Source organism: Adlercreutzia agrestimuris, assembly GCF_943193125.1.
GTDB lineage: Bacteria > Actinomycetota > Coriobacteriia > Coriobacteriales > Eggerthellaceae > Xiamenia > Xiamenia agrestimuris.
This window is the reverse complement of the sequence record NZ_CALPCX010000001.1, coordinates 115,343-173,013: the sequence shown is the minus strand read 5'-3', so window position 1 is coordinate 173,013 and position 57,671 is coordinate 115,343. Positions and strand designations below refer to the sequence as shown.

Genomic DNA, 57,671 nt, shown 5'->3' with positions numbered 1-57,671 from the left:
CAATCAAAAACAATTGACGAACGAACCGTGGCGAAAGGACAACGGCATGCTCACCATACGTCAGGGCACCTTGGAGGATTTCGAGGCTGTTTTGGAATTCTATACCAAGATGATTGACGAAATGAAAGACACCGAATTCGATGTCTATTGGGAGCACGATAAACACCCCTCTAAAGCATTTATACGTACGTCTCTTGAGCAAGATCGCGTATACCTTGGGTGGGTGACGCGTGATGATGGCGAAGAAGAACTAGCATGCGGCATGATTGTTAACGCCGATGGCGCATTGGGTTACGAGCAAGTTGAATGGGGTTGCAATGTAGCGCCTGATGATCTTGGTGTTTTGCATGTAGTGGCAACACTTCCTTGCTATCACGGGCAAGGGTTTGCAAAGCAGTTGCTGGCTTGGGTGATTGAGCAAGAGAGAGCGCGAGGTACACGTGTTTTGCGCCTGGATACATTCCCTTTTAATGTGCGCGGACGTGGGTTGTATGAGGCATTAGGTTTTAAGCATAGAGGAGATACCACACTAACTTATCCAGCTCTTGGTGAGGTAGTCTTGTCTATGTATGAGCTCATCTTGTAGAGAGCGCCAAGACAAATACCACAAACGGCAAAGAGTTAATACGCCGAAAAACATGAGAAACAATTCCGTTTTAAACTGTGAACAGCGGGTAGGGTGGCTAGTCGTGGTATCGTATGCGGATGATGTAGACTGCCACACGTAAAAGGAGAACACTTCATGGCGAACGTCTCAGAAATCTATGGTTCAGAGGTCTTTAATGAGCATACTATGCAGGAGCACCTGCCTTCTGCAACGTACAAAAGCTTGCTTAAAACCATTAAAGAGGGGCAACCACTTGATCCTGAGGTGGCAAATGTCGTAGCGCACGCCATGAAAGAATGGGCAATCGAAAAAGGTGCCACGCACTACACTCACTGGTTCCAGCCTCTTTCGGGCATTACGTCAGAAAAGCATGATGGTTTTCTGGATCCAAAGAGTGATGGCCGTGCCATTATGAGTTTCTCGGGCAAGGAGCTCATTCAAGGTGAGCCCGATGCTTCAAGCTTCCCATCAGGCGGCTTGCGCGCCACGTTTGAAGCACGTGGCTATACGGCATGGGATCCTACAAGCTATGCCTTCATCAAAGATGAGGTTTTGTGCATTCCTACAGCATTTTGCAGCTATACCGGTGAAGCGTTGGATAAAAAGACGCCGCTTTTGCGCTCTATGAAAGTCATCGAAGAGCAGGCTAATCGCGTGCTGGCTCTTTTTGGCGAACCAAAGCAACGCATTGTAACAACCGTTGGCGCTGAGCAGGAGTACTTTTTGGTGTCTGAGGCGGACTATGCCAAGCGCCAAGACTTGATGATGTGCAATCGAACCTTGTTTGGTTATGCGCCCTGCAAAGGTCAGGAATTAGAAGAGCACTATTTTGGCTCAATTCGTCCTACGGTAAATGAGTTTATGAAGGAGCTGGATACCGAGCTTTGGAAACTTGGCGTACCTGCTCGCACCAAACACAATGAGGTTGCGCCTGCTCAACATGAGTTGGCGCCCATTTTCTCTAACACTAACCGAGCCATTGATGAAAACTTACTGACCATGGAAAAAATGCGCCTGCTGGCAAGCCACCATGGTTTGGTATGCCTGTTGCACGAAAAGCCCTTTGAGGGTATTAACGGCTCAGGCAAACATAACAACTGGTCAATTGCTACTGATAAAACTAACTTGCTTGATCCGGGCGAAAGCCCCATTGATAACTTGCGCTTCTTAGTCTTTTTGACCGGCGTTATCCAGGCGGTAGATGATTATCAAGAGCTTTTGCGCATGTCGGTGGCGTCGGCGGGAAATGATCATCGCTTGGGTGCTCATGAGGCGCCTCCGGCTATCATCTCAATGTTTTTGGGTGATGAATTGAGCGAAGTGGTAGACGCACTCATTGATGAGCATGATTACACCTCTGCCGAGCGCGTTTCGGTTGACTTAGGTGTTGATGTGTTGCCGAATTTCCTTAAAGACAATACGGACCGGAATCGCACGAGTCCTTTTGCCTTTACGGGTAACAAGTTTGAATTCCGCATGCCTGGTTCTGCGGTAAATCTCTCTGATTGCAACATGATTCTCAATACCGCTATGGCTAAAAGCTTGAGTGACTTTGCCGATGCCATGGAAAGCGTTCCAACAGAGGAGTTTGAAGAGCGCGCCATTGAGTACATCAAGGCAATGCTGACGAAGCATCAGCGCATCATCTTTAATGGTGACGGTTATGGCGAAGAATGGGTAGAAGAGGCAAAACGCAGAGGTCTTGCCAACCATCTTACGACCGCTGAGGCGCTTCCTTGTTTCGTAGATCCAAAAAGCATTGAGCTTTTTGAGCGTTTTGGTGTGTTGTCAGAAACCGAGGTACGCAGCCGCTATGAAGTGAAGCTTGAGAAATATACCAAGTTGCTCAATATTGAAGTGCGCACGATGAAGCGCATGGTGCTTCGCCAGTTCATTCCTGCTATTACTGCTTATGCAACCGATGTTGCGCAAAACATTAATGCTGTTTTGCAGGTGAGTGCCGATGCTCCCGTGGCTCAGCAAAAAGGCTTGCTTAATCAGTTGTTAGAGGGTTTGCAGACAATTAACGAATGCCTGGAAGATCTTCGCGCGGAACATAAGCGTGCCCAGACGATTGAGGACGGCCAAGAGCGCGCAAATGTATATGCAGCTGAAATTGTACCGCGTATGGATGCGCTGCGTCGCTCGGTTGATGCTATGGAAGTTTTGGTTGATCGCAAGTATTGGCCAATGCCAACCTATAACGAGATGCTCTTTTACGTATAGGTTTGTATGTGTCTGTCGCATTGAACGCAGCATCTCTTTGTTAAGTGCGACAGTTACGTAACCTAAAGCGGAGCATTATTGCAAATCAAGTGGCAAGGTGAGTGTGAAGGTGGTACCTTCGCGCTCATTGCTTTTCACGCCAATAGTTCCCTTGTGCTCTTGGGCAATAGACTGAGCGATAGCTAGTCCGAGTCCATGTCCGCCTGCGTCGCGTGTGCGTGCTTTGTCGGCGCGATAAAAGCGGTCAAAGATGTGGGGTAAATCCTGAGCAGGTATAACAGTGCCGGTGTTGTTTACGCTCAATTTAGCGAAACGTCCCGATTTGACAAGTGACACTGTAACGCTTTGTTTGGCATGGGTATATTTGCATGCGTTGTCAATGAGTGTGGAAACAACGCGACGTAGTCGAACAAGGTTGCCGGTAACCTCAAGGTTAGGTTCCACTTTGCTTGTCATGGCAATGTCTTTTTCAAATGCAATTGACTCAAATTGCAGCAGTTCGCCTTCAACAAGATCAGAAAAATCAACTTTTTCCGAGGCTTGCTCCTGCAAAAGAGGGGTGTTGCCAATGCTTTGCTCTTCGTCAAGTTTTGCAAGAAGAAGCAGGTCATTTACGAGTGCTTGAATATGTTGTGCTTCGTGCTGCGTGCTATCAACCCACTGAACTTGCTCAGCGATGCTTCTTTCAGGGTGTTCAAGCAAGATAGAGGTGTTCGCCAAGATAACGGTTAAGGGTGTTTTGAGGTCATGTGAGACGTCGGCAACAAACTGACGTTGCTGTTGCCAAGCGCTTGCAACAGGTCTGAGTGCCCATCGCGCAAAGAAAATATTGATTACCAGCAAAACCGCCAACGCTAAGAGTGAAGCACCACCTAAATAGAGTGCTAAAGAATGCCAGGAGTTAACATAGGCAAGATCGGCAAATGCTAAGTATGTGGTGTCCCCAGTAACACGCTTTTCGTAGACAAGAGATAAATCGGGCAGCTCCCCGTATCCAGGCGCAGCATTCACGATCTCCTTAGTAGCATCATCGAGTACATCCGTTGCAATAGTTGCAGTGGTTTTAGAAGGTATTTCTTCTAAAGTGCCATCCGGTTGCAAGATGAAAGCTGCAACTGGAATGGACATGTCGGATTCCTTGCCACCAATTTCTGGCGGCAAAGGAGCATTTTGTTCGTCAAAATCTTTAGGACCGTGCAGCTTGGAGCGAGGTTCTTCGGCATGATCAAGAGCAATATCGAGAGAACGATTAACATGCTCAAAAGCTGATTGGTAGTTAAGGGTGCAAATTACAACGCACAGCAGCACGAGTATTATTGCAACACAGCTCATATTAAGAGCAATAAATTTGACGCGAAGACGCTTGAGCATACGGCGAATACTTTCTCGTTAGTTAAGCGATGAAGCTTGCGAATCAACGCTCTCACCAGCGCTGAGCCGATATCCTGTTTTGCGTAATGTCTCAATGGTACTCGTTGATCCGAGGAAGCGAATTTTTTTGCGCAAGAATGACACGTAAGCTTCGACATTGTTGTCTTCTGCGCTTGAGTCAAGCCCCCAAACCTTTTCAATTAATGTCTCTTTAGAAACCACCATTCCTGCGTTGGTGATCAGCACTTTTGCCAGCTCGAATTCTTTATGAGAGAGGTGGATAGTCTTGTTGGTTGTGGTGCATGAGAGGTCATGACTGGCAAGTGTCAGCGTTAAATCTCCTGCATCAAGCTTTTCAAAGATGACTTCGCCCATGCGTCGCGTCAGTGCGCGCAGATGGGCCAGAAGTTCGGCGGGAGCAAAGGGTTTGGTCATATAATCATCGGCGCCGCTATCAAGTCCTGTTATTTTGTCGGGTACAGTATCTCGTGCTGTTAGGAGCAAAATAGGGGTATTGATAGCACTTCTGCGCAGCTCAGAGGCAACCGAAAAACCGTCACGCTTGGGAAGCATGACGTCTAAGATGATCACGTCGTATGTGTCGTATTTGGCGAAAGTAAGTCCTTCTTCGCCATCGTGAACCATATCAACAAGATAGTGGTTCTCTTCCAAAATATGTTTGAGCGCAGATGCCAATCGTATGTCATCTTCAACAATCAAAATGCGCATAAAAAGCCTTTCATCGGGAATGACCTGATCTCAACGGGGACAGGTTTGCCATTCTCATCCTCATTGTACGCGCGAAGTTGAAAAGAACCTGAAAGACGGGGGTGTCTTTCAGTGAAATTTCAGGCTTGGTTTTTAGTATATCGTCGCACGGTTCACATCTGCAATATTTCAGCGGGACGGGTGCCGTGTGTAAGCTGGTGCGCTCCATATCTGCAGTGGAAATACAGCACGTTGGTAGCGCACCTACCTTTAAGAGATTGGCACATTATGGGTGAATACATCGGAGTGTTTGAGCGAAAAGAAGTGAAGTATGTGCTGAGTGAAGCTCAGTATCAGCAGTTTCGTGCGCTCATTGATCCGTATATGGCGCTTGATGAATATGGCGAAACGCGTGTGAACAGTGTGTATTTTGATACGCCGCAACGCGAACTTATTGAGCGCTCGCTTGATAAGCCGCTTTATAAAGAGAAGCTTCGTATGCGTTGGTATGAACGGAATGAAGAAGGTAGTGACGCTGAAGTGCCGGAGGGTGCCAACCAAACCGAGCAGGATGTGCAGGTCGCGCAGGCTGGACCGCGCGTTGCCGCCGATGTCGTATTCGTTGAGTTGAAAAAGAAGTTTAAAGGCATCGTCTATAAGAGGCGCGTGTCATGTACGCGTGATGCAGCTCAGCGCTACTTGTCGGGTGTTTATGCCTACGAGCAAGCTGTGAGTGCATTTCCGCTTGATGTAAACGCGGTGGCTGAAGCCGAGTTGTCCCCGCGATCCGTTCAAATTGCACGCGAGATTGATGCTTTCTGTGGTCGATGGGGCACTTTGCGACCCTCCATGTTGATATCGTGCGTGCGCAGCGCGCTTGCGCTTCGTGAAGCATTTGCCGCCCAAGAGAATGTGCGCATTACGTTTGATGCGCACCTAACCTATCGGGATCTGGCGCTTGCAGGCGAAAGCGATGCGTTCGCATGTACTGATTCGCCCGGTGCAGATTGTGCCATTTTGGATCCCACGCGCGTGGTGATGGAAATTAAAGTGGCAGGCCCTTATCCGCTTTGGTTGGTTGATGCACTGGATGTATGCGACATTCGCCCACAGTCCTTTTCAAAATATGGCGAAGCATACAAAAAGAGTAGCAAGGCGCGCGTGATGAGAAAAAACGCGCAGGTAAGAAAGGAGGAGCGCTGTGCTTGATGCAGCTCTCACATCAATTTATGGTGCAAGTGAATCTATGGTGGCAAGCGTTACTACTGAGTCGTTTTTGCTCTGCTGCTTGACCTCAATTGTGCTTGGCGCGGCGGTTGCGGGCATCTATATGTTTCGCCATGCGCACTCCAAGAACTTCGTTATCACGCTGGCGCTTTTGCCGCTCATTGTGCAGATGGTCATCATGTTGGTCAATGGGAACTTGGGCGCGGGTATTGCGGTAATGGGCGTGTTTAATCTTGTGAGGTTCCGCTCAATTCCGGGAAGCGCCAAAGACATTGGAAGCGTGTTTTTTGCAATGGCAATTGGCCTTGCAACTGGTATGGGCTTTTTGGTTTTGGCCTGCCTCTTTACGCTTATTGTGGGTGCGGTGAACGTGGCTTATGTGCTTTCGCCGTTTGGTAAACCAAAGGAACCTGAAAAGGCACTCAAGATTACGATTCCTGAAGATCTTGAATATGACGGTGTTTTTGATGAGGTGTTAGCTCGCTACGCTGCCGAGAGCGAACTCGTTGAAGTTCGCACAACCAACATGGGCAGTTTATTCCAGCTTGAATATGCAATTCGCCTGAAAGAGCCTGGTCGCGAAAAGCAGATGATTGATGAACTGCGCTGCTTGAATGGCAATCTTAAGATTTCGTGCGGCAGACCAGTTGTTGGACGCGAAACACTGTAATGCGAAATGCCCTGAACCTCTCAACGCCGATGTGTACGTGTGCACAGATTGCGGGAGTGGGGCTTATGGTAGGGAGGATACATGAAACACAATGATGGACAAAAGGGATACAAGTTTGTCCCAAGTTTGAAAAAAACGATGGTAGCGTCACTTTTGACGGGTGCCTTGATGAGCGGATATGTGCTTACGGGGTGCTCTTCGGCTCAGGTTGAAGATGCTGGCGAATCTGTTGCAGATGCGCCAGTTGATCAGCAAGACGAAAGCGCTTCAACCCAGAATGACCAAACGTATGACAGCTTTGAGCAGGTGGCAGCTGCTTTTGATGCGCAAGCGCTTGACCTTGACTATTCCAAGCGCGATACGGACTCTTCGTATGACGATGCAACCTCAACACACATAGCGCTTGCTGGTAGCTCGGCAACTGTTGAGGGCGAAGGTGCTCAAGCAGATGCCAACGCTATTACGATCAATGCTGAGGGCACCTATGTGGTGAGCGGTGAGCTTACTAACGGCCAGCTTTTAGTGGAAGCTCCTGAAGATGCAAAAGTGCAGATTGTGCTTGATGGGGCAACGCTTCATAACGACAGTGGTCCGGCGCTCTATGTAAAGCAAGCTGACAAGTGCTTCATTACGCTGGCGGATGGGTCGGTTAATGAATTGTCTGACGGCACTGAGTATGTGCTTGAGGAGGATTCCGATGAGCCGTCTGCAGCACTTTTCGCGCGCGCAGATTTAACACTTAATGGAAGCGGCACGCTTACCGTTGATGGCACTTACGACAACGGCATCTATACCAAAGATGATCTGGTTATTACCGGTGGCACTTACCGTGTAGAAGCAGTTGGGGATGCACTGCGTGGTCGTGATTGCGTCAAGATTGCCGATGGTACTTTTGATCTTGTTGCAGGTGGCGACGGCATTAAGTCCAACAAGGATACAAAGCCCACGCAAGGATTTGTGTGAATTGACGGCGGAGATTTAACGATTGAAGCAGAAGATGATGGCATTCAAGGTAAAACGTATGTGCGTATAGCAGGAGGATCTGTTGATATTATCTCTGCTGATGATGCAATTCACAGTGACCTGGAAGGTGTTATTACAGGCGGCGAACTGAGTATTGATGCTGGTGATGATGCGTTTCATGCGGAGACTAAGCTCGTTATTGACGAGGGTAATGTTGAGATTATTTCGTGCGTAGAAGGCTATGAAGCACAAGAGGTAATTGTCAATGGTGGTACGTCGAATATCACCGCAAGCGATGATGCTCTTAACGCCGCTGTTGCAGACCTCAGCGATGACGAGGGGACCAACGAAGCGGCAGGCGCACAAGATTCCGGGGCAGCTGCAGCGAGCGAAGGCGCCCCTGAACCTCCGAGCGGTGATATGCCAAACGGAGCCGATATGCCAGGAGGTGCTGAAGGCGCCCCTGAACCTCCGAGCGGTGATATGCCAAGCAGCGCACCGGACGCAGCAGCAGAGAGCGGCGAGTTTGCTGGTCGTGGTGGCATGCGAGGCGACATGGGTGGCGGCCCGGGCGGCATGTCTGAGGTAAGTGAGGCATGTTTGCTGCAAATCAATGGCGGTACGCTAATTATTAATGCCGGCGGTGACGGTGTTGACAGTAATGGCAGCTTGGAAATCAACGGCGGCATCGTCTTGGTTAACGGACCAGATTCGGGAGCAGATAGTGCGCTTGATTATGAGTTGTCAGCTACGGTTTCAGGAGGCAGCGTTTTGATGCTTGGCTCAGCGGGCATGGCTGAAACCTTCACAGGTGGCGAACAGCCCTTTGCAACCGTTATGGCTTCCGGACAAGCAGGTCAAAACGTTGCGGTTGTTGATGGGCAAGGAAATGTGCTGGTGTCCCTGAATGCAGAAAAGGCATTTGATCAAGTTATAGCCTCGTCTCCTCAGATGAGCGAAGGTGGCACCTATTCGGTTGTTATCGGCGGCACGCCACAAAGCGCTGACGTGTATGGGTTTGCTGAAAGTGGGAGTATCTCAGGCGGTAGTGCAACTGAGGTAACCGCTTCAACAACACCCACCCAAGTAGGCGGCATGGGCGGCATGCGCGGAGGTGGCCTCGGTGGATTTGAAAGGGGCGCTGGTCCAGGTGGTATGCAAGCCTAACAGTTTACGCTCTTCATTTATCCTTAAAGCGCTATAATTGTCCGCGCGAGAATAATGAATCGCGCACGCATGCGCACTCATTGTACCTACGCAGCCGTCTTCGTCTTGAAGACGGCTGTTCGTTGTTATATACCAGCTGAGAGGGTTGGCGAAAGGGGTCATCGTGCCAGAAATGTTAGCGTTGGAAGAAGCGCGTGATTTGGTCTTATCAAAGGTGCACACACTTGATGCTGAGACGGTTTGTGTGCTTGATGCTGCTGGACGCGTTGCGGCAGCAGATTTGAAGAGCGATATAGATATTGCCCCTTTTGCTCATTCTGCTATGGATGGTTTTGCGGTTCGCGCAGATCAACTTGCAGATGCAACGCCTGAGACGCCGGTATGCAAACGCGTTATTGCTGAAGTTGCCGCCGGAGATGTGTTTGAGGGCTGCATTGCTGATGATGAGTGTGTTCGCATTATGACCGGCGCTGCGTTACCCACTGATGCAGACTCAGTTGTTAAATATGAAATTGTTGGCGTGGTAGAAGGCGATGGGCTGCCTGGTAGTGTTGTCTCGTTTACTGCGCCCACAGCGCTTAATTCAAATGTGCGCGCCGCGGGAGAAGAGACAAAAGCTGGCGAAGTTGTTGTTCGTCAAGGTGAGGTTATCAACTGTGCTGGTGTAGGTTTTCTGGCAAGCTGCGGCATTGTTGAAGTGCCCGTGTATCGTCGTCCGCGCGTAGCGGTCATTGCTATTGGCTCTGAGTTGGTTGACCCGACCGAGGTTCCTTGTCCTGGCAAAATTCGCAATTCCAACAGCTATGCGCTGGCGGCTTCAGCGCGTGCGGCGGGTGCAGAGGTTTCCATTCTGCCTATCGTGAAAGATGATCTTGAGACATTAAAAGCAGAAGTTTTGAACGCCACTCATACGTATGATTTTATCGTTACAAGCGGTGGTGCTTCAGATGGTGACTTTGATTTCATTAAGCCAACTGTCGAGCAGCTCGGTGAACTCTTTATGACCTTAGTGAACATACGACCGGGTAAAGCTCAAACGTTTGGCCTGGTAAATGGCGTGCCAGTTTTCGGGTTGCCTGGTAACCCCGCTGCTGCTTATGTCGGCTTTGAGATGTTGGTTCGCCCGGCACTTCGCAAAATGCAAGGGTTTAGCATCTATGAACGCCCTTCGGTGCGTGCTCGTTTGGCCACTGACGCAAAGAAAAAAGATCCGCGTCGTATCTTTTTGCGCTCCACGTTGTCACGAGACGAGGAAGGCTATGTTGTGACACCAGCAAAAAATCAAAGTTCGGGCTTGTTTGGCGTTTTGCAACGCAGTAACTGCTTGGCAGTGCTTCCCGAAGGGGGCGAAGGCCGTAGTGCGGGATCTGTTGTCGAGTGCATTTTGCTTGATGTGACCGAGGAGGTTTGTTTGTAATGGGAACTATCACCTTTGCTATTGTCACGTGCTCAGATACCCGTGATATCTCACAAGACACTGCCGGTAGTGCACTTGAAGAGCTTATTGCGCACGAAGGGTGGACGTGTGTAGATCGTTCGGTTGTGAAAGATGAGCGAACTGAGATTTCGCAGGCCATTGTGTATGCGTGTGACCAATTGGATGTTGATGTGGTTTTGACGTGCGGAGGAAGCGGTCTTTCTCTTCGCGATGTAACACCTGAAGCCACTATGGATGTGTGCGATCGGATGGTGCCTGGTATTGCTGAGGGGATGCGCGCGCATTCGCTCACTATCACGCCTTATGCCATGCTTTCTCGTGCGGTATGTATGCAGCGCGGTCGGCATTTGGTGATTAACTTACCCGGATCTGAAAAAGCCGCGCGCGAAAACTGGGAAGGTGTTGTTGGCGTATTACCGCATGCCATCAAGATGACGGGTGGCGCTGGCCACTAGTATGACCCTATAAGTCTTGTACAATAATGTGCTGAGTATAAGGCGAAAGGCAATAGTCATGGCAATGAATGATCTTCCAAACGGATTTACGGGTTTTTCAAAAAACCGACCAAACGATTTTGAGTCGGCCAAGAGTGCCATGGATTTTCATGCCGCTTCGCGTTCGGTTGCATCGGATGTTTCGCGCCAATCGCGCAGGGCGGTGTCTGATAAGCCTGCGGGTTGGGTTGCGGATGATCGGCCTGATACTCGTGCTGTTTTGCAGTTTGCTGCAAACGGGGGTAAGCCTGACGAGCGCGGCGTGATACCGTTTGATCCTGAGAAGCTTGCCGCTATTCCCGAGATTGAGCGACGCTGGTCATGGGTAGAAATTGACCTTAATGCCATTCGCCATAACACTAAAACAGTGCGCCGCAATGTGGCGCCGGGGACGCACCTTATGGCGGTCGTAAAATCTGATGCGTATGGACATGGCGCAGTGCGTTGCGCGAAGACGGCGCTCAACTCGGGTGCCGATTACCTTGCGGTTGCAACCATTGATGAAGCCATTGAGCTTCGCGAGAATTATATTAATGCTCCTATACTGATTTTGTCGCAACCGCCGATGACAGCAATCCCGCTGTTGTTGGCATATAAGGTTATGCCGAGTGTGTATGATCCGCAGTTCGCTATTGCGTACGCTGAGGCAGCCGATGCGTTTCATCTGCGCGCGCCATACCATTTGGCGGTAAACACAGGCATGAATCGTATAGGTGTGCGTTTTGATGATGTTGTTGAGTTCATGAGTCAGGTGAGCTTTCATCGGGCGCTTGATCTTGTGGGAACGTTTACTCATTTCGCCACAGCAGACGAGGTTGAGACCTTGGATTTTGGTATTCAGGTGAAGCGTTTTGTGGAGGCAATTAACGCGCTTCGCCTTGCAGGATTTGATCCAGGTATTATCCATGCCGCTAACTCTGCTGCCACTATGCGTTTCTCTGACGTTCATTTTGACATGGTTCGTTTAGGCATAGGTATGTATGGCTTGCATCCTTCCGGGGTCACGCGTCCGCTCATTGAGCTGAAACCAGCTATGAGCGTGCATGCGCGCATTACCGATATGCGCGCGGTTCCTATGAGCGAAGGCGTGAGCTATGGTCTGCACTATCGCAGCCCCGGTTCGGTCATGATTTGCACCATTCCGGTAGGGTATGCGGATGGATTTTGCAGGGGGCTATCAGGGCGCACTGATATCATTTTGCAAGGGGAGCGTTGTGCGCAAGTAGGCAATATCTGCATGGATCAGTGTATGTTTGAGGTTGATATGCGCTCGTATGGCTCACGTCGCCGTTTGAACCCTCAGGTGGGGGATGAGGTGTTGCTTGTTGGGCGGCAGGGGATGTCAATTATTACGCTTGATGATTTGGCGAATACCCTTGATACGATCAACTATGAAATGGCTATTTCGTTTGGCAATTCTCGCTTGCCACGCGTGTATGTTTAAAAACCATTCACTCTTTGAGTGATCGCAAGAAACGCGATGGTTAAGAAAGGCGAAGACGCTGTGCAACATGAACCAATAAGCTTAACCGAGCTGGAGAAGCAGGTTTGCGCCTGCCATGCTTGTTCGCTTGCAGATGCACGAACGCAAACGGTATTTGGGGACGGAGACCCTCATGCGCGCGTGATGATCATTGGCGAGGCGCCTGGCAAAAACGAAGACTTGCAAGGAAAGCCTTTCGTGGGGGCTGCGGGGAAGTACTTACAAGAGCTGTTGGCGTTGGCGCATCTTGAGCGCGAGCAGGTTTTTATTGCGAATGTTTTAAAGTGCAGGCCACCGTCAAACAGAGATCCCAAGCCTGAAGAAATTCAGTTGTGTGCTCCGTTTTTGCGCATGCAAACTCGGGCTATTGACCCAGAGTTCATTGTGACGCTTGGCAACTTTGCTACAAAATTCATTTTGAAAACCGATGTAGGCATCACGCATTTGCATGGGCAGCTTCATCAGACGGGCAAGTTTAAGGTTTTGCCGGTATACCATCCTGCAGCAGCGCTCTATGATCCTAAGAAGCGTTCTGCTCTTGAACAGGACTTTACGCTTCTTGGTCAACTTCTGGCAGCAGAGTAGTTTGCGAATATAACCGCTAAAGCCAGCCTTTGTGTTTGAATACAATGAGTTCTACGATCACAATAAGAAGCACGACACAGCACATAAGCGGATAGCCCCAGGCACTACTGAGCCCTGGCATATCTGCAAAGTTCATGCCAAACCAACCAGTAACCAGGGTAAGCGGGGCAAAGAGTGTGGTGATGACTGTGAAGAATTTCATGGTGTCATTTTGTTGGGTGTCAATCTCTGTTTGATAGAGTTCGCGCAGTTGAAGCGAGTATTCCTTAAGTGTCACCGCACGTTGTAGAAGCCTGTCAAAGTTGCGTTCAAGTTGCACAAACGTAATTGTTTCTTGGTGGGTGAGCAGTTTGTTTTCGTTTTCGGCAAGCTCTCCGGCCATGTCCATAAGCTGCTGATAATAGGTATCAAGACGGAGGAGCTTTCGGCGGAAATTAAGCATCACTTCGTTTGCATTTTTGAATCCGCGTTTAATAATGGATTCTTCAACATCTTCCATCTTGTCTTCAAGGTCGGATAGATATTGCAGATCGCCTTTGGTGAGCAACTTCATGAATTCAAACAGACACCAAGGCGTGGTCGGTTCTTTGAGCAACCCTTGTTTGCTAATGGTGTCAAGAATGGGCTTGCAGAAATTGCTCTCGTCCAAAAAGATGAGATGAGTCTTGTCGAAGTAAAATGCAAAACACTCTTCCTCGGCAAGGGGGTGTACTTTGCTTGGCACAGCAAACGAACCCACAAAGCAGGTGGGAAATGAGTCCAAGTAGGTGGTTTTTGCCGATACGAGCGTTTCGAGTGCTGATTTCATTTCCTTGCTAATCAAACCAAGGTCAACAAACTCTTGAGCGGTGAGAACATAGACCGATGAGGTGTTGGCTGGCGTTGGTTGGTCAAAAGGCACTGACTCCAAACGTTTCGTAAGTAAAAACTTGCTTGCCATAATAGACACTTCCTTAATGGCTCTTCCTTTAAGGTGACTGCCGTTCTGTTTGCGCCTGATGATGCGCTTATGTGAGGCTCTACGAAAAGGCTAGCACTCCTTCATAAACGATGAGGAGAAGGCTAACGGTTCGTAGATGAGATGTTGTCATTTCGTCTTTCTGGAAAATGACAAAACGGTAACGCGTCTGACGTCTATCTAAAGAGAATATGTGTTATAGCTGCTTGTCAGGGGAGTATTTAGTGCGATACTTAACGAGAAGGTAACAAATACACCTTATAAATGCGCACAGTCGCGACTCTGCGAGCGCTTTATTTCAAAACGGTTAAACCTTCGTTTCTCATCTTTGACGACCGCGCTGAGCTTATTGCGAATTGTTGAGTGCTTTCGTATGGTTAATGCAGCGAAAAAGAATGGGACCTTACCTGGTATTATTGAGCTGAATTGCAGAAAAACTACCGCTGACTGTACAAAACATACCGTTTAAGGTAGTATTTGCTACTCTTTAGAATTCAATTTCCTTTGCGTCACCACGAAATATTTATTTGCTGTAATGAGCAACCATTTTCAGGGAGGGTACCATTTTCGTCCCAGCTGTTACAGGGCAGTTTTGGGGAAAATGGTTGAAAAGGATGATGAGCAATGTTTGAGATTCTCGAAGCGGAGCAACTAAACAAAGACGTCACACGAATGGTTATTGATGCGCCTGATATTGCAAGGCGTATCAAGCCGGGTCAATTCATTATGTTGCGTATTGATGAGCAAGGAGAGCGCATCCCGCTGACCATGAATGACTGTGACCCTGATAAAGGTACAGTCACTATTGTGTTTCAAGCGGTTGGCGCAACAACTATGAAGCTTTCCACTATGCACGCAGGGGAGTATCTGCTTGACTTCGTCGGACCACTTGGTAATCCCACCGAGCTTGATGGGGTTAAGCGCGCATGCATAATTGGGGGCGGCTTAGGTACAGCTATCGCATATCCTCAGGCTAAGTGGTTGCATGATCATGGTGCTCAAGTGGACGTTATTACTGGTTTTCGTTCGGCTGATCTCATTATGCTTGAAGAGGAAATTGAGAAGGTTTCTGAGCATCAGTTTATTGTTACCGATGATGGCTCTAACGGACATCGCGGTTTAGTGACGCATGTTTTAGCAAAACAAATTGAAGCAGGAGTCAACTATGACCTGGTTGTAGCCATTGGACCGGTCATTATGATGCAGAAAGTTTCCGAGCTTACAAAGCCACACGCTATTAAAACGTGGGTGTCCATGAATCCGCTTATGATTGATGGAACGGGTATGTGTGGCGTGTGCCGAGTAAAAGTGGGCGATCAGTATTTGCATGCTTGTGTTGATGGTCCTGACTTCGATGGTCATCTGGTAGATTTCGCTGACGCACTTCGCCGTGGTGTTCAATATCGCGAGCCTGAACAGTATGCGCGCGAGGTGGCCGCACATAAGCTGACAAGTGAAGGTCGCTCATGTGGTGGTGGCGTGCAGCTGCATGAAGAGCAACAGCTTCGACGGAAGGCGGGGTAAGTTATGCCTTGCGTATATGACGTCAATAAAGACAATGAGAAAGTGGCCATGCCAGAACTTGATCTGGTCACGCGTTCTCAGAATTTTTGCGAAGTAGCTCTGGGTTACACAGAAGAGCAAGCGCAAGAGGAAGCGCGCAGATGCATTCAGTGTCCAAAGAAGCCCTGCATGAGTGGTTGTCCAGTAGGCGTTCCCATTCCGCAGTTTATTGAGCAAGTTGCTTTGGGTAATTTTGCGCATGCGTATCAACTCGTACACCAGGCGAACACGTTGCCTGCAGTGTGCGGGCGTGCGTGTCCACAGGAGACTCAATGTGAAGGCAAGTGCACACGCGGTCGCAAGGGTGAGCCTGTTGGTATTGGCAGGCTCGAGCGCTTCGTAGCTGACTGGGCAATGGCTCATCCTGATGAAGTTGCAGCATTTGAGGCCTCGGCAACAAAATCAACCAGCCATACGACTGCTCCTTGTACAGCTGATCTTGCAGATGCGCAAGAGGCATCGCTTGAATCAGCATTCGCCGCAGAGTCCGATGATTTGGATGGCTATCGCGTTGCGGTGGTAGGTTCAGGTCCTGCGTCCTTGACGTGTGCTGGCGAGTTGGCGCAACGCGGCTGCGACGTGAGTGTGTTTGAGGCCCTTCATGAAACAGGTGGCGTTTTAACATACGGCATTCCTGAGTTTCGTTTGCCAAAGAAGCTCGTAGCAGAAGAAATTCACAAACTTGAAGATGTGGGAGTTGATTTCAAGACTGATGTTGTGGTGGGTAAACTCTACGACATTGATGAGCTTATGGACGAGCGCGGTTTCGATGCGGTCTTTGTGGGTACAGGCGCGGGCCTTCCAAGCTATTTAGGTATTGAAGGTGAGGGCGCCAACGGCGTCATGGTAGCAAATGAGCTGCTCACGCGCGTAAACCTCATGAAGGCATATCAGTTTCCCAGCTTCGATACACCAGTTTATGCAGGTAAGCATTGTGTAGTAGTTGGCGGCGGAAATGTTGCCATGGATGCGGCTCGTACAGCGCGACGTTTGGGTGCCGAAGTGACGCTTGTGTATCGTCGCGGTCGCGAACAGATGCCTGCGCGCGCTGAAGAGATTCACCATGCGGTACAAGAGGGCATTAAGCTGCAGCTTTTGACAAATCCCGTGCGTGTTTTGGTAGATGATGAAGGTTGGATTGAGGGCGTTGAGTGCGTGTCAATGGAGCTCTCTGAGCCAGACGAAAGCGGCCGTCAGAGCGTGGTTGCGGTTCCGGATTCCAATTTCGCGATTGACGCTGATATGATGGTTGTCGCTGTTGGCTCCAAAACAAACCCTCTCATTGCAAAAACAACGCCTGGTCTTGAGGTTACTTCTCGCAACCTTATGGTGGTTGACGAGCAGACGTGTGCTACGTCTAAACCTGGTGTATATGCAGGTGGCGATGCGGTAAGTGGTGCAGCAACAGTCATTTTAGCTATGGGTGCAGGCAAGCGTGCAGCGGCAGGAATTGCCGACTATCTTAAAGTGAAGCAAGCCAGCTAAGCGGGGCTTATTCCTAAGGTAGACTAACTCGCGTAACTATTTTACTCGTGTTAGGTGAGCGCATGACAGCTGAATTTGATCCTGTGGCATATATCAATGAACCACGTTGGCAGGCTTCTCGGCTTGGCTTAGAGCGTATTAGTGCGGCACTTGATGCGCTTGGCCGACCTCAAGATGCGCTTTCGTTTGTTCATGTTGCAGGCACAAACGGCAAGGGGTCTACGTGCGCTTATATCTCTTTTATCTGTCGGGCAGCTGGATTGAAGACGGGTCTTTTCACTTCGCCTTATATAGAGCGTTTTGAGGAGAGAATTCAGGTCAACGGCCAAGCGATATCTTATGAGGAACTAAGTAGGGTAACGCGTAGCGTTCAAGTCGTTGCAGAAGAGCTTGCGCATAAAACAGGAGATCATCTTACAGAATTCGAGCTTATGTGTGCGGTAGCTTTAGTCTATTTTGCACAACAAGCATGCGATATTGTGGTGCTTGAAGTAGGATTAGGTGGTCGTCTTGATTCTACCAATGTGATTGATCGGGCTGAAGTTGATGTAATTACGCGTATTGACCTTGATCATACCGCATTGCTCGGCGACACGCTTGAGGCTATTGCCGGCGAAAAAGCTGCCATCATTAAGCCCGGCGCTGCTGTGGTTAGTGCACCGCAGACTGATGGTGTTCGCGCGGTTATTGAGACTGCCGCACACTGTGCTGATACACTCTGTTTTGTCTCGGATCAAAATATCGTAAACCTTGGGGTTTGTGCCAATAATGGCTCGTTGATCAGGGAGTTTTCCTACAAAACGTTCGACAAATTGCAAACGTCACTTCTGGCTGGCTATCAGATTGAGAATGCAGCTCTTGCCCTTGAGGCTGCCTTGGCGCTTCGTTGTCGTGGATTTAAGATTTCGGATGAAGCGCTTCGAGCAGGGATAGCGCAAGCAACGTGGCCCGGACGATTCGAGATTGTCCAGTTCGCCTCTGATGAGATGGTGCCTGAGCAGCCTGTCCGGCACCCAGCAATTGTTGTGGATGGCGGTCATAATCCTCAGGGCGCACGTGCATTGGCCCAATCGATTCGTGAAGTATTTGCGGGGCGACGTGTGATTTTCGTTATGGGCGTGCTGGCCGATAAAGCATATGGTGAAATGATTGAGGCGGTAGCTGATCTTGCGAAGCTGTTCATTGCGGTTACGCCCGATAATCCGCGAGCGCTTGCAGCACACGAGCTTGAGCAAGAGATACGCCTACGAACAACTGCTCCAAGCATAATGGCGGCTAGCTATGATGATGCGCTTGAGCTTGCGATGTCAAATGCTGAAAACGCCGATGTTGTTTGCTTTTTTGGAAGCTTGTACGCAATTGCTGATGTCAAAAACGCTTTGCGACACAGGGAGGTTTGCGATGATTGACTTAACAAAAGAAAACTTCGACGACGAAGTGACAAACGCTCAAAACCTTGTCTTGGTAGATTTTTGGAGCCCAGGATGCGGTCCGTGCAAAATGATGCATGTGGTGCTCGGTGAGCTTGAGCCTTTGTATCCAGAGGTGACATTCGCTCAGATGGACGCAAGCAAATATCCTGATGTTGCATTTGCCTTTGATGTGGTGAGCGTCCCAACGCTGGTTCTTTTCAAGGAAGGGCGCATGGTTGATAGTATTGTTGGTGCTGTGCCGAAAGCACGCGTTGAAGAAATGCTTGCGAATCACTCATAGATTGCAGCACTTACAGGTGTGAGGTTGAGTGCTTTTTCGTTATAACCTCAAGCTTGTTATCTCGCAAAAAAGGCTACTCAAATGAGTAGCCTTTTAAAATGCTCAGTGGGGTTGAGTACCACTGCTGCGACGTGCGCTGTGAGCGATTAGAGTGATTCGATGTAGTTCACCAGATCGCCAACGGTAGCTAAGCCTTCAGGCTCACCAAAATCAACGTCGCACTTTTCTTCCAGATCGCAAATGAGCTCAACCATATCCAGTGAGTCAATGCCCAAAGAATCAAAGGTAGACTCAATTGTTACGGTCTCCGGCTCAATGTCCAGATTGTCTGAAAGCACTTCTTTAATGATATCGATGGTTGCCATGAGGCTATCCTTTCTTCGAAAACAACGTCGCTTATAGTAGCACAAGTGTGCTTGGGTAAAACTTACTCGTCGTCTTTTTGCTTAAGCAAGCCGTAGCCGCCATCATCACGACGATATAGCACGTTAACCAAATTGGTGTCGCGATCGGTGTATGCAAAGAAGTCGTGTCCTAAAAGATCAATCTTGACGAGCGCTTCTTCTTCAGTAAGCGGTTCAAAAGTGATTTCCTTTACACGCACAACCTCGTCATCTTCGGCAAGTTCGTTCATGAGGCCTTCCACATCAAGCTCCTGATTGACAGGAGCGGCAACGGGGACTTCGCCGGTGCCGCGCAGCTTGCGATCAAGCACTTTGGTCTTGAATTTACGCAATTGACGAAGCACTTTTGCTGCAGCAACATCAATTGCTGCGTACATATCCTCTTCGCTTTCTTCTACGCGAATGATGTGTCCTTTAGTGCGCAGCGTAACTTCACAAACTGCAGGACGCGGATTGGCGGGGTTCTTCTCTACAAACAATACAACTTCCGCTTCAAGCGGAGAAATATCCATAACTTTCATGGAGCTGCCGATTTTTTCCTCGGCGTACTCACGCAATGCGTCCGTTACGGGCATGCGGCGCCCAGCGACAGTAATGCTCATTGCGACCACCTCTTACTACGTTTCGAATACTACTTTGTCTGTTCAAACACCAAAGAAAGCAAGCTTCTCAATGATTGAACTGACGTAAAACAAGCATATCGCAATTTAGAAAGTCTGTCTTTTGAACTTGTAAGGTTAAAGAAAACGATTGAAAAACAACCCAAAAAACCAAAGGACTCTCAGGGGAATTGCTCTGTTTTGCGCGATAATAGAAAGGCTAATGCTTTGAAGTTGTTGTACGAAACGAACGATTTTGGTGAAGAACCATGGAGATAAGAAAAAAGGACGGCCATTCAAAATATCTCTTTATTAGTGAGGTACAAGGTCATCAAGAGCGCTATAAGAAACTCATTCAGTTTACCCACTCATCCACAAAAGCAGCTGCCGTTATGTTGCTGGCAGCAGTGGCGGCGCTTATTGTTGCAAACAGTTCTGCCTACGAAGGCTTTTCGCATTTTTGGCACACAGATGTCGGTTTCATATTTGGCGATACGACGGCAACTATGTCGCTTGCGCACATCATCAATGATGTGTTTATGGCCGTATTCTTTTTGCTGGTAGGCTTGGAAGTCAAGTACGAATTAACCGTTGGCGAACTTACGAACATTCGTCAGGCACTTTTGCCCATTATGGGAGCAGTTGGCGGCGTAGCTATGCCGATTGTGATCTATCTCTTGTTCAATATGAACAATCCTTCGGCGTCTCATGGATGGGGAGTCCCTACTGCAACCGACATCGCATTTGCTTTGGGTATATTGGCACTTTTGGGTAACCGAGTTCCTGGTGGTGTGCGCGTATTTTTAAGCACTCTTGCGGTTGCTGACGACATCATCGCAATTCTTATTATTGCAATCTTTTACGGCCAAAGCCCTTCGGTCATGTGGCTGATGCTTGCGCTTGCCGTAATGATTTCGCTCATTGTTATGAATCGCATGCATGTATATGCTCTTGCGCCTTATATTTTATTGGGTGGCGTGTTGTGGTATTGCGTGTTCATGTCGGGTATTCATTCAACTATTGCAGGCGTTTTGCTGGCCTTCGCTATTCCGTCAGGCTCTCGTGTAAACCTGCGCATTTTTACCGCCTGGTCAACCGATAAGCTTCGCCAGGCGAAAGAAAACTATCAACCCGAAGTGCCCGTTATTGCTCAGGATGAATATATCAAGACAGTCAATTCGCTGTCGCAAGTGGCTCGTCAGGTTGTACCTCCTGCAACGCGCTTGGAGCAAAAACTCTACCCGTGGGTGTACTTCGGCATCCTGCCGCTTTTTGCGCTTACGAACGCCGATGTAAGCTTTATGGGTATTGATATGGGTTCGGTATTTACTGATCCTGTTTTGTATGGCGTGCTATTCGGTCTGTTATTGGGCAAACCCATTGGCATTATGCTCATGAGTTTTATTGTCGTTAAAACTAAGTTGGCAAGTCTACCCGAGAACGTGAACTGGATGCATATGCTGGGTGCGGCCATTTTGGGTGGCGTTGGTTTTACCATGGCAATCTTTGTGGCAAATTTGGCCTTTGTTGATGAAACACATATCGCTATCGCCAAGCTTGGCATTCTTTCTGCATCCTTATTAGCAGGCGTTTTGGGATTCTTGTTCCTGATGCTGCAGGCGCGTCGTGCGCACAAGCAGGGAGTTGCTTACTTGTCGCTGATGGATACTGATAATCTCCAAACAGCTGATCGTAATTTTGTACGCGAAAGCGAAAAGCTGCTTGAGACGGTTGAGCGTCCGAGTGTACAAGAGCGTATTGAAGAGGCTAAGTCTCGTCGCAATACCTTCGAGATCGTTGTTGATCTGGGCGCAACAGGACTTCTGGGCGGAGGCTCGTTTGGTGATATTCGCGATGCTGTCTACGATGAGCTGATGCGCGTGTTGCGTGAAGAAGGCCGCGATGATTTGCGCGAGGCTCTTCGCGAAGAGCTCTATCACAACGTGGATGAAGGTCCGCTTATTGGCATGCGTGACGTGCTTTTGCGTGAAGGCGGTCAGGAGGCATTGCGTCGCGCGATGGTTCGCACTGCTGAAGATGACGCGTTTGAGCAGCTCTTTGAACGTACACTTGAAGAGCAACAGCGCGATGAGGAGCTTGACATGCTTGGCATGTCCCCGGCTGACGCCAACCCAGACACCGACGAGGTGGCTGGGAATGACCAAGCTTAGCGTTATACTGAGATCCAGATAAAAATCAATGTCGAAGAGGCAACCTGTATTGATGTTTGAAACACCAATACAGGTTGTGCAGGATCGAACACAAGGAGCGCGCATGGAAGCTGCTGCCATTATTCTTGCCGCCGGTGCGGGTACTCGTATGAAGTCAAAAAAGCCCAAAGTTGCTCATGAAATTCTTGGACGTCCTTTGGTGCAATGGGTCACCCATGCCGCTCATGATGCGGGCATTAACCGGCAGGTTGCAGTCGTGGGGCATATGCGTGAACAGGTGATTCCGCTGGTAGAAGATGTAGCTGACGTTGTGGTGCAAGAAGAACAAAATGGCACAGCGGGAGCCGTTTTGGTATGCGCCGATGAGTTGGCAGATTTTAACGGTTCGCTTGTAGTGCTTTCAGGAGATTGTCCCCTGATTACGTCACAAACTATTTCTGAGCTTATCTCGTTACGCGAGCAACAAGATGCTGCTTGCGTGGTGTTGACGATGGTTCTTGATGATCCGTTCGGATACGGTCGCATTGTTCGCGACATGCAAGGCCAGGTAGAGCGCATTGTAGAGCAGAAAGATGCAACGGCTGAAGAAGCGCGAATTTGTGAGTGCAACTCAGGCTTTTATTGTTTTGATGCTCGTGCTCTCTTTGAGGCGTTGGCTCAGGTTGACAACAATAACGCGCAAGGTGAGTTTTATCTTACTGATGTGCTTGAGATTTGCCGTAACAAAGGGCGCAAAGTTCTCGCGTTGCAAACGCAAGACGCCAACGAGTGTTTGGGAGTTAATTCGCGTATTCAACTTGCCGAAGCTACGGCGTGTTTGCAAGAGCGTATTAATCGAGCGCATATGCAAGCAGGTGTGAGCATGGTGGCGCCGTCGCTTGTTTGGATTGGACCGGATGTTGTGATCGATCAGGATGTTGAGCTTTTGCCTAACGTTACGCTTATGGGCAACACTCGTATTGGCGAAGACAGCGTTATCGGTCCGGATTCTCGTTTGACTGATACCTGCGTTGGGCGCGCCTGTGTTATAGATGAGACCGTTGCCGTTGAGGCGCTCATTGATGACGGTGCAACGTGCGGGCCGCGCGCATATCTTCGTCCAGGAGCTCATTTGTGCGAAGGTGCAAAAGCTGGTACCCATGTTGAGATCAAAAAGTCCACGATTGGCAAAGGATCTAAGGTGCCACACCTGTCCTACATTGGTGATACTACTATGGGCGAAGGTGTCAATATCGGTGCAGGATCTATTACGTGTAACTACGACGGTAAGAAAAAGTGGAAGACTGAAATAGGCAATGACGTCTTTGTGGGAAGCGATACGATGCTGGTGGCGCCGGTAAAGATTGGTGATGGGGCCATTATTGGTGCAGGTTCGTGCATTACCAAAGATGTTAGTGCTGATGCGTTGGCGCTCACTCGTCCCGAACAGCGCGAAATTGCAGGTTGGGCGGCAAAAAAACGCGCACAACAAGCAGCGCAGTAAAGTTATGATGAGCGCCTAGCTCTTCATGAGAGGCGCTATAATACAACACACATGAGTAACGGTGCTTAGTGGGTTTTAAGCACCATGGTTGTCGCTTTGAAGGACAGGAGCCCTCACATGACTGAGATGCATAAAAGCATGGCAGTGTTTTCTGGTTCGGTAAATCCCGAGTTGGCGGATAGAATTGCAAGCAATCTTGGCGTTGAATTGGGAAATGTAAAACTCGAAAAATTCGCTAATGGCGAAATTTATGCTCGCTATCAAGAAAGCGTACGTGGTGCCGATGTCTTTTTGATTCAATCGGTCTGCGCAGGTAATGGTTATGATGTCAATGACGCTCTCATGGAGTTGCTCATTATGGCAGATGCTGCCAAACGTGCTTCAGCTCGCAGTGTATCTGCGGTTGTTGCGCATTACGGATATGCGCGCCAAGATCGTAAGGCTGCTCCGCGCGAACCTATTACCGCACGCTTGGTTGCTGATTTGCTTACCGCCTCAGGTGTGACAAATGTGATTACTATTGATCTGCACCAAGATGCAATCCAGGGCTTTTTCTCTATTCCGGTCAACCATATGACTGCTATGCCTATTTTCGTGGATTACTTCAAGAACATGTCGCTTGATGCTGATCAGTTGGTAGTGGTGTCGCCTGACGTTGGGCGCGCAAAAGCGGCGAAGAAGTTCTCCACCATGCTTGGCTGTGACTTGGCTATCATGCACAAAGATCGTCCGAAGCACAATCAAGCTGAGATCACGGCACTCATTGGTGATGTTACTGACAAGATTTGTATCCTCAACGACGATATGATTGATACAGCGGGTTCACTTGTTGCTGCTGCAACCACTCTGAAGGCAAAAGGCGCCGCAAAAGTGTATGCATGTGCAACTCATGGATTGTTTAGTGGTCCTGCTTATGATCGCATTGAGAACTCCTGCATTGAGGAAGTCGTTGTAACGGACGCTGTTCCTGTTCCACTTGAGCGTCAGACCGGCAAGATCAAGGTGCTTTCTGTGGCTCCTTTGTGCGGTCAGACTATCAACAACGTCTATACCAATGGCTCGGTTTCGCGCTTGTTTGAATAAAGGGCGTTCATGTATTTAGTGGTTGGTCTTGGAAACCCCGGAGCTGAATATGAGCATACCCGCCACAATGCGGGATTTGATACGCTTGACGTGATTGCTGATGAAGTAGGAGCTCGGTATTGGAAAACTGAGTGCGGGGCGCTTACCGCTAAGGGTGTTTATCGCGATGAAGACCTTGTATTAGCAAAACCTCAGAGCTATATGAACACCTCAGGTGGTCCGGTCAAACAGCTTATGAATGCCTATGGCGTTGATCCCGATCATGTGATTGTTATTCATGATGAATTAGATATTGCGCCGGATGCGGTGCGCGTCAAATTCGGGGGAGGCCATGCTGGTCACAATGGTCTGCGTTCAATTTGCGATAAGCTCGGTACACGCGATTGGTATCGCGTGCGTGTAGGAATTGGACGCCCACCTGGAAGAATGCCGGTGGTTGATTGGGTTTTGTCTCGTCCCCGCAAAGAGGGCTTAGAAGACTTTGAATACGCCACCAATCGTGGTGCTCAAGCTACGCTGTCGCTTATAGCAGACGGCCTTGAAAAGACGCAGCAAGCGTTTAATTAAAACTTAAGAACGCCGACTCGGAGGTTTGAGGATAGACTGACATGGCATTTTTGCTTGGATGTGAAAAAGTTGGCGTGGACTTTCCCACAAAGACGGTATTTGAGAGCGTCTCATTGGGGGTCAACGAAGGCGATCGTATTGGTATTGTGGGACGCAACGGCGATGGAAAATCCACGCTGTTGCGTTTGCTTTCGGGATTGCTTATCCCCGATACGGGTCGCGTTTTAAAGAATGGCGTTGTACGTGTTGGCGTGCTTGGTCAAGCGGACGATCTCCTTGAGACTGACAGCGTCTGTCATGCGGTAGTTGGGGATAGGCCTGAGTATGAATGGGCTGGAGATGCGCGTATTCGCGATATTATTGCTGGTCTGCTTTCTGATATTGATTGGAACGTTTCTGTCGGTACGCTCTCGGGCGGTCAGCGCCGTCGCGTTGATCTAGCGCGTCTTCTTATTGGTGACTGGGATATCTTGGCGCTTGACGAGCCTACTAATCATCTGGACGTACGCGCAATTACCTGGTTGGCGAAGCATTTGAAGAGTCGTTGGCGTGAGGGTGCGGGTGCGCTTTTAGTAGTCACGCATGACAGATGGTTTTTGGACGAAGTTTGTACAAGCATGTGGGAAGTGCATGACGGTCAAGTAGAACCGTTTGAAGGAGGCTTTTCTGCTTATATCATGGCGCGTGTAGAGCGAGATCGGCTTGCAGCGCTTGCAGAGCAGAAGCGCCAAAATGCACTGCGCAGAGAACTTGCGTGGCTCTCACGCGGAGCAAGAGCGCGCGCAACAAAGCCGAAGTTTCACGTTGCTGCTGCTCAAGCGCTTATTGCTGACGTGCCGCCGCTTCGCAATGAGCTTGAGCTGAAACGCATGGCAATGGCGCGGCTCGGCAAACAGGTGGTTGAGCTCAAAGAGGTGAGCGTGGCTTTTCCTACCCAAGATGGACAGCATCTTGTGCTTGATGATGTCAATTGGATTATCGGGCCAGGGGATAGGTATGGCATAGTTGGCGCAAATGGTGTTGGCAAAACTACGCTTTTGCGCATTATTGAAGGCGCGCTTACCCCTACATGCGGCACTGTCAAAATTGGCAAAACCGTGAGGTTTGCGGTGCTCTCGCAGCACTTGGATGATCTGGTGAAGTTCGGAGACGATCGCGTTCGCCAGGTTATAGGCAGATATAGTCGTCGCACCATGCTTGACGGTAAAGAAATGACTCCAGGACAACTCCTTGAGCGCTTAGGCTTTACTAACGCAGACCTTAACGAGCCGGTATGTGATTTATCGGGTGGTCAAAAGCGCCGACTTGCCCTGATGCTCATCTTGCTTGACGAGCCAAATGTCTTGGTGCTTGATGAGCCTGGTAATGATCTTGATACCGATATGCTTGCTGCCGTGGAAGATCTGTTAGATTTTTGGCCAGGAACGTTGCTTTTGGTGACGCATGATCGTTATCTCATGGAGCGTGTGACCGATCACCAGTTTGCTTTAATAGAGGGCAAGCTTCGCCATCTTCCTGGTGGGGTTGATGAATATCTTGCACTTACTGAGTCGCAGGGTGCAGCGAAGGCTGAATCTGTTGCGCCAGGTGCTCGCCAGTTGGGTTCAGAGGGGGCTTCTGCGGGACAAGTGAACCAAGATCAACCAGATCAAGCAAGAAAACTATCAGGTGGCGAGATTCGCAGTCTTCGTAAGCTTATGGAATCAAACGAGCGCAAGATGGATACGCTGCAAAAAAAGATTGAAGGGGTGCAGGCTGAAATGTCTGCAGCAGATCCAACTGACTTTGCAGCATTGAGTGAGTTACAAAACCAAATTGAATCATATCAGGCAGAGGTTGATGAACTTGAACTAGCCTGGCTTGAGGCAGCAGAAACACTTGGGGAATAGAGCGGTTGCGATAATCGCTTAAGAAACTGGGGAGGTAGTTTAGATGGCAGATGTGATGGGAAAACAGGAAGTAGTTGCATTGCTCAATGAGCGTGGTGTGGCCTTTGACATGGTTGAACATGAGGCGGTTTACACCATGGAAGGCATGGATGAGCTGCAGCTTCCGTTTGCGCAAGAAGTGGTTAAAAATCTCTTTTTGCGCGATGACAAAAAGCGCAACTATTATCTGGTAGTTATGCCAGAAGACAAACCTGCAAACATTAAAGAGCTGCGCGCTACGCTTGAGGCTCGTCCACTTCGCTTCGCCTCCGAGGAGGATTTGGCGAAATACCTTGGGGTTATTGCTGGCGCAGTCACGCCGTTTGGTGCGCTCAATGATCCAGAGGGTATTGTGCAGGTGGTATTTGATGAAGACCTACGCTCATATAGTGGTTTGGGGGTTCATCCCAACGATAATACCGCCACGCTTCATGTGCCGCTTGATGCAATTTTGGCAATCTATGACGAACGCGAGATTCCCTATCGTTTTATTCCTATGAGCGCCTAGTTTCACTAAGCGTTTCCGTGATGGTTAGGGTTTTGTGACAATTGCTCATTGTGTGGTGGTCGCAAAGTCAAATTGCGGATACTACCTTATGTATAGAAAAGTCCAAGCTTGAGGGAGGCATGTCGCTATGAGCAATTGTCTTGTAGCCCAATCGGGCGGTCCAACTGCTGTTATCAACGATTCACTTGCTGGTGTAATTCGTGCGAATCAACTCAATCCCCTTTACGAAAGAGTTTTTGGTGGCCTGCACGGCATAGAAGGCGTGCTCAACGACGAACTCTATGACCTTACTAATTTGCCTGAACGCGAGATTCGCATTCTGAAGCAAACGCCCTCTTCGGCGTTGGGTACGTGTCGTTACAAGCTCAAGCGGGGAAACGACGCGGATTTCGTGCGGTTGATGGAAGTAATGGACAAGCATGATATTTCTACCATGTTCTACATTGGTGGGAATGACTCCATGGATACCGTTGATGCGCTTTCGGAATGGGCAGCGGAAAATGCCCCTGGCAAGCGTTTTATTGGCATCCCCAAAACAGTGGACAATGATCTTGTTCCCGTGGATCACTGTCCGGGGTTTCCCAGCGCTGCAAAACTAGCGAACCTGGTGACAAGGGCTACGCGTTTGGACTATGACGCCTACACCCGACCTGAAGTATTTGTGCTTGAAACTATGGGGCGCGATGCGGGTTGGCTTGCTGCAAGTTGCTGTTTGTCGGGAAATGTTGACTTGCTCGTGCTGCCTGAAGTTGATTTCGACAAAGAGGCGTTTTTGGCGCAAGTGAAGGCCAAGATGGAAAGTCTCGGCGAGTGCTATATTGTCGTATCCGAGGGCATTCACTATGCTGACGGATCGTATGTTTCAGCAGGTGATTCGGCGAACGATGGATTTGCGCATGCAGTGTTGGGCGGTGCTGCTCAGTGTATCCGCCAAATGATCTTAGATGCTGGAATAGCGCCTCGTGGTGTCGTGCAAGATTTGTCTCGTCTGGCGCGATCAAGTAACTTCACGCAATCGGCAGTTGATGTTCAGGAAGCGTATGATTTGGGCATGAGCGCTCATATGCGCAGCTCTGACCCTCAATTTACCGGTCAAGTTGTTGGTATTAAGCGCAATGAGAAGGCAAAGCAAGAAGGAGCATACGAAGCCGATTTCTTTGCTGGCCCGGCCAAAGAGTTTGCCAACTTTGTAAAGCCTTTCCCCAAAGAGTGGATTTTGCCTGATTATCAAGGCATCACCCAAGAGGCATTGGATTATTTCAAGCCTCTGATTGTAGGCGAGCCGAAGCTGGTATACGAAAACGGATTCCCAGCAACTATTGTGCCGTTCAATAAACGCTAAGATATGAGTGTTTCAAACGATTGTTCACCTGCGCCATGTGCAATTAAAGTGCGTGGCGTGCGAATGGCCGCTTACCTGTCCTGAGTGTGGGGTGCAGTTCTTTGCGCCGGGGGCAGAATTGTATGCGCGGGAACACCTGAGCGTATAGCTGCGTGTCCGCAGAGCAAAACAGGATGCTTTATTGGCGAAGAGCTTGCTTAGTGTTGCTGACAGCAAGCTTGGGATGTGGGACAATGCAAGCAAGCAAAACGAACACATACGCAAGGATTTTTACATGTCAGCCCAATTTAACATTAAGGCCGCCGATCCGGCTGTGGTCGCGCGTCTTCAAGCAGCTACGGGATTACCCCACTTTTTAGCGGAAACACTGGCTGTGCGTGGCATTTCAGACCCCGATCAAGCTTATCAATTACTCAATCCTTCACTTGAGCGTGATTGGCGCAATCCCAATGACATACCTGGTATGACTGAGGTTGCTGATGCGCTTGAGGCTGCCATTAAGCGTGGAGATCGCATTTTGGTGTTTGGCGATTTTGATTTGGATGGTATTTCAGCTACTACGGTATTGACGCGCGGATTGCGCGCGTTAGGCGCGCACGCAACACCTTTTATTCCCTTGCGATTTGAAGAAGGCTATGCGCTAAGTGCTGCAGCCCTGAAACGCGCACAAAGCTTTAATCCTGACTTCATTGTAACGGTTGACTGCGGCATTGCATGTAAAGCCGAGGCGCAGCTGGTGCTTGATGCAGGCATTGAGCTTGCTATTACTGACCACCATGAACCTTCAGAATTAGTTCCCGTTGGTGTTCCGGTTGCAGATCCAAAGTGCGACCCGCATTGCCCAAGCTCTATTTTGGCTGGCGTGGGAGTTGCGCTTAAGCTTGTACAGCTTTTAGGATGTAGATTAGGTCAGCCGCATCTTTGGCTTTCTTATACCGACTTCGCCACGCTTGGCACCGTGGCAGATCTTATGCCTATGAGAGACGAGAACCGCTCACTGGTATCTCATGGACTTGAGCAGATTAATCACAATCCGCGCCCATGCATTGCAGCGCTTTTGGCAGTAACAGGTGCGGGTGATAAACAAATTACGGCAACCAACTTGAGCTTTTCGCTCATTCCGCGACTCAATGCTGCAGGACGCATGGGGGATGCGCAACTAGCTCTTGACCTTTTGATGTGCGACGATTTTGAGCAAGCAACGCAATTGGCTCAACAGCTTGAATCCGTCAATGACCAGCGCCGCTCTATTGAAGCGGAACTTTCCGAGATTGCAAAAGAACAAGCTGCAAAAAACTACCATGGACAACGCGCTTTGGTAGTGGCGGGTGAAGGTTGGCACGAAGGCGTTAAGGGTATCGTGGCAAGCCGTTTGGTGAACAACTACGGCGTACCCTGCTTGCTTTTTACGATTGTAGGAGATCAGGCGCGCGGTTCGGGAAGAAGCGTGGGTCAGGTAAATCTTTTCAAAGCGGTAGAAAGTGCTTCGGATTTGCTCACGCGATTTGGCGGTCATGAGGCAGCGGTTGGGGTGACGCTTCCCGCTGATAAGTTGGGAGAATTTGAAGAGCGGCTGTGCCAGTATATGGACTCGCTTGAAGAGCGCGCGTTTCATCCGCTTATTGAGATTGATGCCTGTCTTGATCTAGAGGAACTTACCTTAGACAACGTGGCGCAGCTTGAAAAGCTTGCTCCTTTTGGGCAAGAATGGCTTACACCAGTGTATTTAGCGCGCAATGTGAGCTTAGCAAATGCTCGGGCGGTTGGTGCTGAAAAGAACCACTTCTCATGTCAGCTCACGGATGGTAGTGCACAGGTGTCTGCCATTATGTTTCACTGTACTGATATTGAAACGCTTATGACTACTGACAGCGTGGTCAACGCCGCTTTTGAGGTGCAAATTGATGAATGGCGCGGTCGTAAAAGCGTAAAAGCCATGCTGCAATCACTAACTCCTGCTCGCAGCTGTGCTGGGCTTGAGGCATGCTGCGATCCGCTTCATCTTACCTTTGTTGCAGATTTATACGCTACCTCTGATGCAGAGCTTTGCAAAGATGTTGAGCATCGACCCGAAGATGTTGAGGCATATGAGGCAGCCTTAGAGCAGGCGCGTGCGCAGTGGGAGCAAAAAGCCGTTGAAGATCCGGAAGGGCTCAAGAGTGCGCTCGTTAAGGCACTCATTGGAGATAAGCCCCTTCATCCCGCGCAGCGCAAGATACTCGATGAGATTTCGCAAAACAGAAGCGTTTTAGGGATTATGGCCACAGGCCGTGGGAAGTCGTTAACGTTTCAAGTTAGTGCTGCTTTGCGTGCACTGACGACGCACAAGGCGTCAATGTTTGTGTACCCATTGCGTGCACTCATTGCTGATCAGGCATTTCATTTGCGAAGTGCTTTGAGTTCATTCGGGATTTCCATTGAAGTTATAACGGGCGAGAGCTCTCCAGAAGAGCGTGCGCGCATTTATCAGTCACTGGCAAATGGAACATGCGACATTGTCCTTACTACCCCTGAGTTTCTTGCATGGCATGCCGATGACTTTGCGCAAAGTAACGCTATTGACTTTGTGGTAGTTGATGAGGCGCATCATATTGGCATGGCACGTGCTGGTCAACGCAGTGCTTATGCCACTATTGGGCAATCTCTTGCCAAGTTAGGGGCGCCTGTAATCTTGGCGCTCACAGCCACTGCAGATGATGAGGTTGCAGCGGCAATCTGTCGTGAGCTGCCTATAGATGCGGCAATCTATGATGAGGCAGATCGACCAAACTTGCAGGTGGATGACAGACGCGGTCTTCGTAATCGTGATGACTACCTGGCAAATTTGATTGCATCTGGAGATAAAACGGTTATATACGTTAATTCGCGTGAAGGATCTGTAGCGCTTGCTCGTCTGCTTCGTAAACGCGTGCCGCAACTTGCACCGCTTATTGGTTTTTATAATGCTGGTTTGTCCCGAGCAGAGCGCAATCGTGTTGAGAACCTCTTTCGCGAAGATGCACTTTCGGTGCTCGTTGCCACATCTGCCTTTGGCGAAGGTATTGACATTCCCAATATTCGTCATGTTGTCTTGTATCATCTGCCCTTTAATGAGATTGAGTTTAATCAGATGAGTGGGCGCGCTGGACGCGATGGCAACGATGCAACAATACATCTACTCTTTGGAAAAGAAGATGGTGCAATCAATGATAAGATTCTTGGCGAAATGACGCCAAACCATGATTGCATGGCGCAGGTGTATCGTAAGTTGCGATCTCTGCAGCGCGAAGGTGATCAGGAGTTTTTCGCCATCGCTAATGCCGAATTGGCTCAAGCAGCGTCAACTGAACTCTGTGCGGTTACTCCTCAGGCAGCAGCGTGCGGTATAGCGGTTTTTCGCGAGCTTGGACTTATTGAGACGCATACAGCGTATGGCTCAGCGGGGATGGTTCGTTCGGTGCATGTGGTTGAATGTGCATCAAAAGTTGAGTTGACTGATAGTGTGCGCTATCGTGAAGGTTTAGCCGAGCATGAGATTTTTCGCACGTTTAGAGATTGGGTTATGTGCTGCAATAAAGATCAATTACGCATGCGTTTAACACGCCCGATTTTGCCCGAGAAAGAGCTTACCGAACTGCGCAAAGCGCAAACGCCACGAGGATAATGAGGAAAGGGGCAGGTGTGACAGATAAAAATAGCAGCCCTTCTATGGGCCAAACGCCTGCAGAGCAAGGGAAAAAACAGCCAACGCAAACATGTTTAGGTCAGCACATCATGTCGAAGTCGTTTGCTCCTGAAGCAAAGGCAGCTGATCATCAGGTGTTTTCTCCTGAAGAGCGTTTTGAAGAATTGCAACGCATGACCTCTTCATATCTCTCTGAAGAGGATGAAGCGCTTTTGGCAAAAGCATTTACGTTTGCTTCGCAAGCACATGCAGGACAGTGCAGAAAAAGCGGAGAGCCTTTCATTGCTCATCCGGTTGAGGTGGCCATAATCTTGGCAGATTTGCGTATGGACGTGGAGACTCTCTGCGCAGCGCTTCTGCATGACACGGTGGAAGACACTAAGGTGACTTCGGAAGAAGTTGCCGAGGAGTTTAATCCGCAAATTGCACAGTTGGTCGACGGCGTTACCAAGATTACGCGCATTGAGGTTGAAAGCCTCACTGACGAGCAAGCAGCCACGATGCGTAAAATGTTTGTTGCAATGAGCAAAGACATTCGCGTGGTTGTTATCAAGCTTGCTGACCGTTTGCATAATATGCGCACCCTTGGTGCCTTGCGTGAGGATCGACGCATCTTTAAGTCTCGCGAAACGCTTGAGATTTATGCTCCTATTGCGCACCGTTTGGGCATCAACTCCATCAAGTGGGAGCTTGAGGACTTGGCGTTTTATTACATGGAGCCTAATAAGTTCAAGCAGGTTTCGCGTATGGTGACCGAAAGTCGCGCCAGTCGTGAAGACTACCTTGATCAAATCATTTCAATTCTGCATGAAGAGATGGACAAAGTTGGCATTCAAGCTCAGATTATGGGCAGGCCAAAGCACCTTTATTCCATCTATCAAAAGATGACGAAAAAGGGCAAAGGCTTCTCTGAGATCTATGACCTTATTGCGGTTCGCGTCATTGTAAAAACGGTGCGTGATTGCTATTCGGCTTTGGGTGCAGTTCACACCCTTTGGCATCCTATGCCTGGTCGCTTTAAAGACTACATTGCCATGCCAAAATTCAATATGTATCAAAGCTTACATACTACCGTCATAGGGCCAGCGGGTCGTCCGCTTGAGGTACAGATTCGTACTGAGGATATGCACCACCAAAGCGAATATGGTGTTGCAGCTCACTGGCGTTATAAAGAAAAAGGCGGCAAGGGTTCTGGAGATGCGCTTGACCAACAGCTTGCGTGGCTTCGTCAAATGGTTGATTGGCAAGATGAGTCTCAAGACTCGCGCGAATTCCTGAAAGATCTTAAAGTGGACTTGGCACCCACTGAAGTATTTGTTTTCACGCCAAAAGGCGAGGTTATGAGCTTGCGCGCGGGATCAACACCTGTTGATTTTGCCTATGCAATTCATACCGAGGTGGGAAATCACTGTGTTGGCGCGAAGGTAAACGGTTCAATTGTGCCATTGTCTTATGAGCTGCAGTTGGGTGACCGCGTTGAGGTGCTGACACAAAAAAGCGCCAGTCCGTCACGTGATTGGCTCAATTTGGTGAAAACACCGTCTGCGCGCAATAAGATTCGCTCATACTTCAGCAAAGTTAGCCGCGGCGACGATTTGCAGAATGGGCGCGATAAGCTGACGCGTGAAATGCGTAAGCACGGGTTGGGCATTTCAAGCGCGCAATCCATGCGTGCTATGAAAGCGGTTGCTGATACGCTGGGCTTTAATGATGCAGACGATATGCTGGTCCACATTGGTACGGGCAAGGAAAGTGCCACGCATGTGGCTAATCGTTTGCTCAAGATTCTTGTTGATAAGGGCAACGAGGCAGAAGAGGGTTTGTCAACGCTTGCTGGCGCTATGTCTACCGGCAAGCTGCCCCCTATGATTACCAGTGTCAAGCATCCTAAAAAACATGAAGCACATACGTCGAATGGCGTGGTGGTCAAGGGCATAGATGATGTGTTGGTACGCCTTTCGCGATGCTGCAATCCCGTACCAGGGGATGAGATTTTGGGCTTTGTGACACGAGGTCGCGGTGTGTCAGTACACCGCGCGGACTGCCCAAATGCAAAAGATTTGATGCAGTCACCTGAGCGCATTATTGAAGTGTCGTGGGAGCGCGATATGCCCAAAAACACTTCATTTAAGGTTGAGGTATTCATTGATGCGCTTGATCGCATGGGACTTCTTCGCGATATTGTTGTGGTGTTGTCTGATATGGGAGCCAATGTACTGTCATCTTCTACCACGTCGCATCGCGATGGTATGGTTGAGATGCGTTTCTTGTTCCAGGTTTCAGACATCTCAAGCATTGAGACGATTACGAAAAAACTCAGCACTGTTGAAGGTGTATTTGACGCGCGCCGCATGGTGCCAAATAAGTAGCGAAAGGGAGTTTATATGACACGCGCATATAGCATTGAGGGTGCTTGTGTTGATATTGAGGTAGTAGTTCTTGGCATGCTTGAGAACAACGACTTCATTATTTCCGATGGCCAGACTACGATGGTGGTTGATCCTACGTGCGACGCTGAGGCTATCGTAGCGGCAGCGGGGGAGCGCACCATTGATGCTATTGTGTTGACGCATGCGCATTTTGACCATTGTGGCGCAGCGCGTGAACTGCGCAAGCTTACGCAGGCACCCGTGATTGCTTCGGCAATTGATGCTCAGATTATCTGTGGAGAACAGCCTATCCCGCCTGATGGACGCCCCTTTGATACGTGTGAAGTGGACGTTCGCGTTGCCGATGGTGATGTGATTGAAATTGGAACGATGCCTTGGAAGGTGCTTGTAACGCCGGGTCATTCAAAAGGAAGTATGTGCTTGTTCCTTGCGCCGCAATTTGGCAATCACACTGACGGTGCTCCTGTGCTCATCTCAGGTGATACGCTTTTTGAAGGCACAATTGGGCGTACTGATTTTGTGGGTGGAAGCATGGATGACATGCGTAAATCGCTCAAGCACCTCGCGGTGCTCCCGGACGAGACATGTGTGCTGCCTGGTCATGGCAACCCTACCACTATTGGCGCTGAACGCCGACGCGTTTTTGCCGCATACGCTTAGGACGGATTGATAAGGGGTGCAAAACAAGCGCCCCTTTCTTATTGTCTGCTTTCCTTTTCCTTAAGCTGCTTCCTTTAACCTAATAACTTAGTAATTGTGTAACCTTTCCTTGCCGCTATCGCATCTGCTCCTCTTTGCGCTACACTATTGAATCACCGCAATGTTAAAGCGTGTGGAAGGATGCTTGTGACTATTGAGTGGGCTACCTTTGTTGCTCAGCTTATGTCAAACCCGGTATTGGTAGTAGTAACACTGCTCAATATTGGTGTCATCATAGTGAACGGTGCAACCGACGCACCTAATGCTATTGCAACAGTAGTTTCAACGCGCGCTATGCGCCCGCGAGCAGCAATTATTATGGCTGCAATTTGTAATTTTGTCGGCTTGTTTGTGGTCTCTCTCTTTACCGCAGCAGTTGCTGCAACCATTTTTAACATGGTTGATTTTGGCGGTAATTCTGAGCATGCGCTCGTTGCCCTTATGGCTGCAATGGTAGCTATTATTGTTTGGGGTACCGCAGCGTGGTATTTCGGCATTCCTACTTCGCAAAGCCACTCACTTATTGCCGGATTGACTGGAGCCGCTATAGCCTTACAAGGTGGTTTGGGCGCAATCAATGGTGGCGAGTGGATAAAAGTTATCTATGGCATTTTGCTTTCAACCTTGCTCGGCTTTATTTTGGGCTGGGTTAATTCCAAGGTAATCGTGCGAATATTTCGCGATACTGACCGCAATAAGAGTGCTGCAGCATTTCGACGCGCGCAGATTCTTTCTGGTGCTGGCGTAGCCTTCATGCATGGTGCGCAAGACGGTCAGAAGTTTATGAGTATCTTCGTACTTGCAATCACGCTGGCTACCGGGCTGGGTCAGGCCGATCAGATGTCACTACCTGTATGGCTGATGCTTTTGTGTGCGTTGAATATGGGTATTGGTACAGCTGCTGGTGGTGAACGCATTATAAAAAGCGTTGGCATGGACATGGTTAAGCTGGAACCATTCCAGGGTTTCGCGGCGTCGCTTGCAACGTTTTTCTGCCTTATGCTTTCAACGTTTGCAGGCTTGCCTGTATCAACGACGCACACTAACACGACAGCCATCATGGGTGTTGGAGCTGCTAAGCGCAAAAGCGCCGTAAAATGGAGTATTGCTATTGATATGGTCAAGACGTGGGTGCTGACATTTCCGGGCTGCGGTCTTCTGGGATTTGCGTTCGCTCACTTGTTCTTGATGGTGTTGTAAAAAGCAAAGGAATCACCTTTCGCAGATTTGGTACAAAGGAGCTCGGATGGGCAAGAAAAATCGGTTCGACTACTTCGACGCTTTTGAGAAGCAAACAGAACTAGCCGTACAAGAGGCGCAAATTCTCATTGAGGCCATTGAGGGCTTTACTAATGCGGAGGGGCTGTTCTCAGTCATGGAGCGTGCGCACGAAATCGAGCACCAAGGCGACGAGATTACCCATGCTGTTTTTAAGGCTGTTGCAACTGACTTTATGCCGCCTATCGAGCGTGAGGATATTATTGAGTTGGTGTATACGCTTGATACGATCCTTGACGATATCGAAGAGGTTATTCAGCGTTTCTATATTTATGACGTACACATGATTTATCCTGGTGCGCATGAGTTTGCGTGCCTTATCAAGCAAAGCTGCGAGGCGCTTGACCGTGCTATGGAAGACTTTAGGAATTTCAAAAAGTCAAAAACTTTCAAGCAGCGCATCATTGATGTAAACACCTATGAAGAAGAGGGCGACCAGCTGTTTATGCGCGTAATTCGTCATCTTCATACCGACGATCGTGAGAATACACTGCGCGTTTTGGTGTGGTCTCAGGTGTTTGAGAGCATGGAGGGCTGCTGTGACGCATGCGAGCATGCAGCCGATACCATGAATAACATCTTGCTGAAGAACGTTTAAGAAAAACAACTCATGTTATAACAGCGCGAACGCACGCGTGGCATGCAAAAAGCATGGGCGCGTGCGTTAGTCGCGTAAAGCTACTAAAAATCGTAGGGATTGTCACTTGGTTCGAACGGATCCTTTTCGGGTTCCTGATTTTGGTTCTTGCCAAAAAGCTGATGCAATTCTTCGCGGCTTACTATGATGCGATCCGATGGATCTGCAATTCTTTGCGTGGTGCTTTTGGGCGTAGGTTTGTCGGGTGTAGCTGCGCTCTCTTGTTTTTTCTCAGCTGAGGTATTGTTGCTCTCTGTGGGCGCATCCACTGTGACACGAGAAAACTTGCCGGTATGACCCATGTTACCGCTTCGGGTTAGCGGGTCAGTTTGGCTTGATGTTGGCTCGGAGAGGGGGGTGGGCTGCTGTCCGTGGAGGCGTTTCCAGAAGCGAGCCAGTTTTTCGTAAGGACGTCGCTCTTTGTCGCGCTGCACCTTGCCCTTAGGAGGTTTCATGCGCGAAGCAACTGTCTTGACTGGCTTTGTGATGACATTGGAGTAGTCGCGCGGGGGACGAGTTTTGAAACCAAAAAAGAGCGAAGTATAGCGCACGCCTAACACCAAAATTACGCAGGTGGGAGCTGCGTAATCGCTCAAGATATGGTTTTGTCGCATGAGTGCAAATGCTAAGCTTCCTAAAAGCGCTGCTGATCCGTAGAGCGGACCAGCTTGAAACGCCTCAGGTTCGCGGTTCATGCAAATATCGCGGCAAATACCGCCACCAACAGCTGTAATGGTGCCAAGAATGGTGGCTGGAATAATATCAAGCCCCGCCGACATGGATTTGCCTACGCTTACAATAGCCCACAGAGCTACTGACAGGTTGTCAAGCAAATCTACTATTGGGTCCAGATAAGTGGTTAGTTTGCCAAAGTAGAAAACAACCACTCCGGCAATAACGCAGGCAAGAATCAGCGAGGGTTTTTGAAATGCATATATGCCATATTGCTGCAGCAAAATATCGCGAATAATGCCGCCTGCTAGACCAGTGACAATAGCAATGCATGCCACGCCAAAGAGGTCGTAACGCGCACGAACTGCAGACATTGCACCGGAGAGGCCACCGGTCAGTGATGCGGCAAGCTCGAGCCAAAAAGGTATGGTAAGGACAACTTCTAGCATGTGTTTTAAGCTTCTAGGTCTTGAACGTCAACAACAACGGCAACGGTAGGCTCTCCTGAGAAATTCAAATCATGAGTCAGTGCTCGTGCGGACTCAATGTTGAAATTGTTTTGATCAAATGTTGCCAACTGACGTTTGGCGCAAGAGAGTGCCTGATGATAAATGTCCCAGAAGCCATCGGTGCGCACTTCGTCAGTAAAAGGGTTTTTCCATGCATTGTGATTTCGGTTGTCGAAAATGCTTTCATGCAACTCCACAGGGCGATGGCTCATAGATTGGAAAAATGAGTGCGGTCGCACTGTTCGTTCGAGGGATCCTACAAGATAGCGTTTCATACCTGAGGGTGAATAGAAAGCGCGCTGCACCAGACGAAAGTCACGAACAGAACGCGCAAAAAGATCTTGCGGAATGGTTTCTCCGAAGACCACCATTGCAACATAAGCATACATTTTTGAAATAATGCGCAGCACCTCGTCGCTTGCCTTCAGAATTGCAGTTGACGGGTTAAATTCGCTGATAGTTTGTTGGCGTTTTTTGTAAAGAACCAGCTCATCTAGCTCGCTTTCAATAACCGCATGAACTTCTGAAGCGTAAGTGCGGTCAAGGTCTGGTTCGCCTGCGTCGCAGATGGCGAATTCATGGTAGTACACAAACGGATGCATGGCACTATCAAGAAAATAGTGGCACCAAAAACCAAGGGCATATGCTCGACCAATAGATACTTCAGATTCCGAGAGAACAGAAAGTGAAGATTTGAATGCCGCAAGTACCTCAGTTGGGTTTTCGTGATGAAGTCGTGATCCGAGATGGTTGTATTTTGCAAGCGAAGGGCTAACGACGCAATAAAACAACGGATCAGGACCTTGGTTTCCGAGAAGAAACGCATCCGCTTCGTTCTTTGAGCTTCCGATACTTTTATAAAGGGCGTCGTATACATCTCGCCCAAAAAAGTCATGTGTGATAATTGCAGGCATTGTTTGCTCCATTTCTGCAGTGCGTAAGCAACGTGTTTGTTCAATCATATACAATGAGCAAGGCTTTGTTTAGTAGCCGCATTGCTCCGAAATGAAAACAACAGAAAGGCAAGGGTATCATGCCAGGTCTTCTCGGCAAAAAGCTGACTAAAGAAGAACGTAGTTGGGTTATGTATGATGTGGGTAATTCAGCATTTGTGCTGCTTTCCACCGCATTGATTCCTGTGTATTTTGCTTCGCTGGTTGAAGAGGGTTCTCCTGTCGTGGTGGCATGGGGTTATGCTGAAACTATAGCTTCATTAGCGCTTGCGCTTTTGATGCCTTTTTTGGGGAGCTTGGCAGACCTCAAAGGAAATAAGAAAAAGTTCTTTGTGGGAACGGTGGGAACTGGTGCGGTAGCCTGTGCTGCGCTGGGCATTCCTACTCAGGCACTGCCTTTTTTGGTGGTGTATGTGGTGGCAGCCATTATGCTTAATGGCTCTATGGTTTTTTATGATGCATTTTTAGTTGATGCTACCACTGAAAAAGATTACGACGAAGTGTCTTCACTGGGATATGCTTTTGGCTATATTGGTTCGTGTATTCCTTTTATTATCTCGTTGGTAATTGTACTTTTTGGTTCTTCGTTTGGCATTGACATGGCGCTTGGCATGAAGTTGGCCTTCCTGATTACGGCGCTTTGGTGGATTGTCTTTAGTATTCCGCTTATTCGTAATGTTCACCAAACCCATTACAAGCCTGCGCACACGCACGTAATTAAGCAGACCTTTGTCGGTCTTGGACAAACGATGAAAAAGATCGTCAAAGACAAGCGTCTTCGCCTCTTTATGTTGGCATTTTTCTTCTATATAGACGGCGTGCATACCATCATTAAGATGTCTACCAGTTATGGCACTGATCTGGGTATTGATGCTACGCAATTAGTGTTGGCACTGCTGGTTACCCAATTTGTCGCATTTCCTTCCGCTATTGCCTATGGCAGATTGGCGAATAAGTGGGGTACCAAGCGCATGCTCATGATTGGCGTATTTGCCTACTTCTGTATCACGGGTTTCGCAGCATTTTTCTTGCGAACAGCGCTGGAGTTTTGGATTCTGGCAATCTGCGTGGGCATGTTCCAAGGCGGCATACAGGCGCTCTCTCGTTCGGAGTTTGGCAAGCTTATTCCAAAGGAGAATGCCAACGAGTATTACGGCTTTTTTGATATCTTTGGCAAGTATGCAGCGGTAATGGGTACGTTTCTTGTGAGCTTGTTTACCCAGATAACCGGTAACGCGTCGGTGGGCGTTTTATCCATAGCGGTTTTGTTTATATTAGGATTTATCCTGCTTGTTCGTATGCCAGAACAGCAGCAAGAGACTCAATAAGCTCACACCATACACCGCCACTTGGTGGCATTCCCCGTGAAAAGTGTGTTACGGGCACGCTTGAAATGTGAGTTTGTCGCTCTAATTTGTTATAGTGACACTCGATTCTGTACGTATGCGATAAGAAAGAGCACCATGTCGTTAATTGTAGCGAAATTTGGGGGTACTTCAGTTGCGTCGCCTGAGCGCATTCAGATGGTAGCCAAAAAACTCATTGCCAAAAAACAAGCTGGTCATGATGTGGTTGCCGTTGTATCTGCTATGGGCAAAACGACTGACGAATTGGTAGGACTTGCTGCTTCGCTGACAGACAATCCGCCAGCCCGAGAAATGGACAGACTCCTGTCAACTGGTGAGCAAGTTTCCATGACATTGCTTGCTATGGCAATAGAAGCTCGCGGCTATAAGGCTATGAGCTTTACGGGCCGTCAGGCTGGTATTGAGACTGACGGAACTCACAATAAGGCAAAGATTGTTAAGGTGCACAATGAGCGCATCATGGAAGCGCTCAAAAAAGGCATCATCCCTGTCGTGGCAGGTTTTCAAGGAATTGATGCCAATGGGGACATTACGACACTTGGCCGTGGTGGTTCTGACACAACAGCAGTTGCAGTGGCGTGGGGCATTGATGCTGATGTGTGCGAAATCTATTCGGATGTAGATGGCGTCTATTCGGCGGACCCGCGTATTTGCCCGCGTGCGCGTAAGCTTGATCAGGTTTCATATGAGGATATGCTTGAGCTTTCGGGTGCAGGAGCAGGCGTTTTGCAGATGCGTGCTGTTGAATTCGCTCGCAAATGGAATGTTGTTATTCATTCGCGCTCAGCATTTTCTGATGCCGAAGGAACGTATATCAAAGAGGAGTTAGACATGGAAGAAGCGGTCATTACAGGTATTGCACACGACACCTCTGAGATCAAGTTCACTATTCGTGGCGTGCCGGATACGATGGGTGTTGCGGCTAAGGTGTTTGGTGCTCTTGCTGGCAACAATGTAAACGTTGATATGATCATTCAAAACATTTCAGAAGATGGCATTACTGACATCTCGTTTACCTGCCCTGGTGCAGACAAAAAACGTGCATGCGAGACGCTTGATCGCATTTTAGGTGACATTAATGCTAGTGAATATGTAGTAGATGAAGACATTGCTAAGGTGAGCTTAGTTGGCACGGGTATGAAGTCGTCACCTGGTGTTGCTGCAAAAGCTTTCCAAGTGTTGGGCGAAAACCAGATTAACATCTTGGTTATTTCTACTTCGCCAATTCGTTTGTCGGTGGTTGTTGATGGTGCTCAAGCTGCCGCTGCTGTCCGTTGCTTGCATAAGGCATTTGATCTTGACTCAGATAGCGTGTTTGAAGAGACGCAGCTTTCTGCTGAAGAAATTGCCGCAAAAATGAACAAGGGTCGTTAGTAAGAGAGGAGCCCTTTATGGCTTGGACCAAAGAAATGCCTGCACGCCCGGTAGTTGCTGTTGCTGGCGCAACAGGTGCAGTTGGTGCTGAATTTTTGCAGGTATTGCATGATCTGGATTTTCCGGCATCTGAAGTGCGTGCGCTTGCAAGTGCTCGCAGTGCCGGTAAGAAGTTGCCGTTTTTGGGGTGCGGTGATGTTGCTGAAGGAGATCTTGTTGTACAGGAGATGACTCCTGAATCATTTGAGGGCGTTGATATTGCGCTTTTCTCTGCAGGAGCAAGTGTTTCTCAAGAAATGCGCGATGCGGTTGTGGCTGCAGGTGCTGTTATGATTGATAACTCAAGCGCATTTCGCATGGATGAGGATGTGCCGCTTGTTGTGCCCGAGGTAAACCCCCAAGATATCAGCTGGCATAATGGCGTTATCGCTAACCCGAATTGCTCAACTATTCAAATGGTGGTAGCTTTGAAGCCGCTCTATGATATTGCTCCAATTGATCGTGTGGTGGTATCTACCTATCAAGCAGCATCTGGCGCAGGTGCACCTGCTATGGCTGAGTTGTTTGATCAGACGCGCGAATATCTCAATGGTACGCCCGATGAAGATCTGACCGTTTCTGCATTCCAGCATCGTATCGCATTCAATTGCATTCCCCATATTGATAAATTCTTGGAGGATGATTCCACTAAAGAAGAGTGGAAGATGGTTGTTGAGACCAAAAAAATTATGGGGGATGACAACATTAAGGTTGCTGCTACGTGTGTTCGCGTGCCAGTGTTGCGCTGCCATGGCGAATCACTCAACGTTGAATTTAGCGCACCTGTGTCAGTTGAGGCTGCTCGTGAAGCATTAGAGCAAGCTCCAGGCGTTGTGATGCTTGATGAGGTTGACAACAATGTCTATCCGATGCCAGGTCTTTTGGCGGGAACCGATGAAACTTATGTCGGCCGCCTTCGTAAGGATCCTACGGTGGACAACGGATTGGCTTTCTGGATTGTGGCTGATCAAATTCGTAAAGGTGCGGCTTTAAATGCCGTGCAAATTGCACAGCTGCTTCTTCCGTAAGTAAAACAATAACGCTGTGGACTATACAGGCGCATCTTCGTCACGCGATTCGACCCCAATCATATTAAAGAGTTCGCTTCGCGTATGGATATCAAGTTTTTGATAGACATGACGAACATGCGCCTTTGCTGTGCCATTCGCAATAAAGAGTTCTCGCTCGATGATTCCAACTGTTTTGTGCTGAGCAAGCAATAAAAGCACTTCTTCTTCGCGTGGCGATAATTTGTATCGATGCGCTATTTCTCTACACCTATCAGCCAGTTCTTGCTTGCGAATCATGGCAGCGCTATCCGTCCCACCCGCAAGGAAGTTTGCTCCCCATCGACTTGATAGATCGCGTTCTGAAAGCAAGATTGTTGTTGCAAAAATAACAGCAACAATAGCCAAGAATGACACGATAAGGTGTCCTGTGTCACCGAAGAGCGATGTTGTTTCGACGACGTCGCCAACAGCACGTCCAAGCCACATAGTGATTTGGCGAACAGAGCGCTCAATACCAAAAAGCCAGATAGCGGAGACACCGTACCGATAACAAATATTTGCCATGATAAGCATAATGAGAATTGATTGTGCCGTATAAGCGCTACTCATGCAAAAGCTTGCTACGGGACCCGGCACGTTGCCAAATGTGGGCACCAAAAAAAGCGCGATGACAATAAGAGGAAGTGCTACACGGTAAATGAGACTGAAGTCAAAACGACCTTGTCGAAATGCAACGCCTAAAAACACGAGCAAGCCGACAAAAATGGTGCCTGGTGCAGAATGTGGACCAAATACACCTTGGTACATGCCTGATTCCATAAGGCCATAGCCAAATGCGTAAACACCCATAAAGAGCACTGCTTTCCACGGAACAGAAAAGCGCGTCCAAGCAGTTGCAGGTAGCTCGGTAGGAGGAAGGCTCGCAAAGCCTTGCTTTGCCATAAGGAGCGAAGCTGCCGGAAGGATAGAAGTCATAACAAAAAGCCATGGGGGCATAAAGCCTCTATAAATATATATCAAGAGTGCGCCAGCAATAATTGATGCAGAGTAGTACAGCGCGACGCGCAAAGGGTTAAGGCATGCGTAGAGCTCTGACCATATGAGAATCATGATGCCTATACCAAATCCACCGCAGAGTGCAGCGGCTTGAGCCATAAAGGGAAGAGGGAAGGTGACCCATGAAGAAGAGAACAAAATGATGGTGGAAATGGTAAGCGTGATGCCGCTCAATAAATAAATACTGCGTTTGTTATAAAACGGCCCAATCTTGCGTGCTAAGAGAAAGCATCCTGTGGCGGTAAACACCATAACCCAGTCGAAGAGATCGCGCGCTGAAGCAGTAAGAAGAGGTATTCCAAGCGATGGGCCAACAAAGGCAATTTCTATCCAAGCGCGATAAACCCCTAAACCCAAAAAAGCAAGCGGAACAGACACGCCTCCCAGAAAACGATGGTGGTGAGAACCTGATTGCTCTGAGGTGGTGTTGACTGATTGTTCTGTAGCTTCAGTCATGACGAATGTCTCCTCCTTTCGCAAAACGCAATAACGATTATATCGGGCGTATTTATTACTGCAGGTTGTGGTTGGGTATAGTTTTTGTCTGTTGCAAAAAAATAAGGGGTTATACCAAGGGGTTATAAGAATAAGCCAATGAATTGTCGCATGGTCGATGCCGGAATTCGCACGAATTCTGTAGCATCTGCAGACACAGTCGTTAGTAATTAACCAAGGAGGGTAATATGGCTGAAATCACACGCAGGGATCTCTTTAAGTTTGGTGGTATTGCTGCTGCAGGTGTTGCAGGAGCCTCAATGCTTGGCGGGTGTTCACCCCAACAAGCTACTCCAGTAGCAGCAACGGGGGAAGCTGCAACAGGGGATGCCTCACTTCCGGCTTTTTTCCAGAAACCAGAACCAATTACTGATATTGCCGAGACAAAAGATTACGACGTTGTAGTTATTGGCGCGGGCGCTGCAGGAGTGCCAGCAGCAATCTCGGCTTTCCAGGAAGGTGCACGTGTTGCATTGCTTCAGAAAGAAGCAACCGCAATTTCGCAAGGAAATACGTGCGATTCAATTTTGTTTGACGAAACGGCACCCGGCGGCGTTGAAGCGGTAGTCTCACTGATCAATTCTGATTGCTGCCATCGCTCAGATCGCGAGCAGGTACGCTTATGGGCTTACAACTCTGGCGAAGCGCTTAAATGGCTTTGGGAGATTGGCGAAAAAGCTGGCGCGCAGATGGTGGATTCGACAGCAAAATGGACTGCAGCAATTAAGCAGGTTAATGGATATGACGTATCCTATTTTGCATTTGATTTCGGTCCAAAGCCTTACAATACCGGCGATGGTATGCGAGATATTGCTAATTGGGCTGAACAGCAAGGTATGGAAATCTTCTATGAGACACCCGCTCTGCAACTAGTACAAGATGAGTCAGGTGCTGTTACCGGCGTAATTGCTGAGAGCTCTGATGGCAACATTTTATTCAATGCTGCAAAAGGCGTCATTGTTGCTACGGGCGATTATGAAAATGACGACGAGATGATGGCTTACTATGAGCCTGCGATGTCTAATATTTATCGCAAGGAGCAGAAGAAGACAGGCGACGGTCAGAAGATGATGGTTTGGGCTGGTGCTCGCATGGAAGATGCCTGTGGTTCAAAGGTGCTTCATGACTTCGATGCTGGTCCGGGCTCAATGGCTGACTTTGCTTTCTTGGCCGTCAAAAACGACGGTACTCGTTTTTGCGATGAGGGTCGTTGTCCTATGTCTGTAATGGGCAATTTCTTAGGAAGCGAAGAAGACCAAGGTTGGTATACGCAGGTATTCGATAGCAATTATATGACCGACACCCAAGGGTGGCCGGGAGCCGCGTTGCCTCCTGAGGCAATGGCAAGCTATATGCCTGAAGAATCAGGTGAGAAGACTGGCGTTTACGAGAGTCTCATTAATACCTACAAAGCAGATACTATTGAAGAGCTTGGCGAAAAGCTTGGTCTGAGCGACGTTGCAACGTTTGTGAAGACTGTTGAGCGCTACAACGAGCTTGTTGAAAAGGGTATTGACGAGGACATGGGCAAAGAGGCGAAATGGCTGACTGCTATCAAAGAGCCGCCGTTTTATGGAATCCATCGCCATATTGGTCTCTCAACCATTATTCACGGCGTGAATGTAAACGCAGACATGCAGGTTCTCAATGCAGATGGTGAGCCTATTGAAGGTTTGTATGCAATTGGCAATTGTGCCGGCAACTTCTTTGGTAGCCCTGATTACCCGATGACCGTGCCAGGTCTTTCTCTTGGTCGCTGCCACACACAAGGCTATGTTGTTGGAAAAGCAGTAGCGTCAAAATAAGGGACTTTCACTCTACTTAAGTAGGTAGTTGTTGCCCTCCAGCCGCCCCATCTGAAGTATTTCAGGTGGGGCGGCTCTCTTGCATCAGGGCAATGATTCGCTATTATTGCTTGCATGGAAAACCAACAGAACAAATCTCTTGATACACGCGTCGGTAGACCCGCCAAGCCGCCAAAAAAAGTGAGGCTTGATGAACTGCTGGTTGAGCAGGGCTATTTTGCCGATGCCGATGCAGTACTTCGGTCGGTTCTTGCGCGAGAGGTTCGCGTTGACGATGTATATGTGCAAAGCGCAGCTCTTAAGGTGCGACCCAATGCAGATATTTTTGTGCGGGGTGGCAAGCGTTTTGTTTCGCGCGGGGGACACAAGTTGCAAGGCGCACTCGATGCGTTTGGTCAGTCAGTTGAAGGGTTGACGTGTATTGACATAGGCTCTTCAACCGGAGGTTTTACCGATTGCTTGCTGCAAGCGGGAGCCGCTCTGGTTGCCTGCGTGGATGTCAATTATGGTCAGCTTGCATGGCAGCTTCGACAAGATGAGCGCGTAAATGTTTTTGAGCGCGTTAACATAAAGCTTGCTGATCCTGCAGAGCTTGGTGCGCCCTTTGAGCTTTTGGTGGCAGATTTAAGTTTCATTGGCTTGGCGGCGTTAGCGCCTGTGTTTGCACGCCTCTGTTCGCCAGGAAGTGTTTTTATCGGGCTGGTTAAGCCGCAATTTGAGTCGCAAGCAGGGGAGACCGATCACGGGGTTGTTCGCGATGAAGCTGTTCGCGAAAGAACGGTTGACGAAGTTTGCGCAGCGCTGGAGGCGGCAGGTTTTGTGGTTACGGGCGGCTCTCATGCAAAAGAAAGTGCGCAAGCGGGCGTGGTTGTTTCGCCGATAACTGGGCCGATGGGCAACGTTGAGTATTTGGTGCGTGCGGTGTTTGAAGGTTGAAAGCACTGCTTTGGATGAGACGGAAGTTGTGACGTCACTGCGCAATCAGTGGCTTGCCTTTTCCACGAGGTCAATGAGCTCTTGCTGTGAATGGATGTCCATCTTTGAGTATACGTGCCTGACATGGGTCTTAACGGTGTTGCGTGATAAGACGAGTTTTTCTTGGATGACCGCGCTGGTTCGTCCGCGCGCTAAAAGAGCAAGCACATCACATTCTCGAGGCGTTAGAGCGTAGGTCTGCGCAAGTGATGCGCACGCTTCTGCGAGTTGCTGCTGGGTGTGGTCAGATGTGGTATCGGCAGGTTCATGCAAGCTGTCTTGCGAGAGCAAGCGTTGATCTGAATCGGCAAGATGTGCTGCAATGGGAAGCGGCTGCACTTCTTGGATGGTATTTTGAAAGCTGAAATTGTGCGTTCCTATAAAGTTGTATGCCATAAATGCAAAGAGTATGGCAGCCATAATAATCAGTGCTGCATCGTAGGAATGCGCACCGAATACCTTCATGAGATATCCAACTGCGCTGCCAATGCCCATGCCGAGCCAGTCTGCAGCGGTGATGAGTGCTGAAGTTAAGAATGCACCCGAGAGATTGCGTGATCCAACTGCAGATATAACATAATAGGTAAGAATGCCTAAGCAGTTGACACCCCCAAGTAGTAACGCTTGGGATATATCTACAAGATGAGGTAGATGTGCGCCAGCAAGGGTAATGGATGCCACCAAAAGCCCTGCAAAAACCAAGAGCGCTGCTACGTGATAGAGCCTGTCGCTTGAAAAAGACGTGCGTGCGGTAATGACGATCAAGAAGACAAAGAACACAGGGATAAATGAAAGCATCACCGAGTTGTTTGCTATTGGCATGGCTTGGCTGGCAAGAGTAAATCCGCATGCTGCATTAAAGAGAGCAACCAATATGAATACGGGACTTGAAAAGGGCAAAAATGCTGCAGGATTGGTTACGTCTAAAACGCGCGGTGCAACGTTAAGTCGGATATGGGCAAGAAATTCGTGAATGTCCGAACGAATGAGGATATAAGAAGCTGCTATGCATGTGAAGTAGAGTACTCCGTTTGCTGCAAGAGGCAATGTAGGTAGTATTTGATTGCCTGCGAACTGAAGTGCGAAATTGACAATGTAGGCAGTTGGGATAATAGTGAGCGCGCGCAGAGGCTGAAGGCGAATCAGCGCAAGTCCTACCAGTACTGAAAACCAAATGCTTCCAATGCCACCAAAGGGACTCCCCAACGCGACAATAAGCTGATTTTGCGTGAGAACGCCCACGGTGAGCATAGTAATGCTTATTCCGAAGATTATAAGGCATCCAGTTGACCACGCCGTCTCGCGCAGAATTGAAGGTCTGCAATAGGCAAAAACTGCCACCAAGATCGAAAAAATAACTCCGCAATACGTTGAGATTTCACGTGCGAGTGGAAAGGTTTGGGCAACTTGCGGAAATATGGTGCTATTGAGCACGTGTGATGCAAATAGTAACAATGTCAGCGCACAGCACGTGGTGATCATTTGAGAGCCGTGAAAAGAGTCATTGACCTCTAAGCTGTTGTTGTCGTGGCGCTTTGCAGGCATAGCCCTCCTTCCTTCGCCAGTGCTTACCTTAGCACGTTTACGACTTAAACACCTCACCCCCTCGGTGCGAGAGTGGCGAAATTGCATTTGTATTTTAAGCCAGTTCTACCACGTGAGCACATGAATTAGAAAATCGCGTTTGTGGGGTGACGCACGGTAAATGCTTACTGATTAGGATGGCGTTGTGTAAAACAGTGCAACAAAACAGGGGTGCAAAACGCTGAATTCCTGTCAAGGTTTGTACTGGAAACCATGCATTTTAACGCTCAAGAAGGGGAAGGTAACAACATGACAAAATCAACGAAAAACACAACGCTTGACACTCTTTCGCGTCGAAGCTTTTTGGGTATAAGCGCGCTCGGTGCTGCTGGGGCATTGGGAGCTGGTCTTGCGGGATGTGCACCATCAGGATCTTCAAACCAAATGGTACAAACCGGTGAAGCGCAAGAATTGTCAACAGGCGCAACGTGGCTTGGAAGCGAGCCTGTGGTGGAGAGCGCTGAGATTACCGAGACGCTGGATACAGATTTTCTCATTATTGGCGCTGGTACTGCAGGCCTGTGTGCAGCAGGCACGGCAAGTGATCTCGGACTTGATTTTATTCTCTGCGAAAAGAATGAAACCGTACAAGAAACGCGTGAGTATTTGGGGGTCGTTAATTCGCCTCTGGCAGTTGCTCAAGGTGGCGAAGTGGACAAGGCGAAATTGCTCAACGAACTGACCCGTTATGCTTCTGGTAAGTGTGACCAAGAAGTAATTAAGGTTTGGATTGATGAGAGTGCCGAAATGTTTGAGTGGATTGATGCCAAAATGCAAAATGCGGGAAAGGCATCAGTTGTAGATATGCCCGCAGAGCATGCTACAGGAGGCACTGATTACTATCTTCCTGTATTGCAACACGTGTGGCTGACGCCCTATACACCTCCTATGCGCAATGATGTTTTACAAACGGAGATTGAGCAGGCGGGTAACACTATTCGATTCAAGCACGACCTGGTAAAACTGATCCACGAAGACGGAGAGGTGCGCGGTGCGCTTTTTGCAACCGACAATGGTTATGTGCAGATAAATGCTCAAGCCACCTTATTGGCAACCGGTGGTTATCCGGCAAATCCTGAGATGATGAGCGCTTTGCAGCCGGCAGCTTTGTCATGTTGCACGGCATCAAGTTATGCGCCCAATGATGACGGAGCTGGTCTTCGTGCTGGTCTTTGGGCTGGAGGCGTGAAGGACGAAGATCCTGCTCCGATGATTTTTGATCGTGGTGCCGTAGCGCCCGGAGTAGATGCAGGCTATGCGGGCGAAGGGAAAAATGCAGTATTGCCCGGTGGCATCTTCCAGGAAAATATTGGCAGTCAGCCGTTTATGAAGGTCAATCGCAAAGGTGTTCGATTCGCTAATGAATCTACGCCCTATGACATTATGTGTTTTCAAGCAGGGCGCCAGCCGGGTGGTGTTTTCTGCCAGGTATTTGACGCAAACGCTCCCGAGGACATTTTGCGATTTGCCACTATTGGCTGCTCGGCATTTGCCAATCAGATGATGGCAGTTGGTATGCCAATAGATGAGTTCTGTGCTGTTGCTTTGGAGCAAGGCGTTATGGTAAAGGCCGACAGCCTTGATGAGCTGGCTGATAGTCTTGGGTTTGAAGGAGAGGCCAAGCAGGCGTTTTTGAATCAGGTCGACCGATACAACGAACTGTATGAAGCGGGTGAAGATAGCGATTTTGGTAAAGAGGCATATCGTCTTTCTGCTATTAAAGATGCGCCGTTTTATGGCTGTTGGTTTGGCGGTTCGTTGTTGACGACACTTGATGGTCTCAAGATCAACAAGGATTGCCAAGTGCTTGATGCAAACGGTGATGTGATCAGCGGCTTTTATGCGGCAGGCGATGTTTCGGGCAATTTCTTCAGTGGTAACTATCCAGAGTATATTGTAGGATGCGCCTCGGGTCGCTCATCGACGCAAGGTCGCCATGTAGCTCGTTTGCTTGCGGGAGATTTGGAAGCCTAACACAAGTTCTCTCTGCTTTCGTTGCTTTTTGCGATAGTACCCTCCAAATGCGCATCGGTACAGTCAAGCATTTGATTGCCGGTGCGCATCTTGTTTATACGAAGCGGGGTGCGGCTGCTTTTTGCGTAGTTCGTGAACCCCATATGAAAAGTCTTCCAAAATGACGCTTCGCAAGAATCATTTGTTAAGATGTGCTCTTATGACACGTGAGGGAAACAAAAAACGAAGGTGGTATACCACGGTGCTTGCAGTAATTCTTGCAATAGCAATTGTGGCTGTCGTTGTTGTGGCTGGAACTAATTTCGCCACCATCTCGCAAACGAAAAACGATATTGTCACTCCTGAGCAAGCAGCCTCCTATGAGGGGGACGCAATTGTGGTGTTGGGTGCGTCAGTTTTTGCCGATGGCACTCCTTCACGCATTTTGCAAGATCGCCTTGATGATGGTATTGATTTATATTTTGCGGGAGCTGCGCCAAAGATCATCATGAGTGGAGACAACTCAACGGTGGCATATAACGAGGTTAAGGCTATGAAGGACTATGCCATCTCGCGTGGTGTACCCTCTGAGGATATCTTTTGTGATCACGCGGGCTTTTCCACCTATGAAAGCATGTACCGCGCAAAACATGTCTTCGGAGCTCAGCGCATCATTGTTGCCACGCAAACCTACCACTTGTATCGCGCTCTTTATGCGGCACATGGTTTAGGGCTTGAAGCTATTGGAGTCCCCAGTGATTATCGCGATTATCAAAACCAACCCATCTACGATTTGCGAGAGATTCCAGCGCGCACCAAAGACTTTTTTAAGGTGCTTTTAGAGGTGCCTTCCACGTTTGTCGGTGATCCAATTTCGCTTTCGCAATCAGGAGATATCACCGAAGGCGAAGAAGAGCAAAGCAACTAGTGCGCTGTTAGTCTTGCAATTCAGCGGGGTCAAACGAATCAATCAAGTCCAAAAGTTCTTGCTTCTTATGAATGCCCAGCTTCGTGTAGATGCGTTTCGAGTGCGTGCGAATGGTGTTTTCGGACACTACTAACTCCTCGGCAATGCGCGAAACGGTATTGCCGCGGGCAATTAATTCCATCACTTCGGTTTCGCGTGCACTTAATCTATAGTGCCGCTGCACTAATGCTGCTTGCTTAGACATGCGATCTTGATAGACAACTGTAAGGTCTTCGCCTTTGTGACGCTTTGATCCGTGCGGTTTCTCGTGAGAGGGCTTTGGTGAAAGCGCAACCAACTCAATGCTTGCTGCGCGTTCGTCAAGGGTGTGTTCGCCCATATTCGACCAACCATTTTGCGAGAAAATGCGCTTAAAACCGCCTTGTCCAACGAAATACATGAGCCCCAAAAGATACATTGCTACGAGTGCAACAACCGCAAGAGGGGCAATGCCTGTTACGCGAATGGTTTCGGCAAAGGTGCCACCCAGAAAGCCTATATCGTGCAAGACATAAATGATGCAGCCAAAAAATCCGTAGATAAACACCGGATTGATGCCGCGGTTTCGCGAAGCTTGCGCGCATTGAATCATCATGACCATAATGGCCACGCTATAAATAGCATAGAGAATGGCGGCCAGCCAACGTTCATATTCGCCCGGTAGGAAGGGGAGGAGCAAAAAAGAAGTAATCACAAAAGGAAAGAAGGTGCGAAAAGCGCTGACAACATTCATGTGAAGGTCTTTTTGGCGCCATACAAAAAGTAGTACGAGCGCAGCTACAAGGGTGGCGCCCATGGAAAGCGCGTTTACTAGCGAACCAACGGAGGGGTTGCCGATGGCAAGAGCGCGCATGATGCCAGTGCAAAAGCCCAGCGAGCCAACGCATAGAGCACTTCGCCAGTAGTCTTTAATGACGCGTCTATACACGTGAGGATGCTCTCTGGGAACATCCTCAAACATAGGTTGGTTGAAATTGATGGTGCGGCTTTTTAATACTATGGCAAGCGCAAAAAGCGGCAAGAAAACTAAGGGGATAAGAAAAGCGGTAACCGCGCCCGGGATGAGATAAAGCGAAAAATAAAAGACAGCGCCATATACCGTTCCGCGGATCAGGTTGTGGTCACCTGTTTCTGAGGGCATTGAGGCGAAGAGCCGCTGCCAAAGCATATAAAAGCCTGCAGAACCCAACCCTAGAAGCGCTCCTCCAATAATTACGAGAACGAGCGAGAGGTGATTAAGATAGATGGCTCCAATGAGCGCACACCATCCTAAAAGATACGGAGCGGTAGTGAGTTGTACGAGAAAAGCTCGTGTTGCTTTGGGGAAGAAGTATGATCCCAACATACTTGCAAGAAAGCTTGCAGAAAAGACGAGTGATTGAGAAAGAAAGAACCAAAACACAATATCGGTTGACTGGAATTCCAATGGCAAAAAGGGGAAGACCCCACCCCAGACACTTGCAGCATTGATGGCAAGAAAAAGACCATAGCCAAGAGAAGCAACATTGGGTTTAAGCATGTCCCATATGGGCGATTGTAAGACGCAAGAAACCTTCTGCGCGCTTTGGTTTTGCACGTTCCCTCCCCGAACAGAACCCTATCGATGGTTTCTATTGTAGAGCAATGCCGCTATAATTGCTTGAAGCAAAAACGCTTCTGATCAGGCAAATTAAAAATTTCACATACGTTATGTGACACGGATTGCAATAAAACGGGCTACTGTGTAGCGCAGACAAGCTCACCTTTGTTCTTTCGCTCGTTAGGCGATTGTGGGTAGAATCAAAGAGAGCTTGTAGGAGAGGCAAGCGCACAGACACTATGTGTGCGCTTGTATGGGTAAACCAAAAAGAAGAGGGGGAACGCAATGTCAAATGCATTGAGTCGCCGCACATTCGTGCAGGGATCCGCCTTAGCCGGACTGAGCGCAGCTGCTTTAGGAAGCAGTGCTTTGTTTGGCTGCTCATCTCAGAGTGAAAATCTTGCTGAGACGGGCTCTAACAGCGAAACTCCTGCAGCGCCTGTTGAGGAGAAGATCGTCTGGAATCACTGTGCTATTAACTGCCCGGGTCGTTGTGCATTGAAGCTTCATGTGGTTGACGACGAGATTGTTCGCGTTGAGACGTATGCAACTGACACTGACGACATGGACGATGTACAACCGCGTGCTTGCTTGCGTGGTCGCGCGTATCGTGCGTGGGTCAACCATCCTGATCGCATTAACTATCCTATGAAGCGCGCTGAAGGTACGAAGCGCGGCGAGGGTAAGTATGAGCAGATCTCATGGGATGAAGCCATTGAGATTATCGCCAAGAACTATCAAGAGGTCATTGATAACTATGGCCCTGAAGCTGTTTATATGAACTACTGCACCGGTAATTATGGTGTAACAGCACGCCCGTGGTTCAGGTTGCTCAATTCGCTTGGCAACGGTTATCTGGCATTCTACGGTAACTACAGCTTGGCGCAGCTTATGTGGATCACTCCTTATATGTTTGGCGCAACGGTTGGTGCCGGTTCTTCGCTTAATGCCGCAAAGGACTCTGACCTGATTTTGATGTTTGGCACCAGTCCGGTAGAAACGCGTCAAGGTGGCGCAGTTTCGCATCACGACTATGTTGCAATGCGCGAGGCCACCAAGGGCAAGATTTACGTGATTGATCCGCGCTTTAATGACTCTATTGCAGGTCGCTCAGATGAGTGGCTGCCTATCAATCCTGGTACTGACGCTGCTCTTGTTTCAGCAATTGCTCATGAGCTGATTGCTAACGAGCAAGTTGACAAGGAATTCTTGGATACTTATTGCGTTGGTTTTGATGAGGATACGATGCCTGAATCAGCCAAGGGTCAAAACAAGTCTTACAAAGACTACATCATGGGCACCGGCTATGACATGGTTGAGAAGACCCCTGAGTGGGCAGCACCGATCACTGGTATTGCTGCTGATAAGATTCGCAGCCTGGCTGACGAGATTGCAAACGCAAAGGCAATGTTTGTTGACCAAGGTTGGGGACCGCAGCGTCGTAGCAACGGCGAGCTAAATGGTATTTCTATCTGCATGCTTCCGATTCTCACGGGCAATATTGGTCTTCCGGGTACGAGCAACGGTTTGCGTGAAGGTTCTTACTCGCTTGCTATCCCCAGCATGCCTGATGGCGAAAACCCTGTTAAGGCAAAGATTTCAGTATTCTCTATGGTTGATGCTATTGATCGTGGTCATGAAATGACCGAAAAGGCTGATGGCGTTACGGGTGTAGACCAGCTGTCTTGCGACATTAAGTTTGTTATCAACTATGCTGGTAACTGCATCACTAATCAAAACTCTGACATCAACTGGGTACATGACGTTATGTCTGATGAGTCAAAGTGCCAATTCGTATTGGGTTCTGACATCCTCATGACTGACTCGTTGAAATATTCAGACGTTATTCTTCCTGACCTCTTCCGCTTAGAGCAACCCTCCATGATTGCAACCGGTGGCGACCACGGTTATATGTTCGCCGGCTCTGAGCCTTACGCTCCGAAGTTCGAGCGCAAGAGTGCCTATGATGCGGCCGCTCTTATTGCTGCTGCATTGGGTAAAGAGGAAGCCTTTACCGAAGGTAAAACGCAGGTTGATTGGCAAAAAGAGTGCTATGAGAAAGCACGCGAAAAGGATGCCGATCTGCCAACCTATGACGAGTTCGTTGAGATGGGCGTCTACACGCGCAAGAATCCCAAGGGCACCGTCATTGCGATGGACAAGTTCCGTGAGGATCCGGTTGCAAATCCGCTGGAAACGCCGTCTGGAAAGATTGAAATCTATTCCGAGAAACTGGCTGATTACATTGAAGCTCATGACTTCTTAGAGGATGACTTTGTTGCACCAATTCCGGTCTATGCTCCTGAGTGGTATGGCGTTGAAACCACGACCGAGGAATACCCGCTCCAGCTTACGGGCTTCCATTATCGCGGTCGCTTGCACTCTTCATGGGGTGGTGTCGAGATCCTCAAAGAACTCAACCCGCAAGAAGCTTGGATTAATCCGTCTGATGCTGAGCCTCGCGGCATTAAGCAAGGTGACCTGGTTCGCGTTAAGAATCAATTTGGCGAAATTGAGCTGCTTGCAAAGGTTACGCCTCGCGTAATCCCTGGTACGGTAGCAACGGCTCAGGGTGCATGGCACGATGCGGATATGAATGGTGATCGCGTTGACAAGGGTGGCTGCATTAATACACTGACCACGCATCGTCCGTCTCCGTTCGCTAAGGGTAACCCGCAGCACACCAATATTTGCCAGGTAGCCAAAGCTTAAGTTGCGAGTATCAGAAAGGGTGATAGAACATGGCACAACTTGCTTTTTACTTTGATGGAACTCGCTGCACTGGCTGCAAAACATGCGTGTTCGCCTGCAAAGATAAAAACAATCTTGATACGGGAATTGCGTATCGCAAGGTGTTTGAATACACGGGTGGTCAAACCACGAAAGACGAAAACGGCTGCTGCACCACGTCATGCTTTAGCTACTATACGTCAGTGAGCTGCAATCACTGCGATAAGCCCATCTGCATGGCAAATTGTCCGCAAGGCGCCATTTCAAAAGATGACGAGACGGGTCTTATGTCGGTTGACGAAGAGCTTTGCATTGGCTGTGGCACATGCGTGCAAGCATGCCCCTATGGTGCTCCAAAGGTTAACGCCGAAGCTCAAAAAGCTGTACGCTGCGATGGCTGTGCGGATCTCGTTGCTGCAGGCGAGAAACCAGCTTGCGTTATGGCATGCCCGGCTCGTGCGCTGAAGTTTGGTGAAGTTGACCAGATGAGCGCATTGGGTGAGCGTGGTAACGTAGCGCCACTTCCAGACCCAGCTGAGACTGAGCCGAACTACTTTATGACAGCAACCGCTGATTCCAAAAAGTTCGATTCCACCGATGGCGAGATTGCGAATCCGCTTGAAGTAGAATAGTCGTTTGCACGATTGCTTGTAGCTGCAGAAGCGGGGTGCGTTACTATGGCGTACCCCGCTCTTGTATCGGGAATGCAAATGCTCAGAGGGAACGCTGATGGGGGTGAGCAGTTATGTCGCAATATGCCTTTTATTTGGATATGAGCCGTTGCACAGGGTGTAAAACATGTGTTGTTGCATGTAAGGATGCCTATGGTTTAGATGTCGGTGTTGCTTTTCGCCGTGTGTATGAAGTGGTTGGGGGCTCTACAACTAAAGACGAAGCGGGGTGTATCTCAAGTGACTGTATTGTCTATTACATGTCTCTGAGCTGCAATCACTGTGCTAAGCCCGTTTGCGTTGAGGTGTGTCCTACGAGGGCAATGCATAAAGATCCCGATACGGGATTTGTGAGTGTTGATACTGAAAAATGCATTGGTTGTGGTTACTGCCATTTGTCGTGTCCTTATAGCGCTCCTCAAGTTGATCCCCGCAAAGGCCATTCGGTGAAATGCCATGGTTGTGCAGAAAGTGTTCTAGCAGGTGATAGCCCCGTTTGCGTCTTGTCGTGCCCTGCGCGC

General features: G+C 48.9%; 46 protein-coding genes (1 of these 46 cut by a window edge). 36 read left to right on the top strand and 10 right to left on the bottom strand.

The features are described 5' to 3' along the window. Window positions 1-46 precede the first annotated feature (46 nt). A complete protein-coding gene (locus NFR28_RS00700) occupies window positions 47-586 on the top strand; it encodes a GNAT family N-acetyltransferase (RefSeq protein ID WP_251177920.1) in 540 nt (179 codons plus the stop codon). Between the two features lie 156 nt (window positions 587-742). Next, the gene (locus NFR28_RS00695; RefSeq protein ID WP_251177919.1) at window positions 743-2,833 is read left to right on the top strand and encodes a glutamine synthetase III family protein; all 2,091 of its coding nucleotides are present in this window, start codon (window positions 743-745) and stop codon (window positions 2,831-2,833) included. A 75-nt stretch (window positions 2,834-2,908) separates the two neighbouring features. Here the strand turns inward: NFR28_RS00695 and NFR28_RS00690 are convergent, their stop codons facing one another. Beyond that, the gene (locus NFR28_RS00690) at window positions 2,909-4,204 is read right to left on the bottom strand and encodes a sensor histidine kinase (RefSeq protein ID WP_251177918.1); all 1,296 of its coding nucleotides are present in this window, start codon (window positions 4,202-4,204) and stop codon (window positions 2,909-2,911) included. Between the two features lie 18 nt (window positions 4,205-4,222). Further along, window positions 4,223-4,933, bottom strand: a complete 711-nt coding sequence (locus NFR28_RS00685) for a response regulator transcription factor (protein WP_251177917.1) — start codon at window positions 4,931-4,933, stop codon at window positions 4,223-4,225. 267 nt (window positions 4,934-5,200) lie between these two features. On the opposite strand from NFR28_RS00685, the gene NFR28_RS00680 reads away from it, so the two are divergent. From NFR28_RS00680 to NFR28_RS00645, 8 genes are all read left to right on the top strand, one after another. Beyond that, window positions 5,201-6,121 carry a polyphosphate polymerase domain-containing protein gene (locus tag NFR28_RS00680; protein ID WP_251177916.1) on the top strand — a complete coding sequence of 307 codons (921 nt, stop codon included), beginning with the start codon at window positions 5,201-5,203 and terminating at the stop codon, window positions 6,119-6,121. Further along, the gene (locus NFR28_RS00675; RefSeq protein ID WP_251177915.1) at window positions 6,114-6,809 is read left to right on the top strand and encodes a DUF4956 domain-containing protein; all 696 of its coding nucleotides are present in this window, start codon (window positions 6,114-6,116) and stop codon (window positions 6,807-6,809) included. Before NFR28_RS00680 ends, NFR28_RS00675 begins: the two co-directional genes overlap by 8 nt. 81 nt (window positions 6,810-6,890) lie before the next feature. Beyond that, the gene (locus NFR28_RS00670; protein WP_251177914.1) at window positions 6,891-7,772 is read left to right on the top strand and encodes a carbohydrate-binding domain-containing protein; all 882 of its coding nucleotides are present in this window, start codon (window positions 6,891-6,893) and stop codon (window positions 7,770-7,772) included. Window positions 7,773-7,832: 60 nt separating this feature from the next. Next, a complete protein-coding gene (locus tag NFR28_RS00665; RefSeq protein ID WP_251177913.1) occupies window positions 7,833-8,939 on the top strand; it encodes a carbohydrate-binding domain-containing protein in 1,107 nt (368 codons plus the stop codon). 163 nt (window positions 8,940-9,102) lie between these two features. Then, window positions 9,103-10,356, top strand: coding sequence for a molybdopterin molybdotransferase MoeA (locus NFR28_RS00660; RefSeq protein WP_251177912.1), 1,254 nt, complete (start codon window positions 9,103-9,105; stop codon window positions 10,354-10,356). Continuing rightward, entirely contained in the window at window positions 10,356-10,832 is a 477-nt protein-coding gene (locus tag NFR28_RS00655; protein ID WP_251177911.1) for a MogA/MoaB family molybdenum cofactor biosynthesis protein, read from the top strand. The genes NFR28_RS00660 and NFR28_RS00655 overlap by 1 nt, the downstream gene beginning before the upstream one ends. Before the next feature lie 58 nt (window positions 10,833-10,890). Further along, the gene (gene alr, locus NFR28_RS00650; protein ID WP_251177910.1) at window positions 10,891-12,315 is read left to right on the top strand and encodes an alanine racemase; all 1,425 of its coding nucleotides are present in this window, start codon (window positions 10,891-10,893) and stop codon (window positions 12,313-12,315) included. Window positions 12,316-12,375: 60 nt separating this feature from the next. Then, window positions 12,376-12,939, top strand: coding sequence for a uracil-DNA glycosylase (locus NFR28_RS00645; RefSeq protein WP_251177909.1), 564 nt, complete (start codon window positions 12,376-12,378; stop codon window positions 12,937-12,939). A gap of 16 nt (window positions 12,940-12,955) precedes the next feature. On the opposite strand, the gene NFR28_RS00640 is transcribed toward NFR28_RS00645, so the two are convergent. Further along, window positions 12,956-13,879 carry a magnesium transporter CorA family protein gene (locus NFR28_RS00640; RefSeq protein ID WP_251177908.1) on the bottom strand — a complete coding sequence of 308 codons (924 nt, stop codon included), beginning with the start codon at window positions 13,877-13,879 and terminating at the stop codon, window positions 12,956-12,958. Window positions 13,880-14,521: 642 nt separating this feature from the next. On the opposite strand from NFR28_RS00640, the gene NFR28_RS00635 reads away from it, so the two are divergent. The 4 genes from NFR28_RS00635 to NFR28_RS00620 all read left to right on the top strand — a co-directional run bounded on the left by NFR28_RS00635 (window position 14,522) and on the right by NFR28_RS00620 (window position 18,658). Further along, window positions 14,522-15,421: a sulfide/dihydroorotate dehydrogenase-like FAD/NAD-binding protein gene (locus NFR28_RS00635; RefSeq protein WP_251177907.1), complete on the top strand. Its 900-nt coding sequence runs from the start codon at window positions 14,522-14,524 to the stop codon at window positions 15,419-15,421. Between the two features lie 3 nt (window positions 15,422-15,424). Next, window positions 15,425-16,945, top strand: coding sequence for an NADPH-dependent glutamate synthase (gltA, locus tag NFR28_RS00630; RefSeq protein WP_251177906.1), 1,521 nt, complete (start codon window positions 15,425-15,427; stop codon window positions 16,943-16,945). Between the two features lie 62 nt (window positions 16,946-17,007). After that, window positions 17,008-18,354 carry a bifunctional folylpolyglutamate synthase/dihydrofolate synthase gene (locus NFR28_RS00625; RefSeq protein ID WP_251177905.1) on the top strand — a complete coding sequence of 449 codons (1,347 nt, stop codon included), beginning with the start codon at window positions 17,008-17,010 and terminating at the stop codon, window positions 18,352-18,354. Further along, on the top strand, window positions 18,347-18,658 hold the full coding sequence (locus NFR28_RS00620; RefSeq protein ID WP_251177904.1) for a thioredoxin family protein: 312 nt from the start codon (window positions 18,347-18,349) through the stop codon (window positions 18,656-18,658). Before NFR28_RS00625 ends, NFR28_RS00620 begins: the two co-directional genes overlap by 8 nt. Window positions 18,659-18,804: 146 nt before the next feature. Here NFR28_RS00620 and NFR28_RS00615 read toward each other — a convergent pair whose 3' ends face one another. After that, window positions 18,805-19,023, bottom strand: coding sequence for an acyl carrier protein (locus NFR28_RS00615; RefSeq protein ID WP_251177903.1), 219 nt, complete (start codon window positions 19,021-19,023; stop codon window positions 18,805-18,807). A 62-nt stretch (window positions 19,024-19,085) separates the two neighbouring features. After that, a complete protein-coding gene (gene hpf / locus NFR28_RS00610) occupies window positions 19,086-19,664 on the bottom strand; it encodes a ribosome hibernation-promoting factor, HPF/YfiA family (protein WP_251177902.1) in 579 nt (192 codons plus the stop codon). 266 nt (window positions 19,665-19,930) lie between these two features. Here hpf and nhaA point away from each other — a divergent pair, with 266 nt between their 5' ends. The 12 genes from nhaA to NFR28_RS00550 all read left to right on the top strand — a co-directional run bounded on the left by nhaA (window position 19,931) and on the right by NFR28_RS00550 (window position 37,372). Continuing rightward, the gene (gene nhaA, locus NFR28_RS00605) at window positions 19,931-21,832 is read left to right on the top strand and encodes a Na+/H+ antiporter NhaA (RefSeq protein WP_251177901.1); all 1,902 of its coding nucleotides are present in this window, start codon (window positions 19,931-19,933) and stop codon (window positions 21,830-21,832) included. 103 nt (window positions 21,833-21,935) lie between these two features. Then, entirely contained in the window at window positions 21,936-23,315 is a 1,380-nt protein-coding gene (gene glmU / locus NFR28_RS00600) for a bifunctional UDP-N-acetylglucosamine diphosphorylase/glucosamine-1-phosphate N-acetyltransferase GlmU (protein WP_251177900.1), read from the top strand. 117 nt (window positions 23,316-23,432) lie between these two features. Continuing rightward, window positions 23,433-24,398, top strand: a complete 966-nt coding sequence (locus NFR28_RS00595; protein ID WP_251177899.1) for a ribose-phosphate diphosphokinase — start codon at window positions 23,433-23,435, stop codon at window positions 24,396-24,398. A 9-nt stretch (window positions 24,399-24,407) separates the two neighbouring features. Beyond that, the gene (gene pth, locus NFR28_RS00590) at window positions 24,408-24,965 is read left to right on the top strand and encodes an aminoacyl-tRNA hydrolase (protein ID WP_251177898.1); all 558 of its coding nucleotides are present in this window, start codon (window positions 24,408-24,410) and stop codon (window positions 24,963-24,965) included. A 41-nt stretch (window positions 24,966-25,006) separates the two neighbouring features. Beyond that, window positions 25,007-26,854 (top strand): ABC-F family ATP-binding cassette domain-containing protein, encoded by a 1,848-nt coding sequence (locus NFR28_RS00585; RefSeq protein WP_251177897.1) that lies wholly within the window; start codon window positions 25,007-25,009, stop codon window positions 26,852-26,854. 43 nt (window positions 26,855-26,897) lie between these two features. Next, window positions 26,898-27,401 carry a prolyl-tRNA synthetase associated domain-containing protein gene (locus NFR28_RS00580; RefSeq protein WP_251177896.1) on the top strand — a complete coding sequence of 168 codons (504 nt, stop codon included), beginning with the start codon at window positions 26,898-26,900 and terminating at the stop codon, window positions 27,399-27,401. A 127-nt stretch (window positions 27,402-27,528) separates the two neighbouring features. Beyond that, on the top strand, window positions 27,529-28,743 hold the full coding sequence (locus NFR28_RS00575) for a diphosphate--fructose-6-phosphate 1-phosphotransferase (RefSeq protein WP_251177895.1): 1,215 nt from the start codon (window positions 27,529-27,531) through the stop codon (window positions 28,741-28,743). 274 nt (window positions 28,744-29,017) lie between these two features. Continuing rightward, a complete protein-coding gene (recJ, locus tag NFR28_RS00570) occupies window positions 29,018-32,386 on the top strand; it encodes a single-stranded-DNA-specific exonuclease RecJ (protein WP_251177894.1) in 3,369 nt (1,122 codons plus the stop codon). A 110-nt stretch (window positions 32,387-32,496) separates the two neighbouring features. Further along, the gene (locus NFR28_RS00565; protein ID WP_251178387.1) at window positions 32,497-34,776 is read left to right on the top strand and encodes a RelA/SpoT family protein; all 2,280 of its coding nucleotides are present in this window, start codon (window positions 32,497-32,499) and stop codon (window positions 34,774-34,776) included. Between the two features lie 15 nt (window positions 34,777-34,791). Further along, window positions 34,792-35,457, top strand: a complete 666-nt coding sequence (locus NFR28_RS00560) for an MBL fold metallo-hydrolase (RefSeq protein WP_251177893.1) — start codon at window positions 34,792-34,794, stop codon at window positions 35,455-35,457. Between the two features lie 186 nt (window positions 35,458-35,643). Continuing rightward, complete coding sequence (locus NFR28_RS00555) at window positions 35,644-36,696, top strand: inorganic phosphate transporter (RefSeq protein WP_251177892.1); 1,053 nt, start codon at window positions 35,644-35,646, stop codon at window positions 36,694-36,696. Window positions 36,697-36,742: 46 nt separating this feature from the next. Continuing rightward, window positions 36,743-37,372, top strand: a complete 630-nt coding sequence (locus tag NFR28_RS00550) for a DUF47 domain-containing protein (protein WP_251177891.1) — start codon at window positions 36,743-36,745, stop codon at window positions 37,370-37,372. 83 nt (window positions 37,373-37,455) lie between these two features. Here the strand turns inward: NFR28_RS00550 and NFR28_RS00545 are convergent, their stop codons facing one another. Next, a complete protein-coding gene (locus NFR28_RS00545; RefSeq protein WP_251177890.1) occupies window positions 37,456-38,532 on the bottom strand; it encodes a trimeric intracellular cation channel family protein in 1,077 nt (358 codons plus the stop codon). Between the two features lie 5 nt (window positions 38,533-38,537). Continuing rightward, complete coding sequence (locus NFR28_RS00540; RefSeq protein WP_251177889.1) at window positions 38,538-39,506, bottom strand: zinc dependent phospholipase C family protein; 969 nt, start codon at window positions 39,504-39,506, stop codon at window positions 38,538-38,540. A 119-nt stretch (window positions 39,507-39,625) separates the two neighbouring features. Here NFR28_RS00540 and NFR28_RS00535 point away from each other — a divergent pair, with 119 nt between their 5' ends. From NFR28_RS00535 to NFR28_RS00525, 3 genes are all read left to right on the top strand, one after another. Beyond that, window positions 39,626-40,873 carry an MFS transporter gene (locus NFR28_RS00535; protein WP_251177888.1) on the top strand — a complete coding sequence of 416 codons (1,248 nt, stop codon included), beginning with the start codon at window positions 39,626-39,628 and terminating at the stop codon, window positions 40,871-40,873. Between the two features lie 135 nt (window positions 40,874-41,008). Then, window positions 41,009-42,286 (top strand): aspartate kinase, encoded by a 1,278-nt coding sequence (locus NFR28_RS00530; protein WP_251177887.1) that lies wholly within the window; start codon window positions 41,009-41,011, stop codon window positions 42,284-42,286. Window positions 42,287-42,303: 17 nt separating this feature from the next. Then, window positions 42,304-43,353 carry an aspartate-semialdehyde dehydrogenase gene (locus NFR28_RS00525; RefSeq protein WP_251177886.1) on the top strand — a complete coding sequence of 350 codons (1,050 nt, stop codon included), beginning with the start codon at window positions 42,304-42,306 and terminating at the stop codon, window positions 43,351-43,353. Between the two features lie 21 nt (window positions 43,354-43,374). Here NFR28_RS00525 and NFR28_RS00520 read toward each other — a convergent pair whose 3' ends face one another. Continuing rightward, window positions 43,375-44,847, bottom strand: coding sequence for a helix-turn-helix transcriptional regulator (locus NFR28_RS00520; protein WP_251177885.1), 1,473 nt, complete (start codon window positions 44,845-44,847; stop codon window positions 43,375-43,377). A 227-nt stretch (window positions 44,848-45,074) separates the two neighbouring features. Here NFR28_RS00520 and NFR28_RS00515 point away from each other — a divergent pair, with 227 nt between their 5' ends. Beyond that, window positions 45,075-46,691 (top strand): FAD-binding protein, encoded by a 1,617-nt coding sequence (locus NFR28_RS00515; protein ID WP_251177884.1) that lies wholly within the window; start codon window positions 45,075-45,077, stop codon window positions 46,689-46,691. A gap of 114 nt (window positions 46,692-46,805) precedes the next feature. Continuing rightward, a complete protein-coding gene (locus tag NFR28_RS00510; RefSeq protein ID WP_251177883.1) occupies window positions 46,806-47,627 on the top strand; it encodes a TlyA family RNA methyltransferase in 822 nt (273 codons plus the stop codon). Between the two features lie 45 nt (window positions 47,628-47,672). Here NFR28_RS00510 and NFR28_RS00505 read toward each other — a convergent pair whose 3' ends face one another. Beyond that, a complete protein-coding gene (locus tag NFR28_RS00505; protein ID WP_251177882.1) occupies window positions 47,673-49,211 on the bottom strand; it encodes a helix-turn-helix transcriptional regulator in 1,539 nt (512 codons plus the stop codon). 288 nt (window positions 49,212-49,499) lie between these two features. Here NFR28_RS00505 and NFR28_RS00500 point away from each other — a divergent pair, with 288 nt between their 5' ends. Continuing rightward, window positions 49,500-51,224 (top strand): FAD-dependent oxidoreductase, encoded by a 1,725-nt coding sequence (locus NFR28_RS00500; protein ID WP_251177881.1) that lies wholly within the window; start codon window positions 49,500-49,502, stop codon window positions 51,222-51,224. A 199-nt stretch (window positions 51,225-51,423) separates the two neighbouring features. After that, window positions 51,424-52,131 (top strand): SanA/YdcF family protein, encoded by a 708-nt coding sequence (locus NFR28_RS00495; RefSeq protein ID WP_251177880.1) that lies wholly within the window; start codon window positions 51,424-51,426, stop codon window positions 52,129-52,131. Window positions 52,132-52,138: 7 nt separating this feature from the next. On the opposite strand, the gene NFR28_RS00490 is transcribed toward NFR28_RS00495, so the two are convergent. After that, window positions 52,139-53,746 carry a helix-turn-helix domain-containing protein gene (locus NFR28_RS00490; RefSeq protein WP_251177879.1) on the bottom strand — a complete coding sequence of 536 codons (1,608 nt, stop codon included), beginning with the start codon at window positions 53,744-53,746 and terminating at the stop codon, window positions 52,139-52,141. A 288-nt stretch (window positions 53,747-54,034) separates the two neighbouring features. Here NFR28_RS00490 and NFR28_RS00485 point away from each other — a divergent pair, with 288 nt between their 5' ends. The 3 genes from NFR28_RS00485 to NFR28_RS00475 form a co-directional block, all read left to right on the top strand. After that, window positions 54,035-56,461, top strand: coding sequence for a DMSO/selenate family reductase complex A subunit (locus tag NFR28_RS00485; RefSeq protein ID WP_251177878.1), 2,427 nt, complete (start codon window positions 54,035-54,037; stop codon window positions 56,459-56,461). Between the two features lie 29 nt (window positions 56,462-56,490). Continuing rightward, window positions 56,491-57,111: a 4Fe-4S dicluster domain-containing protein gene (locus NFR28_RS00480; protein WP_251177877.1), complete on the top strand. Its 621-nt coding sequence runs from the start codon at window positions 56,491-56,493 to the stop codon at window positions 57,109-57,111. Between the two features lie 113 nt (window positions 57,112-57,224). Further along, window positions 57,225-57,671 carry the 5' portion of a 4Fe-4S dicluster domain-containing protein gene (locus tag NFR28_RS00475; protein ID WP_251177876.1) on the top strand. 174 nt of this gene lie beyond the right edge of the window, so 447 of the gene's 621 nt are visible here — the first part of the coding sequence; it begins with the start codon at window positions 57,225-57,227; its stop codon lies beyond the right edge, outside the window.

What these genes read in the sequence shown, in the direction of transcription:
- NFR28_RS00700 (WP_251177920.1), top strand. Translation starts at nt 47, where the DNA reads ATGCTCACCATACGTCAGGGCACCTTGGAGGATTTCGAGGCTGTTTTG.
- NFR28_RS00695 (WP_251177919.1), top strand. Translation starts at nt 743, where the DNA reads ATGGCGAACGTCTCAGAAATCTATGGTTCAGAGGTCTTTAATGAGCAT.
- NFR28_RS00690 (WP_251177918.1), bottom strand. Translation starts at nt 4,204, where the DNA reads ATGCTCAAGCGTCTTCGCGTCAAATTTATTGCTCTTAATATGAGCTGT.
- NFR28_RS00685 (WP_251177917.1), bottom strand. Translation starts at nt 4,933, where the DNA reads ATGCGCATTTTGATTGTTGAAGATGACATACGATTGGCATCTGCGCTC.
- NFR28_RS00680 (WP_251177916.1), top strand. Translation starts at nt 5,201, where the DNA reads ATGGGTGAATACATCGGAGTGTTTGAGCGAAAAGAAGTGAAGTATGTG.
- NFR28_RS00670 (WP_251177914.1), top strand. Translation starts at nt 6,891, where the DNA reads ATGAAACACAATGATGGACAAAAGGGATACAAGTTTGTCCCAAGTTTG.
- NFR28_RS00655 (WP_251177911.1), top strand. Translation starts at nt 10,356, where the DNA reads ATGGGAACTATCACCTTTGCTATTGTCACGTGCTCAGATACCCGTGAT.
- alr (WP_251177910.1), top strand. Translation starts at nt 10,891, where the DNA reads ATGGCAATGAATGATCTTCCAAACGGATTTACGGGTTTTTCAAAAAAC.
- NFR28_RS00640 (WP_251177908.1), bottom strand. Translation starts at nt 13,879, where the DNA reads ATGGCAAGCAAGTTTTTACTTACGAAACGTTTGGAGTCAGTGCCTTTT.
- NFR28_RS00635 (WP_251177907.1), top strand. Translation starts at nt 14,522, where the DNA reads ATGTTTGAGATTCTCGAAGCGGAGCAACTAAACAAAGACGTCACACGA.
- gltA (WP_251177906.1), top strand. Translation starts at nt 15,425, where the DNA reads ATGCCTTGCGTATATGACGTCAATAAAGACAATGAGAAAGTGGCCATG.
- NFR28_RS00625 (WP_251177905.1), top strand. Translation starts at nt 17,008, where the DNA reads ATGACAGCTGAATTTGATCCTGTGGCATATATCAATGAACCACGTTGG.
- NFR28_RS00620 (WP_251177904.1), top strand. Translation starts at nt 18,347, where the DNA reads ATGATTGACTTAACAAAAGAAAACTTCGACGACGAAGTGACAAACGCT.
- NFR28_RS00615 (WP_251177903.1), bottom strand. Translation starts at nt 19,023, where the DNA reads ATGGCAACCATCGATATCATTAAAGAAGTGCTTTCAGACAATCTGGAC.
- hpf (WP_251177902.1), bottom strand. Translation starts at nt 19,664, where the DNA reads ATGAGCATTACTGTCGCTGGGCGCCGCATGCCCGTAACGGACGCATTG.
- nhaA (WP_251177901.1), top strand. Translation starts at nt 19,931, where the DNA reads ATGGAGATAAGAAAAAAGGACGGCCATTCAAAATATCTCTTTATTAGT.
- glmU (WP_251177900.1), top strand. Translation starts at nt 21,936, where the DNA reads ATGGAAGCTGCTGCCATTATTCTTGCCGCCGGTGCGGGTACTCGTATG.
- NFR28_RS00595 (WP_251177899.1), top strand. Translation starts at nt 23,433, where the DNA reads ATGACTGAGATGCATAAAAGCATGGCAGTGTTTTCTGGTTCGGTAAAT.
- pth (WP_251177898.1), top strand. Translation starts at nt 24,408, where the DNA reads ATGTATTTAGTGGTTGGTCTTGGAAACCCCGGAGCTGAATATGAGCAT.
- NFR28_RS00585 (WP_251177897.1), top strand. Translation starts at nt 25,007, where the DNA reads ATGGCATTTTTGCTTGGATGTGAAAAAGTTGGCGTGGACTTTCCCACA.
- NFR28_RS00580 (WP_251177896.1), top strand. Translation starts at nt 26,898, where the DNA reads ATGGCAGATGTGATGGGAAAACAGGAAGTAGTTGCATTGCTCAATGAG.
- NFR28_RS00575 (WP_251177895.1), top strand. Translation starts at nt 27,529, where the DNA reads ATGAGCAATTGTCTTGTAGCCCAATCGGGCGGTCCAACTGCTGTTATC.
- recJ (WP_251177894.1), top strand. Translation starts at nt 29,018, where the DNA reads ATGTCAGCCCAATTTAACATTAAGGCCGCCGATCCGGCTGTGGTCGCG.
- NFR28_RS00565 (WP_251178387.1), top strand. Translation starts at nt 32,497, where the DNA reads ATGTCGAAGTCGTTTGCTCCTGAAGCAAAGGCAGCTGATCATCAGGTG.
- NFR28_RS00560 (WP_251177893.1), top strand. Translation starts at nt 34,792, where the DNA reads ATGACACGCGCATATAGCATTGAGGGTGCTTGTGTTGATATTGAGGTA.
- NFR28_RS00550 (WP_251177891.1), top strand. Translation starts at nt 36,743, where the DNA reads ATGGGCAAGAAAAATCGGTTCGACTACTTCGACGCTTTTGAGAAGCAA.
- NFR28_RS00545 (WP_251177890.1), bottom strand. Translation starts at nt 38,532, where the DNA reads ATGCTAGAAGTTGTCCTTACCATACCTTTTTGGCTCGAGCTTGCCGCA.
- NFR28_RS00540 (WP_251177889.1), bottom strand. Translation starts at nt 39,506, where the DNA reads ATGCCTGCAATTATCACACATGACTTTTTTGGGCGAGATGTATACGAC.
- NFR28_RS00535 (WP_251177888.1), top strand. Translation starts at nt 39,626, where the DNA reads ATGCCAGGTCTTCTCGGCAAAAAGCTGACTAAAGAAGAACGTAGTTGG.
- NFR28_RS00530 (WP_251177887.1), top strand. Translation starts at nt 41,009, where the DNA reads ATGTCGTTAATTGTAGCGAAATTTGGGGGTACTTCAGTTGCGTCGCCT.
- NFR28_RS00525 (WP_251177886.1), top strand. Translation starts at nt 42,304, where the DNA reads ATGGCTTGGACCAAAGAAATGCCTGCACGCCCGGTAGTTGCTGTTGCT.
- NFR28_RS00520 (WP_251177885.1), bottom strand. Translation starts at nt 44,847, where the DNA reads ATGACTGAAGCTACAGAACAATCAGTCAACACCACCTCAGAGCAATCA.
- NFR28_RS00515 (WP_251177884.1), top strand. Translation starts at nt 45,075, where the DNA reads ATGGCTGAAATCACACGCAGGGATCTCTTTAAGTTTGGTGGTATTGCT.
- NFR28_RS00510 (WP_251177883.1), top strand. Translation starts at nt 46,806, where the DNA reads ATGGAAAACCAACAGAACAAATCTCTTGATACACGCGTCGGTAGACCC.
- NFR28_RS00505 (WP_251177882.1), bottom strand. Translation starts at nt 49,211, where the DNA reads ATGCCTGCAAAGCGCCACGACAACAACAGCTTAGAGGTCAATGACTCT.
- NFR28_RS00500 (WP_251177881.1), top strand. Translation starts at nt 49,500, where the DNA reads ATGACAAAATCAACGAAAAACACAACGCTTGACACTCTTTCGCGTCGA.
- NFR28_RS00495 (WP_251177880.1), top strand. Translation starts at nt 51,424, where the DNA reads ATGACACGTGAGGGAAACAAAAAACGAAGGTGGTATACCACGGTGCTT.
- NFR28_RS00485 (WP_251177878.1), top strand. Translation starts at nt 54,035, where the DNA reads ATGTCAAATGCATTGAGTCGCCGCACATTCGTGCAGGGATCCGCCTTA.
- NFR28_RS00480 (WP_251177877.1), top strand. Translation starts at nt 56,491, where the DNA reads ATGGCACAACTTGCTTTTTACTTTGATGGAACTCGCTGCACTGGCTGC.